The following is a 48,710-nucleotide window of genomic DNA, read 5'->3' as shown; positions in this document are numbered from 1 at the left end:
CGCCGTGCTGCTGCTCGATCAGGCCGGGTGGCACACCACCAGGAAACTCGTCGCGCCCGCCAACATCACCCTGCCGCCCCTGCCGGCCCGCCCCCCGAACTCAACCCGGTCGAGAACCTATGGCAGTTCATGCGCGACAACTGGCTCGGCAATCGGATCTTCGCATCCTACGCCGACATCCTCGACCACTGCTGCTACGCCTGGAACACCCTCATCGACCGACCCTGGCACATCATGTCCATCGGACTGCGCAAATGGGCCCAAGGGTTCTGATCAATGAGGGTTGGTATAACTCGCTTGTCAACGCCACCATTGATGAGAATAAATCAGAGGTTGATCTTGTTGCGTCTGGATCGAGCGAAGGCGTTTTTATTAAAAATCAGTTCAGTTATAAGACAGGTAGAGAGGCATACAGCAATAATGATGGCGTTGTGTATGTGCGAGATACCTACGGTGTTGGCGTTTATTTGAGACACGACCCGAGTTCGTCGCGCGGATTTCGCGTCCGGACAGCGTATCCGCGAACTGAAGGAGACTGATATGCAACAACCGCCTGAATTCAAAAAATTTTCACTCCAGTTTTACTCTGGCATATTGGAAGATGTTGAAAATGAAGAAGAATTAATTGATAGTGTTTTATCCCCATTTTCGGATCCACAACAACGAGCGCGACTACGTTCATATCTTGATGCCATAACTCGGGATGATATAGACGACCAAGAATTGCAGGCTATCTGGTGGTCATCTTCCGCAGACACGGTGTTTCGCGACAGCTATGGGCTACGTCAGCTTTTAAAAATGGCACGAGACCGAATTTAATCTTATTTCAGTAGTTAGCCCGCGCCAAAATGATGACCTGGCCCGATGACGCTTCAGAATTAGGGGCATACTAAGATGTCGATCGAGCCAAATGTCATCGCCCCATCCTTCCGCTGTGATGCTTACCTCGACCACCTCGTCGTCGTAGCGCCAGATCTTGCGGAAGGTGTCGCGCATATTCGCGACTGCCTCGGCCTTACCATGCCCGAGGGCGGCCGCCACCGCGAGATGGGCACCCGCAATCACCTGCTGCGCCTCGGCGAAGCGATGTTCCTGGAGGTGATCGCCGTCGATCCCGAAGCGCCTGCCCCACCCCACGCCCGCTGGTTCGGACTGAGCGACCCGGCACGCGTGCGGGCGGACTGGGAATCAGGCCGACGGCTGCGCGGCTTTGTCGCCCGCACGGACGATCTCGACGGCGTGCTCGCCGCTGATCCGAACCTTCTCGGGCAGGCTGCCACGATGACCCGTGGCGGCCTTTCGTGGCGCTTCGGCGTCCGCCCGGACGGGGCCTGGCCGGCGGACGGCGCTGCGCCGTACGTGCTGGATTGGGGACCGCGCGGCAGCCCAGCCCGGACGATGCCGGATCTCGGAGCCCGGCTCGATGCGCTTGTCCTTACGCATCCGGATCCAGACGCCGCGCGACAGCTTCATACTGCGCTCGGGCTGGCGGAGCCTCCGGAAATCGTACAGGGCGACGGCCCACGCTGGACCGCCCGGATCACGACGCCGTCCGGCTCCAGCGCGCTGACCTGACGGGCCAGCAGCCCGACTCCGTAGCCTCAGCTATGCGCAAAGATGTCCACCTCGGGCCAGCCGTCGAGGTCCAGGCGCGCGCGGGTCGGCAGGAAGGCGAAACAGGCGGCGGCGAGGTCGGTCCGGCCTTCCCGAGCTAGCATCGCGTCGAGCCGGTCGCGGGCCGTGTGAAGGTGGAGCACGTCCGAAGCCGCGTAATCGAGTTGCGCCTGTGACAGAGTCTCGGCGCCCCAATCCGAGGATTGCTGCTGCTTCGACAGGTCGACGCCCACGAGTTCGCGCACCACGTCCTTGAGCCCGTGGCGGTCGGTATAGGTGCGTGCGAGCTTCGAGGCGATCTTGGTGCAGTAGACCGGCTGCGGCATCACCCCGAGGGCCTTATAGAGCGCGGCGACGTCGAACCGCGCGAAGTGGAAGATCTTCAGCACACCCGGATCCGCCAGGACGCGCTTGAGCACCACGGGCTCCGGGCCGCTCTGCGGGATTTGCACCACGTCGGCGGTGCCGTCTCCGGTGGAGATCTGCACCACGCAGAGCCGGTCGCGATGGGGATTGAGCCCCAGCGTCTCTGTGTCGATGGCGACCGCCCGGCCCGCATCGTAATCGGCGGGCAGGTCACCGCGGTGGAGGCGTACGGTCGGGCTCGGCATCAATCTCGGACCTTGCGGGTTTCCGGCCGGTAGCATCGGTGCCAAGTGTCAGCAAGTAAGCGACGAGGAGACGGGCATGACGGCGGCGGAGGTGATCGCGACCCTGGGGCTGAAGCCGCACCCGGAGGGCGGCCACTACCGCGAGACCTTTCGCGATCCGCACACCGTCAATGGACGCTCGGTCGGCACGGCGATCTATTTCCTGCTCGATGTCGGCGAGGTCTCGGCCTGGCACCGGGTCGACGCCGCCGAGATCTGGCACTGGCACGCCGGGGCGCCGCTGGTGATCACCACGAGCCCGAACGGGCACGATGCCGAGGCTCGGCATCTCGGGCCGGACCTCGCCGCCGGCCAGCGCCCGCAATGCGTGGTCCCGGCGGGCCATTGGCAGACCGCCACCAGCCTCGGCGCCTGGACGCTGGTGGGCTGCACGGTCTCGCCGGGCTTCGAGTTTTCGGGATTCGAGATGGCGCCGCCGGATTGGCGGCCGACGCCGCGGGGTTAGGTCTGTTTCGGCGTAGCCCGGGAAGCCCCCACCGCCGTCAGCGCGCCGGCCACGATCAGCAGGCAGGCGAGCGCCAGGGCTGGCCCCGGGCTGGCATAGCCCGTGACCACAAGGATCAGCGTCGAGAGAACCGGCGCCGCGTAGGCCGTGACGCCGAGCAGCCGGACGTCGCCGCGCTTGCAGCCGATATCCCAGAGATAGAAGGCAGCCCCGACCGGTCCCAGCCCGAGCAGCAGCACCGTGCCCCACTGGATCGCGTCGGCCGGCCAGATCGTCGTCTCGAAGACGAGGTGGCAAACGAGGCTGAGCGCGGCCGTCGCCAGGCAGAAGCCCGCAACCGCATCGGTCGGCACCTGTCCAACCCTTGCCGAGAGAACCGAATAGCCGGCCCATACGAAGGCTGCCGCGAAGGAGGCCGCGTAGCCGGGCAGCGCCCCGGCGGGGAAGTCGAGATCGCCCCGTCCGGCGAACAGGGCCGCGACGCCGGCGAGACCCAGGAGCGCACCGGCGAGGTGGCCCGGACGCAGCCCCTCGGATCCCGGCAGGCGGGCGGAGAACAGCACGATCAGCAGCGGCCAGAGATAGTTGATCAGTCCGGCCTCGGCCGGCGGCGCGAGGCGCAGGGCGCTGAAGTAGAGGGCGTGATAACCGAACAATCCCCCGACCCCGAGCAGCCAGACCGGCCAGGGTTGGAGCAGCGCGCGGGCGCGGGCCGGACGCGCGATCCAGACGGCACAGCCGCACAGGCCGCCGAGCAGAAACGTGATGGCGGCGAGCTGGAACGGGGGCACGGCGCCCGACGCCGCCGTAAACAGGGCGAGGAGCGACCAGAGCGCGATCGCGCCGAAGCCCGCCAGGGTCGCGGCGGAGCGGCTCATTGGGCGGGACGTTATCGGCACGGATCCACTCATGACCGGCCGCTACCATGCGGGGCTCTGAGTCGGCGAGCGGGCCACGTCGCTATCACCGCCCAGGACCTGTACCCGCGCGGGCCGTGCGCGCTCGGCTCGGCCTGATCGCATGGCGCCTGCAGCGCTCCCGCCCGCTGAAGGATGGCGGCTACGATCATCGATCGCTCGAGCCGGTCGTGACCGGGGACGGCGTCATCCTCCGACTGCCATGCGGGCAGGTCGGCGTCACGGACGTCTTCTCCGGCCTGCCCACGACGATTGTCTCGGCCGACTGCGTCGGCACGCCGTCAGTGCGGCTCAGTCGGCCCACAGGGCCACCAGGGAGAAAAAGCCGGCCATCAGGACGTTGACGACGAGGATGCCGGCGATGATCAGGGCGAGCGTCATGGTGGCCTCCGAAGCGGGGCAATCGGGCGGGACATGTGGATTCGAGCGCGGCCCGGTCTTCTGGGACCCCCGCCGCGGGGGTCGGTGGCCGCTTCAGTGTGGGTTGATCACCCGCATGAGATCGGCGAGGTAATCGACGTTCAGCGGCGTCCAGCCGAGCCGGCGCCGGATCAGGCTGTAGACCGTGCAGAGCACGGCAACCGAGCCGATGACGGCCAGCGTGAACCAGTGTATGTCGCCGGTGCCGAAGCCGACCGCGACGCCGATCAGGGTCGTCGTCACGAAGATGATCCGGCTCGGGTTGGCCGGGCCGCGCGGCGTCACGTCAGACATGGGAACCTCCCTCGATCCGGATCAGCGGGCGCGGCAGTTGGGGCCGTACCAAGTCATGGTCCGGTGATCCATGCCGCCGTCATACGATGCGCCGCAGACGGGAAAGCGCGTGTCGCCGGTCCGCTGGAGGCTCATCGCCTTGTAGAGGTCACGCTGGGCCTCGCGGCGTCGGCTTTGCTCGGCGCGCTGGGCCTGCCAGTACCGGTTGGTGGCGGCCTCCGCGGCCGCGCGGTCCTGATGGAGGCCCATCATGCACTCCGCGAACGCGTCGGTGCCGGGCTCGAAGCCGAAGCCGAAGCATTGGTTCTGATCCATCGCGTGCCGCTCCTGCGGCGTGACGCAGGCGGCGAGCCCCAGGGTGCAGGCGGCGGCCAGCGCGATCTTTGCGGCGGTCGGGAGCCGCCAAGCGTGCCGGCCGCCCGTTTCACCGCCGCACTGCACAGACGTAACTTCGTTCTCGAAAACAGACTGAACGGAAAATTTACCGTAAAATCTTTGCGTCATCACCCACGCGGCCCCGTTTTACTATCGGCGCGGACATCCGCGGCGCGATGGAACGAGACCTATACCGGCACGTCCGGTTTGTTCGTGCCCCAGAGCACGTGAACAATCTGTTCCCGGACAACCCGCCCTGCGCATCCGCCTGATATGCAGATGACTGTGAGACCGAGACGCAACGGTAATCACGGAAGCTGGCGCGTTACCAATTTATATAAATTTTTACCGAACAGAAAAGCTGCTCTTAGGGTTGTTGCGCCGATAGATACTATACTTGTAGCATAAATACACGAGATATACCGACGAGCCCAAGTTCAGACATGACGACATGCGCATCGCAACCGCAGGCGAACGCACACGGTCAGCCCATTCGAGGGGGCTTTGGCCGGAAGGCGGGGGACGGATACGAAGCGAACGGGCTTCGGCGCCTTTTGGGGCCGGCCGTCGCGCATAGCCTGGCAAAGCTTCGCCGGAAGCGGGCGCGCCGGCGTGAAGCGGCGCGCCCGGGTACGATCAGACGAAGTGCTGACCGCCGTTGATGGTCAGCGTCGAGCCGTTCACGAAGCCGGCCTCGTCGCTCGCCAGATACTCGACCGCATGCGCGATCTCGTCGGCCTCGCCGAGACGGCCGGTGGGGATCGTGGAGATGATCTTGTTGCGGATCTCCTCCGCCACAGCCATCACCATCTCGGTGGCGATATAGCCCGGCGCCACCACGTTGACGGTGATGCCCTTGGACGCGCTTTCCTGCGCGAGCGCCTTGGCGAAGCCGATCACGCCGGCCTTGGCAGCCGAGTAGTTGGCCTGGCCAGCCTGGCCCTTCTGACCGTTGATCGACGAGATGATGATGATGCGGCCGAAGTTGCGGCTGCGCATGCCCTCGATCAGCGGGCGCGTGCAGGTGAACATCGAGTCGAGGTTGGTCTTGATGACCTGCTGCCACTTCTCGAAGGTCATCTTGTGGAAGGCGCCGTCTCGGGTGATGCCGGCGTTGTTGACGAGGATGTCGATCGGGCCGACCTCGGCCTCGATCGCCTTGATCCCGGCCTCGCAGCTTGCGAGATCACCCACGTCGAACTTGAAGACCGGGATACCGGTCTCGGCTTTGAAGGCGTTGGCGGCTTCGTCGTTGCCGGCGTAATTGGCGGCGACCTTGTAGCCCTTGTCCTTCAGCCGCTTCGAGATCGCCGCGCCGATACCGCGGGTGCCGCCTGTGACCAGGGCGACGCGTCCTTGAGTCATTCTTGTTTCCTCCTGTTCGCATCTCGTGATGCCGCGTGCGGATGGCGTCCGCACGCGAATTTTTGTGATCTTGGCTTTAAGTCTTAGTTGTCGAGAAACCGCCGTTACAGAGCGATCAGGTCCGCTCGACGCACATCGCCACGCCCATGCCGCCGCCGATGCACAGGGTGGCGAGGCCCTTCTTGGCGTCGCGCCGCTTCATCTCGTGCAGCAGCGTGACGAGGACGCGGGCGCCCGAGGCACCGATCGGGTGGCCGATGGCGATGGCGCCGCCATTGACGTTCACCTTCGCGTCGTCCCAGCCCATGTCCTTGTTCACCGCGAGCGCCTGGGCCGCGAAAGCCTCGTTGGCCTCGATCAGGTCGAGGTCGGACGGCTTCCAGCCGGCCTTCTCCAGGGCCTTGCGGGAGGCCGGGATCGGGCCGGTGCCCATCACCTTCGGATCGACGCCCGCCGTCGCCCAGGACTTGATCCGGGCGAGCGGGGTGAGGCCGCGGCGCTCGGCCTCCGAGGCCGACATCAGCACGAGGGCCGCCGCGCCGTCGTTGAGGCCGGACGCGTTGGCGGCCGTCACCGTACCCTCCTTGGAGAAGGCGGGCTTCAGCTTGGCCATCGCCTCCACGGTGGCCCCCTCGCGGATGTACTCGTCGGCATCGACGATCGTGTCGCCCTTCCGGCCCGGCACGGTCACGGGGACGATCTCGTCCTTGAAGCGGCCTTCCTTGCGGGCCGCCTCGGCCTTGTTCTGCGAGCGGGTCGCGAACTGGTCCTGCTGCTCGCGGGTGAGCTGGAAGGCCTGGGCGACGTTCTCGGCGGTCTGGCCCATGTGGTAGCCGTTGAAGGCGTCCCAGAGGCCGTCCTTGATCATGGTGTCGATGAGCTTCACGTCGCCCATCTTCTGGCCGGCCCGCAGGTACTGCGCGTGGGGCGAGAGCGACATCGATTCCTGGCCACCGGCCACGATGATCTTGGCATCGCCGTTGGCGATCTGCTGCATGCCGATCGCGACCGTGCGCAGGCCCGATCCGCAAACCTGATTGAGGCCCCAGGCGGTTGCCGCTTCGGGGATGCCGGCCTTGATGGCGGCTTGGCGCGCCGGGTTCTGGCCGGCGCCGGCGGTGAGCACCTGACCGAAGATCACCTCGTCGACCTCGTCGGGCGAAACCTTGGCGCGCTCGAGGGCGGCCTTGATTGCGGTCGCACCGAGCTCGTGAGCCGGCACTGCCCCGAAGGCGCCGCCGAACGAGCCGACGGGCGTGCGCGCCGCCCCGACGATGACGATCTCTTCGCTGGCTGCCATGTTGCGTTCTCCTCTCGCGAGCCGGCGCGCCTTCCGGGGCGCGCTCTGTGCTGGCACTGGGATGAAGGGCGTGACATCGGCGAAGTCAAGATTGCGCATCGGACCTTGAAATGATGCCGATGTCGCGTCCGCGAGACTGAAATGTCGCTTGGCCGCGGCGAGGCCTGCATTATTCTGCGTTGAACAGATGCAGTTTGCTGTTTTCTGCGCCGGGGGAAGGCTTTAAGGATCGTGCTGCGGGCGCGAAGATGATCCCGCAGGGCCGCATCGCGCGGACCCTCAAGTCCCGAGGTCGCAAGTCGAGAAAGGCCGTTCCCGATGGCGGATACCGTCAAGGCCACACAGACCGTCATCAAAAAGTATGCGAACCGGCGCCTCTACCACACCGGCACCTCGACCTACGTGACGCTGGAGGACCTCTCCACGATGGTCCAGAACGGCGAAGACTTCATCGTGTATGACGCCCGCACCGGCGACGACATCACCCGCTCCGTGCTCACGCAGATCATCTTCGAGCAGGAGAACAAGGCCGGCGCCGAGAACCTGCTGCCGGTGGCGTTCCTGCGCCAGCTGATCCGCTTCTATGGCGACAGCATGCGCACCATGGTGCCGAGCTTCCTGGAATTCTCCATGGCGAATTTCGCCAAGGACCAGGACGGGCTGCGCGAAAAATTCGCGCACAGCTTCGGCCCGGCCGCGTTCCAGAACGCGATCGAGCAGTCGGTTCGCACCAATATGAACTTCTTCGGCGACGCGATGAAGATGTTCACGGGCTTCGCACCACCCGGCGGGGCACAGCCGGCTCCGTCGACCGCTCCTGCGCCCTACGGTGGCGGCGAGCTCGACGACCTGAAGCGGCAGATGCTGGAGATGCAGCAGCGCCTGGAGGCGTTGGCGAAGAAATAATCGCTCGCCCGGCGCGGCCGAATAGAAGTTGACGAACTCTTAATATCGGTATCACCCTTGCGACACCGGCATGGAAACGTGCGGAGCGTGTCGCGATGGTGCGAGTCGAAACAGGCAATCGTCTCGGCCCGGCACAGGTCAGGGCTGTGCGGGCAGCGCCCGGCGCCACGGAGGGTGTCAGGGCTGAGACCGCGCGCCCGGTCGGACGCTCGCTCGTCGTCATCGATGGGGGACGCCCGGAGGGGCGTGAGCGGGCCGTGCCGGCGGAGCGCGCGGCCCTGGGTCAGTCCCGTGCCGGCTTCATCACGCAGCTGCTGACGGCCGATGACCCGACGCTACATCCGTCACGCCTGGAACGGACCCGGGTAGCTGCGGCGTGTTACGCGGAGGCCGCGCGGCGCCTCGCCTGAGGCGCCGCGAGAGATCTCAAGCCTCGGCGGACTTCACCTTGAGAACCTGACGGCCGCGGTACATGCCGGTCTTCAGGTCGATGTGGTGCGGACGGCGCAGCTCGCCCGAATCCTTGTCCTCGACATAGGTCGGCGCCTTGAGGGCGTCGGCCGAGCGGCGCATGCCGCGGCGGGAGGGAGAGGTCTTTCGCTTCGGGACGGCCATGGTGTGATCCTTCGTGACGCCGCGGACAAAGCGGCGCCCGGGCGGCTCCCCAATCGAGGATCGCCACGCGCACCGCGGGATACGGATGAGGGCGCGCTTATAGCTGGGGCGTCAGCCCGTGGCTAGAGCATCGTCCCGAAAGGTGGTGTCCGGTTCCCGGAAAACGACGATGCGGATCAAAAGGCCGTTATCCCGACCGGACTTCCGAACCGGGATGCGGGACACAACCGTTAAGCGCGGGTTCAAATGCGACGGCGCAGATCTGCGCTGCCGGTGCCGCGCAGCGGGCCGTGACTTTTCGGGAGAACGCCATGGCTTCCTCCACCAAGACCCTCGCACTGCTCGCCCTCCTCTCGAGCCTCGTGGCCGGACCCGTCCTGGCCCAGACCCCCGCTCCGCAGGCGCCCGCCACGGCGGCTCCGACCGTCCCTGCCCGGCCCACGGCGCCGAGCGCTCCGGTCGCCGGCTCGCCGAACGCCGCGAAGACGGCCTTGATCGACCTCAACAGTGCCAGCACCGAGGAACTCGATGCCCTGCCCGGCATTGGCGCGGCCCGCGCGGCCGCGATCATCAAGGGCCGTCCCTATCGGGGCAAGGACGATCTCGTCACGAAGAAGATCGTCCCGAAGAACGTCTATGACGGCATCAAGGACAAGGTCATCGCCAAGCAGAAGTAGCCAGCTCCGGCCGTGCCCGATCGCGTAGCAATCGCGCACGGCGCCGAGCCTTTGATGTGACGCGCGCTCTGGCGCCGAACCGGTAACGACTTCGGCGAAGAACGCTTTACTCGGCGATTGCCCCCTGGGGCATGGAAAAGCCCGGGGGCGTCTTCTCGGCCGCCGCTTTGGGCGGCGCGCGCTTCGCGGGGGCCTTCTTCCGGGCCTCTGCCTTCGGCGGAGCCTTCACGGCGGGCGGCGTCTCACAGGCGCGGAACGTGAGCTGCGCCAAAGGGGCACCCTCCTCGCTGACGATCGTCATCGAATCGGGCAGGTTCGGCAGGGTCGGCTGCCACTTGATCGGACCACCCAGCATCGCCTCGATCGCCGCCGGGGCGCTCCCCCGCCGCAACGCCGTAAAATCCGGGCCATACGCGGTGGCGACCTTCCCGGCGATCACGACCAGCAGCACCTCGTTCACCTCGGGCGTCAGCGGCCTCAACGGGTTGGTGGTCTGGACCTGCCCGGCCCGGGCGACCACCATCTTGAAGGCCTTGCCGTTCTCGAAACGCGCCGCGCTGGCCCCGCAGGGCTGCCCGGGCGGGAGGCCGGGCGACGGCGTCGGTTCGTTCGAGGCCGGGGCCGCAGGCGCTTGAACGGGCGGCACCTGGATCGTCGGCGCCTGAGCAGGCGCAGCCGGGACTTGCTGCGCCGGCGCGGCCCAAGCCGCAGGTCCGATCGACAGGGGAAGCGACACGGCAAGCAACAGGGCGGTGCCCCTACGGGTCGGCGACGTCATCGGCTGGATTCCGGAGAATCGCGCCGGGCCGGTTGGGCGCGCCCTGGTCTGGTCAGGGCTCTGATCGGTTCCAATTCGAACGCCTCCAAATCGAGCACGTGCGGATCGGGCAGCCTCTGATCGAGGACCTGCGCCGTCCGATCGATCGGAGTGCTGCGCGGGCCGACCGTGCCGAGGAACAGGTCTTCATCCTCCGAATCAAGCTCGGAGTGCATGCGCAGGGGTTCGCGCCGGCCCCGGGCCGCCATCGCGGCGACGGCTACGATGGCGGCGACGAAGATCAGTATCGCCAGGATGATGATCAGGCGCTCCATGAGGCCGGCAGCTCTAACCCGGTCACTCGGCCGCCGCCAGCCCGGGCTACGCGGAACGCTCCTTGCGTGGCCGATCGCACCGGGTCAATGCGGACTGACCGGAGCCGGAACCGATCGATGCAGCACGAGCCGAGCCGCAAGCCCGAGGATCTTGAGGATCACCTCCTCGGACTGATCGAGGCCGCCCGGGACCAAGCGCGGGAGGATCCGTTCCGCAATCCCGTTCTGGCCGTGACCCTGGCGATCACCCGTCGGTTCGACCGGGGCGAGATCTCGGCGGACGATCTCGGCCCCCTGTTCGCCCGGCTGCGCGCGGAATCCCTGACGGCGCGAGCGGCGCGGCTGCGCAGCTATGTCGGGCTCGCGACCGGGCCCGTCGACCCGGCGGCCGCGGTCCCGGCCCGCCTGGTGACGGCGGCGGATGACGGTCACGACGGCTTCGACCGCTTCGCGGCCTTCATCCATCGCACCGCTTTCGCGGTTGTGTTCACGGCGCACCCGACCTTCGGCATGCCGCGGGTCGTGGCGAACCTTCTCGCCGAGGCCGCCAGCCTGCCCGACGCGGCCGCCGGTGCCGCGCTGATCGAGCGTGCCGCCGCCCTCTCCACCCGGCCCGACGCGCCCATCACTTTGGATGTGGAGTTCGAGCAGGCCTGCGCGGCGGCCAATAACGGGCGTCTGGCGCTCGACGCCTTCAACGGCGCCCTCCTCGACGCCGCCCGCGCCCGCTGGCCGGAGCGCTGGACCGAGCTGACGCCCCGCCCGTTCGCGATCGCGAGTTGGGTCGGCTGCGACACCGACGGGCGCACCGATATCGGCTGGTGGGACACCCTGCGCTACCGGCTGATCTCGAAGCGCATGCAGTTCGACCGGGTCATGCGCGAGCTCCCCGGGACCGCCGGCTGCCGCACGGTTCGGGCGCTCGCCGAGGACGCGCTGGCGGCGGTGAACCGCCAGCTCGCGGTGGCGCCGCGGCTCGGCGAAAAGCCCTCCCTCGAATCCGTGCACCGCTTCGCGCTGGCGTTGATCATCGAGCGCGAGCGCGCCCAGACCGATGCGGGCGCCCTGGTGGCGGGCCTCACGGCGGCGCTGGAGACCGCCGACGACGCGGCCGACAAGCGCCGGATCGCCATCCTGCGCGCCGGCGTCGCGACGCACGGGCTCTCGAACGCCCTGCCGCACTTCCGGCTCAACGCCAGCCAGATCCACAACGCGGTGCGCCGGGTGATCGACCTCGAAGGCGAGCCCGCCGACGCGGCCCGCCGCCGCTCGCACCTCGCGACCATCCACGCGCTCCTGAACGATGTGCGGCCGGTGGCGGTGGATTTCGGCGCGCTCGCCGCCGAGCGGGCCTCGGCCGCCCGGCTGATGATGACGATCGCGCAGATCCTGAAGCACGTCGACGGCACCCATCCGGTGCGCTTCCTCATCGCCGAGACCGAGACCGGCTACACGCTGCTCGCCGCCCTGTGGCTCGCGCGCCACTACGGCATCGCCGACAAGCTCGAGATCACGCCGCTGTTCGAGACGGCGAGCGCCCTGGAGCAGGGCATCCGGGTGCTCGACGATGCGCTGCGCAATCCGCACTGGCGCCAGTATCTCAAGCGCATCGGCCGGCTGACCGTGCAGTTCGGGTACTCGGATTCGGGGCGCTACGTCGGCCAGCTCGCCGCCACCTTCTGGATCGAGCGGCTGCGCCTGCGCATCACCGAGATGCTGGTTCAGAACGGCCTCGCCGATATCGAGCTCGCGATCTTCGACACGCACGGCGAATCGATCGGGCGCGGCGCCCATCCGACCTCCCTGCGCGACCGCCTCGCCTATCTCGCACCCGAGGATGCCCGGGATCGCGCCCGCAAAGCCGGCATCAAGGTCCGGCTCGAATCGAGCTTCCAGGGTACCGACGGCTACCTGCTCTTCGGGACTGAGGCTCTGGCCGAGGCCAGCGTCGCGCGCATCGCCGAGCACGTCTACGCCCTCGACATCGCGGAGGACGATTCCTTCGCGGATTACGCCCTCGGCGACGAGGATGCGGGGGCGGACGCGAAGGACGACCCGATCTATTCCGAGCCCGACTTCGCCCTCGAATTCTTCACCGCGGCCCGCCAGGACATGGAGGCGCTGGTGGACGATCCGGGCTACGCGGCGCTGCTCGGCACCTTCGGCCCGAGCCTGATCGACCGCACCGGCTCGCGTCCGGTGGCGCGCCAGAGCGACAATGGCGGCCCGGCCCGCATCACCCACCCACGCCAGATGCGGGCGATTCCCAACAACGCGATCCTGCACCAGCTCGGCTTCCTGGCGAACGCCCTCCACGGGATCGGCCGGGCCGCCCAGCGTGGACCCGACCTGTTCCGCGACCTGCGCCGCGACTCGGTGCGCTTCTCCCGGGCCTTCCGGCTCGTGCAGCACGCCGCCTCGGTGGGCGATCTCGACGTGATGCGCGCTTATATCGACACCCTCGACCCGGCCGTGTGGCTGGAGCGGGCGCGGCGCACACAGAAGGATTTCCGCCGGGACGAGCTGGTGGTGATCGCGGGCGCCCTGGAACGGCTCGATCTCGCCTCCGCGCTGCGCAGCCTGTTCGGGCGCCTGACCCGCGACTGGCTGGACCTGACGGCGGCGGCGCCGGACCTGCCCGTCATGTCGGCGCGGCTGACACTGCTCCACGCCCTGCGGCTGGCGCTGATCCACCGGATCTGGTTCCTGGCGGTCCACATCCCGGGCTTCCGGCCGCAGGCGGGCATCTCCCGCGAGCAGCTGCTGGAGCGCTTCCTGCGCCTCGACATCGACGGCTGCCTGAAGCTCCTCGACGAGATCTTCCCGGTCACGCCGGATCCGACGCTGGGTCTGAACTTCGGCGAACCGGCGGGCCCGCGGGATGTCGGCACCTATGAGGCCGAGCACGCCAACCTGTTCCAGCCGATCCGCCGGATGTTCGATCAGGTGCGGGAGATCTCAGGCATGATCCAGCACGAGGTGGGGGCGTTCGGGTAGGTCCGAGCGGGTGACAGGCCGATCGCCGGGGCCGGGCCGGCGATCGTAAACCTGGGCGCTTCAGCAATGCCGCACGCAGGCCCCGGCGTCTGGTCGAGGTCCCGCGCCATCAGTTCTGGTCTGGAGGCGGCTTTGGGCGGTTTGCTGCCGGTCCGCTGATGGACCGCAAAGCATGATCGCAGACGTCGTCTTCACGTCCGCCTACGACGGGTCTCAGACGGCGCGTTGCTTACGGTGCGGGGTCGGCGGCCTCGGAGGAGGCGGCGCTCGGCGGATGCCGGCATCACCAGCGGCGAGGCTGGGCGGGTCGGTTACGGGTTGCTGGCGATTTTGCGTCGGGCTGACTGCCGATCCGGCGCAGCACGCGACAGAGCTGCTCGGCCGAGTAGGGCTTGTGCAGCAACTCAAAGCCATGGCTGCCCTCCTCGGCCAGAACGTGGCTGTACCCGGAGGTGAGCACGACCGGCAGGTGCGGCAGGCGGCTTCGCAGCACCTCCGCCAACGCGATCCCGCCCATGCCGGGCATCACCACATCCGAGAACACGGCATCGAACCCGTCGCCGTCTGCCCCAAGACGGTCCAGCGCCGCCTCGGCGTTGGCCGCCCATTCGGTCGCGTAGCCGAGATCGTGCAGGATCTGGGTGGCAAAGCGGCCAACCTCGACGTTGTCCTCGACCACCAGGATGCGTCGGCCCGCCCCATCGATCGAGGCGTCGAGGATCTGCGGCTCGCGGGTCGGCTGGGCCGGCGCGGCGACCTGGGGCAGGTACAGCGTGAAGGTGGTGCCTGTCCCCAACGCACTCACCACGTCGATGTCGCCGCCGGATTGCTTGGCGAACCCGAACACCTGGGACAGGCCCAGCCCGGTTCCCTTTCCGACCTCCTTGGTCGTGAAGAACGGCTCGAAGATCCGGTCGATCTGCTCCGCCGGGATGCCCATACCGGTGTCGGTAAGCGACACCGCGGTGAAGTGACTGCGCGAGCCGGCATGGCCGCGGATCCCCGGCATCGGCGCGTCGCAAGCCAACCGCAGCGTCAGGGACCCCTCGCCATCCATCGCGTCGCGGGCATTGACGGCCATGTTCACCAGCGCCGTCTCGAACTGGCTACGGTCGCAGTGGATGAAGCACGTGCCTTCGGGCAGATCGACGGCGACGTGGATGCGGGACCCGGTGATGGTGTCGAGCATATCGGCGACGCCGCGTAGGCAGTCACCGACCTCGAAGGTCTCGGGCTTGAGCGCCTGCCGCCGGGCGAAGGCGAGGAGCTGACCGGTGAGCTTGGCCGCGCGATCCACGGTGTCGGAAACCGCGTCCATGTAGCGTCGGCGCCGATCCTCGGCGAGATCCGGACGACGCAGGAAGTCCACCGACGAGCGGATGATGGTGAGCAGGTTGTTGAAATCGTGCGCCACGCCGCCGGTGAGCTGGCCGACGGCTTCCATCTTCTGGGACTGCCGCAGGGCCTCTTCGGCGATCGCGCGCTCGTCAACCGCCTCGGCGATCCGGCTCTCCAGCGTCGCGTTCAGCTCGCGCAGCTGCGTTTCGCGCGTGTGCAGCTCGTCGAGCCGCCCCCGTGCCTCGTACTGACGCCTCCGGCCGCGCAGGGCGGTCGCTGCGACGCTGATCAGTGTCGTCGGATGGAACGGCCGCTCCAGGAAGCTGACGTTGCCGAGGATGCGCGACAACCGGGTCGCGGTCGGGTTCCGGTCCACACCACCCTGACGGGTGAGCATGATGAACGGCATGTCCGACCATGCCGGCTGCCCGGAGATCCAATGGTCGAGCCCGGTGAGGTCGGCGGTCCGGACCGCCTCCTCGGTGATCAGCACCGCACCGGCGGTCTCGCCGAGCGCGTGCACCAGTTCGGGTAGGCCGGGGACGATCACCGCGGTGAGGCCAGCCCCTTCGAGCAGCGCCTGGGCCAGTTTAGCGTCACGTCCGTGCGGTGCCAGGATGAGAATGTGCTCGGATGGTGCCTCGTGCGGCGGCGTCACGACAGGTCGCTGCCGTGCAGCTCCGTGTCACCATCGCGCTGGATCAACTCCGGCGTGCCGCGCAGGACACCTTGAAAACCCTGCAGCGGCTCGCCGACCTGCAGGCCGGTGCTGGTGATGCGGTACTCGCGGATCGTGTCCTCGTGCGCGCCGGTGCGCTTCTTCACCACCGAGATCGCGCGGCGAACCGTCCCGACGGCCTCGAAGTAGCGCAACAGCACGACGGTGTCGGCGAGGTAGGTGATGTCGACCGGGCTCTTCATATCGCCGACCAGCCCATGCTGGGCGACCGTCAAAAAGGTCGTGGCACCCTGGCGGTTGAGGTACTGCAGCAACTCGTGGACGTGCAGGATCGGCACGCCCTCGCCGAGCATCGCAGCCCGGTAGCCGTTGAGGCTATCGATCACCACGGTCTTGGCCTGCGCTTCGTCGACCTGCCGACGCACGAGGTGGGCAAACTCGCCCGGCGACAGCTCGGCGGCGTCGACCTGCTCGATCGTCAGCAGACCCTGGTCACGCAGACCGGCGAGATCGAAGCCCATCGCCTTGGTGCGCTCCAGCAAAAGCCCGAGTTCCTCGTCGAACACGAACATCGCCGCCTTCTCGCCCCGTGCGGCCGCGGCGGCGACGTACTGGACCGTGAGCAGGGATTTACCCGCGCCGGCCGGCCCGAGCAGCAGGGTGCTCGACCCGGTCTCGACGCCGCCGCCAAGGAGGGCGTCGAGTTCGGGGATGCCGCTGCGCACCGTATCGCGGGCGAACGTGGTCTTGTGCTCCAGGGCGATGAGGCGCGGAAAAACCTCCACGCCGCCGGTGGCGATGTTGAAATCGTGGTAGCCGCCGCGGAAGCGTTGCCCGCGGTACTTCATCACCCGAAGCCGCCGACGCTCGGCGCCGTAATCGGGCGCCAGCTCCTCCAGGCGGATCACCGCGTGGGCGACGCTGTGCACGGTTTTGTCCAGTGCATCCGCGGTGAGGTCGTCGAGCAGCAGCATGGTCGTGTTTTGTTTGGCGAAGTAGTGCTTCAGCGCCAGGATCTGCCGTCGGTAACGCAACGAGCTACCGGCGAGCAGGCGGATCTCGGACAGGCTGTCGAGCACGACGCGGGCGGGCTTCACCGCATCGACCTGCTCGAAGACCGCCCGTGTCGCCTCGCCGAGTTCGAGGTCCGAGGCGTACAGCAGGGTCTGCTGCTGCTCGGCATCGAGCAGGCTCTCGGGCGGGATCAGCTCATAGATCGTGACCGCCTCGGGCAAGCTCCAGCCGTGCGAGTGGGCGGTCTCGTGCAGCTCGTCGGTCGTCTCGGACAGGCTGATGTACAGGCCGCGCTCGCCCCGACGGGCACCCTCCAGCAGAAACCCCAGAGCGATCGTGGTCTTGCCGGTGCCGGGGTTGCCCTCCAGCAGGTACAGGCGGTTCCGCGCGAGGCCACCCCCGATCACGTCGTCGAGGCCGGTGATACCGAACCTCGCCTTGTCCACGGACACGGCCTTCTGATCGGCATCAGCGGACATGGACGGTCAGCTCTTTCATCAGGGCGGGCGGCAGCTCGGAACGACCTTCGCCATGAAGGCACCAAGCCGGATTTTCCGGCCTGGATCACCAACGCAGATCAGTATGCTGCCTCAGCGTCAGCGGACCATGTGATCGTCCACCGTAGCGGTTACACCCCCCGACCTGATGTTGACGAGAGGTGGACGAGCGGCCGCTTTGGGCAGGCGCTGACACCGGTCCGAGCGGGCGGGCTGGGTCGGAAGCAGTCCCCGCCAGCAGCGCCCAGCGCTCCTCAACCCGCCTCCACCCGCAACACCGTGCCCGACAGCCCCACCACCCGCACGCGCCGGCCCACCGGCAGATCCGGCCCTTCGATCCGCCACAGCGTGTCGTCGAAGCGGATGCGCCCCGCCCCCTGCACGATCGGTTCGGCCAGCACGCCCTCGCGCCCGATCAGGCCGCGGTCGGCGCGGTTCAGGACCGCATCGTGCGGTCCGGCCCGGCGGTGCAGGCGGGTGGCCAGCGCGACCAGGGCGACGGCCAGGGCTGAGAACAGCAGGGTCTGGCCCTGCCAGGGGATCGGGATCACCATGGTCGCGAGTCCGGTCGCCAAAGCCGCCAGGCCGAGCCAGATCAGGAACACACCCGGCACCAGGATCTCGGCACCCGCCAGCACCAGACCGGCGATCACCCAGCTCCAGGCCGGCCCGAGCGCCGCGACGACCGCCAGGGGATCGACCACGGCTCAGGTCCGCGGCGCGACGTTGGGCGGGGTCCCCGCCCGCCGCTGTGGCGTTCCCTCGCCGAACACCGCTCGGGTGAGCTCGCCGATGCCGCCGAGCGTGCCGGCCAAAGCCGCCGCCTCGATCGGCACCACCACGACCCGCTGATTCGGCGCGGTGGCGAGCGCCCGCACCGCGTCGACATACTTCTCGGCCACCAGAAAATTCGCCGCCGCGATGTCGCCCTCGGCGATGGCCCGGCTGACCAGATTGGTCGCCTGCGCCTCGGCCTCCGCGGAGCGCTCGCGCGCCTCGGCGTCGCGGAACGCGGCCTCCTTGCGGCCCTCCGATTCGAGGATCGCCGATTGCTTGCGCCCCTCCGCCCGCAGGATCTCGGCGGCGCGCTGGCCCTCGGCCTCCAGGATCGAGGCCCGCTTCTCGCGCTCGGCCTTCATCTGACGGGCCATCGCCCCCGCGAGGTCCGGCGGAAGCAGGATGTCCTTGATCTCGATCCGGTTGATCTTCACGCCCCAGGGCGCGGCGGCGGCATCCATCACCCGCAGCAGCCGCTCGTTGATCTCGTCGCGGTGGGCGAGAAGCTGATCGAGATCCATGCCGCCGACCACCGTGCGGATGTTGGTCATGGTCAGGGTGGTGGCCGCGAGGTCGAGATTCGAGACCTCGTAGGAGGCGCGGGCCGCGTCGAGCACCTGGTAGAACACGACCGCGTCGATCGTCACCCCGGCATTGTCGCGCGTGAAGGCCTGCTGGCTCGGCACGTCGATCACCTGCTCCATCACGTTGACCCGGCGGCCGACGCGCTCGACGAACGGGATGATCAGCGCGAGGCCGGCCCCGAGGGTGCGGGCGTAGCGCCCGAATCGCTCCACCGTGAAGACATAGCCCTGCGGCACGATCTTCACCCCGGCCGCGAGGGTGAGGATCACCAGAGCCGCGGCACCGACCGCGAACACGCTCAGCCCGAACGGAAGATTCATCGCTCGCCCCTCCCCAACCCTGCAGATCCGGCCGCCGGCATCGCCGCGATGCCGGCTCACGCCCGCGTCGGACGATTGGTTCGGATGAACCGGTATCACAACGGCTTGATCATCTTTGGTTCAGGCCACCGCGCTTAGGAAGGCTGGCAGCGTCGCCCCCGTCGTCGCCTCGGCGCGTCGATGCAACGCTTGCTGAAGAAACCTGCGACATGATAGCCGCAGCCGCGAAGCGGAAATTAGTCCTTCCAGTTCGTGGTGATCGGTAGATATCCCTACCCTATCAGAGTTGGTGCGCGCGTGAAGATTGCTGTCCTCGCACATCTCAAATACCCGATCGGCCAACCCTATGCCGGCGGTCTGGAGATGCACACGCACCTGCTGACCGTCGCGCTGAAGCGGCTCGGACACGATGTGACCCTGTTCGCCAGCCGCGGTTCGGACCCGGCCCTCGACCCGGTGATGCTCTGCGATCCCACCGGGGACGCGCTTCTGGACCCCGAGCGCGAGGCGGCGATCGACCACGCCGAGCACGACGCCTACCGGCGGATGATGGACATGGTCGCGGCCGGCGGGTTCGACCTCGTGCACAACAATGCCCTGCACGCCCTCCCCCTGCAGGAGAGCGCCCGGCTCGGCCTGCCCTGGGTGACGGTGCTGCACACGCCGCCCTTCGAGGCCCTGGTGCGCGGCATCGTGCAGGCCGATCCCGACATGGCGTTCCTGGCGGTCTCGCCGTCCCTGGCCCAGGAATGGGCCACGCTCGTCCCAGACGCGCAGGTGGTCGATAACGGCGTCGATCTCTCGAACTTCGCCTTCAACGCGGCGGCCGACGCGTCGCCCTACGCCTTCTGGTCGGGCCGGATCGTGCCCGAGAAGGGGCTCCACCTCGCCATCGACGCCGCGCGGGCGGCCAACCTGCCGCTGGTCTTCGCGGGGCCGAAACTCAACCCGGCCTATTGGGACGCCCAGATCGCGCCGCGGCTCGGGCCGGACCTGACGCATCTTGGCCATCTCGCGCACCGGGATCTGGCGCATCATCTCGGCCGCGCCCGGGTGGCGATCGTGTCGCCGCGCTGGGAGGAGCCGTTCGGCCTCGTGGTGGCGGAGGCGCTGGCCTGCGGCACGCCGGTCGCCGCCTTCCGCCGGGGCGCGATGCCCGACATCCTCGATGCGCAATGCGGCCGGCTGGCCGATCCGGACGACGCGCAGGCGCTCTCGGTGGCGATCCGGGAGGCCGCTTGCCTGTCGCGGCGCGCCTGCCGGGACCGGGCCGAGGCGCTCTACGACGCCTCCGCCATGACCGCGCGCTATCTCGATGCCTACGAGGCCGTCATGGCGCGCTGCGCCGAGCGGGCCCAACCGGCCCTGCGCGTCGCGGGCGGGCGAGGCTGAGATGCGCGTCCGGCCCGATCTCTCCCGCTGCGTCGTCTGCATCCCGGCTCGGAACGAGGCGGAGCGCCTGCCGCTCCTGCTCGCGTCGCTCGACGGTCAGGCCGGGCTGGCGACGCGGCTGCGCGTCGTCATTCTGGCCAACAATTGCACGGATGGGACAATCGCGGCTTTCCGGGCCGGGCAGGCCTCGGGCGCCTGGGCGGCGCTGGAGATCCGGCTGATCGAGGCGGTTCTCTCCGGGGCGGACGCCCATGTCGGCACCGCGCGGCGCATGGCGCTCGAGACGGGCGCGGACTGGCTCACCGACGATGGCGTCCGGGAGGGGGTTCTGCTCACCACCGACGCGGATGCCCGCCTGCCGGCCGACTGGGTCGTGGCGAACCTGCGGGCGCTCGAGCACGCGGACGTCGTCGGCGGCCGCCTCGTGATCGACGAAGACGGCGATGCGGATTCCCGGCTCGCCGATCTCCACGCCCGGATCGAGCGCTACTGGTCCGGGGTCCGGCGCCTGGAGGATCTGCTCGATCCGCCGCCCTACGACCCCGCCCCGCGCCACGGCGACCATACCGGTGCGAGCCTCGCCGTCCCGGTGGCGCTCTATCGCGCGGTCGGCGGTCTGCCGCCGCTCCCCTGCGGCGAGGACAACGCGCTTGTCGGGCTGCTGCGTGCCCACGGGGCCCGCCTGCGCCACTGCCCGGACGTGCGCGTGCTGGTCTCGGCCCGGCACCAGGGCCGGGTCTCGGGCGGGATGGCCACCGAGATGGCGCGCCGCGCCCGCGTGCTCGCCGGCGAGGCCTATCGGCTGCCGGAGGCCGCCCACTGGCAGGCGCTGATCCTGCGCCGGGCGGCCCTGCGCCGGGCCTTCCACCTCCAGCCCCCGGCCCGCGCCGCCGCCTGCGCGCGCCTCGGCCTCGGCACCGACGACCTCGCGGCAATCGGCGACTGCCCCAACGACATCGCCTTCGTCGAGCGCACCGACCGGATCCTCGAATCGCGCAGCCCGCCGGCGCGGGACTGCCCCCTCGACCGGGCGCTCGCCGACCTCGACGCCCTGGCCCTGTCGCTGAAGGACGCCGCGTGACCCGCGGCATCGGCTGGTACGTCCACCATCAGGGCGCCGGCCATCTCCAGCGAGCCCGGGCCGTGGCCGCCGCACTGCCCCGACCCTGCACGATCCTCGGCACCCTGACCGGCTTCGACACCGCCGGGCTCGACAGCCTCGACCTGCCCGACGACCGCCCGCTCGGCGACGCGGCCTTCGAAGGCCGGGACGGCGCCGCCGAACGGCCGGAGGCATTCCATTACGCACCCCTGAACCATCCCGGACTCCGGGCCCGCATGGCGCGGATCGCCGAATGGGCGGCGCGAACCGACCCGGCGCTCCTCGTGGTCGACGTCTCGGTGGAGGTCGCGCTGTTCGCGCGCCTGCTCTCGGTCCCGACGCTGGTGGTGCGGCTCGCCGGCACCCGGACCGACCAGCCACATCTTGAAGCGTTTCGGAGTGCGAACCGGCTGCTCGCACCGTTTCCCGAGGCGCTGGACGGCGCGGGCGTGCCCGACTGGGTCCGCGCCAAGACGGACTATGCGGGTTTCCTCGGCGGACCGGCCCAGGCCACCTTCGAGGCGAGCCGCGACATCGTGGTGGTGTTCGGGCGCGGTGGCGCGGGGGGCGATTTGCCCGCCCTCGCTGCGGCGGCGCGGTCCGTGCCCGACCGATCCTGGCACGTCCTCGGACCGGTCTCGGGCACCGGCCCGACCCCCGACAACCTGCACCTGCACGGCTGGGTCTCGGACGTCGAGCACTGGATCGCCCGAGCGGACCTGCTGGTCGGCGGCGGCGGCGACGGCGTCGTGGCCCTCGCGGCGGCCCATGCCCGACGTTTCCTCTGCCTGCCGGAGACGCGGGCCTACGGCGAGCAGACCGAAAAGGCGGCCGCCCTAGCCCGGCTCGGTGCCGCCATCGTGCACGAGGGCTGGCCGCCGGCCCCGGCATGGCCGGATCTGATCCAGGCGGGGCTCGCCCTGGATCCGACGATGATCGGCCGGTTGCATGCCCCGTCCGCTGTGGCCGACTGTGCCGCGGCGATCGACGCGCTGGCTGCGTCGTTCGAGCGCGCATGAAAAAGGCGCCTGCCGGATCGGCAGACGCCTGCTCGGCGCGACGGACCTCGGTGCCGGATCTTACGAGATCAGGTCGAGCTTGGACGCCTCGATCCCATCGGCCCGAATCGTGTCCGGAACCGCCGAGAAATCCCGATATCCGGCCTCACGCGCCATGGCGTCGAGGGCGGTCTGCTCGTCGTTGGCAGCGCCGGTCCAGAGCACCGCGCCGCTCTTCGTCTGCTTGATCTGAAAGATGCTCATCGAACCTTCTCCGGCGACGAGAGAACCCGTGTTGAGACAACGCCGCGGTTCGCGGCAGGTTGCAAGCAATGCGTTGGAAAAGCGGTCGGCCTCGTCGCTCCAGCTCATGCGGCGCGTGGTCCGGCGACGGCCTCGTGGGCTGGCGCTATACTCGACTGCATAGAAGACCCTGCGCCATGAAATCGCCGACCTACTCAGCGAGGGAGCGGCGTAACCAATCGAGCGCCGACCGTGAGGCCCCCGTCGTGACATCTTTCCGTTGGCGTGCGCATCGCCTCGGCCTCCTGTGCGGGCTCGCGGTTCTCGCCGCGGCACCGGTTCTGGCCGTCGAGAGCGCCGCCGTTCCCGATGCCGCCGCCATTGCCCCCGCGGTCACCGTCGTTCCGGCCGAGAGCCGCGAGATCGTCGAGCGGGCGATCGTCACCGGCACGCTCGTGCCCCGGGACGAGATCCTGGTCTCCCCCGAGGTCGAGGGGCTGCGCATCACCGAATTGCTTGTCGAGGAGGGCGACCGCGTCACCAAGGGTCAGGTGCTTGCCCGGCTGTCCCTGGAGATGCTCGCGACCCAGGAAGCCTCGAACGCGGCGGCGATCGCCCGGGCCCAGGCGGCGATCGTCCAGGCTCAGAGCCAGATCGTCCAGGCGGAGGCCGCCAACGTCGAGGCCAAGCAGGCCTTGGAACGGTCCCAGTCGCTCGCCAAGACCGGCAACGCCACCGCGGCCGTGCTGGAGCAGCGCGTCTCGGCGGCACAGGGAGCGGAGGGCCGCCTCGCCGCCGCCAAGGGCGGGCTGCAATCGGCCCAGGCCGACCTCGCCACCGCCCGGGCCGCCGGCTCAGAGATCGCTCTGCGGCGTGCCCGCGCCGATATCCGGGCCCCGGAGGCCGGGATCGTCAACCGTCGCACCGCCCGGATCGGCGCCACCGCCACCGCCGTCGGCGAGCCCCTGTTCCGGCTGATTGCCCGCGGCGAGATCGAACTGGAGGGCGAGGTGCCCGAAACCTCGCTGGCGCGAATCCAGGTCGGCAACCCAGCGAGCCTCGATCTGGATGACGGCCGGCATCTCCAGGGCAAGGTGCGCCGCGTCTACCCGGAGGTCGACCGCGCGACCCGCCTCGGCAAGGTCCGCATCCGCCTCGGCGACGATCCGGCCCTGCGCATCGGTGCGTTTGCCCGCGGCAGCGTGGAGGTGGCGCGCCGCACGGGTATCGCGGTCCCGGTCTCCAGCCTGCTCTACGCGGCTGACGGCCGGGCCAGCGTGCTGGTGGTGAAGGACGGCCGCGTCGAGGCGCGGACGGTTACCCCGGGCCTGTCGGCGGACGGATTCACGGAACTCCGCTCGGGCGTCGCCGCGGGCGAGAGCGTGGTGGCCCGCGCCGGCAGCTTCCTGCGCGACGGCGACCGGGTGCGCGCCGTTCCGTCGCCGAGCAATACCCCCATGGCCGCCCCGATGGCCGACGCGGACCCGCGGTAGGACCGATCCATGCGCCTCAACGTCTCCGCCTGGGCGATCCGCAAGCCGCTGCCCTCGGTGGTGCTGTTCCTCGTCCTGATGATCCTCGGGCTGGTGAGCTTCCGCGCCCTGCCGATCACCCGGTTCCCCAACATCGACATCCCGATCGTTTCGGTGACGATCACCCAATCGGGCGCCGCGCCGGCCGAGCTTCAGACCCAGGTCACCAAGTGGGTCGAGGACTCGATCGCGGGCGTGAAGGGCGTCAAGCACATCCTGTCGACCATCACGGAGGGCATCTCCACCACCACGATCGAGTTCCGCCTGGAGGTGAATCAGGATCGGGCGACCAACGACGTCAAGGACGCCATCGCCAAGATCCGCCAGAACCTGCCGCGGACCATCGACGAGCCGATCGTCTCGCGCGTCGAGATCGCCGGCCTGCCGATCATGGTCTACGGCGCCTCCGCGCCCGCCATGACGCCCGAGGATCTGTCGTGGTTCGTGGACGACGTGGTCGCCCGCGGCCTTCAGAGCGTGAAGGGCGTCGGCGGCGTCGAGCGCCTCGGCGGCGTCGCCCGCGAGATCCGCGTCACCCTGAAGCCCGACCGGCTGCTGGCGCTGGGCATCACTGCCGCGGACGTGAACCGCCAGCTCCGCCTGACCTCGGCCGACATGGCCGGCGGCCGGGCCGAGGTCGGCGGCCAGGAACAGTCGATCCGCGCGCTCGCCGCCTCGGGGAGCCTCGACACGCTGGCCAAGACCTCGATCGTCATGCCGGGCAACCGCAAGGTCCGCCTCGATGAGCTCGCGACCCTGTCGGACACCGCCGAGGAGCCCCGCACCTTCGCACGCTTCAACGGCGAGCCAGTGGTGGCCTTCGCGATCTCCCGGGCGAGCGGCGCCAGCGATGCCGTCGTCGCGGAGGGCGTGGCCAAGAAGATCGCGGCGCTCCACGCGGCGAACCCGAACATCCACTTCGATCTGATCGACACCAGCGTCGACAACACGATCGGCAACTACCACTCGGCCATGATGGGCCTGATCGAGGGCTCCCTCCTCGCGGTCGTGGTGGTGCTGCTGTTCCTGCGCGACTGGCGCGCCACGCTGATCGCCGCGGTGGCGCTGCCGCTCTCGGTGCTGCCGACCTTCTGGGTGATGAGCGCGCTGGGCTTCTCGCTGAATGCCGTCAGCCTGCTGGCGATCACGCTGGTCACCGGCATCCTGGTGGACGACGCGATCGTGGAGATCGAGAACATCGTCCGCCACATGCGGATGGGGAAATCGCCCTATCGGGCCGCCCTGGAGGCCGCCGACGAGATCGGGCTCGCGGTCATCGCCATCACGGCGACCATCATGGCGATCTTCTCGCCGGTCTCCTTCATGGGCGGCATCGCCGGCCAGTATTTCAAGCAGTTCGGCCTGACCATCGCGGCCGCCGTGTTCATGTCGCTGCTCGTGGCGCGGCTGATCACGCCGCTGCTGGCCGCCTATTTCCTGCGCGACCACGGGCCGGACCACGCGCGGGACGGCGTCGTGATGCGCGGCTACACCCGCCTCGTGGCGTGGTCGGTGCGGCACAAGTTCATCACGCTGGTGCTCGGCATCGCGTGCTTTGCCGCCTCCATCGCGTCGACGGGCCTGCTGCCCGCGGGCTTCCTGCCGGCGGAGGATCAGGCGCGCACGCTGTTCGTCATCGAATTGCCGCCCGGCGCGCGGCTGCCCGATACCGTCCGGGTCAGCGATCGGATCGAGGCGAAAATCCGGGCGCTGCCCGAGGTCAAGAGCGTATTCGTCGACGGCGGCCGGCAATTGCCCGGCAAGAAGGAGGTGCGGCTCGCGAGCCTCACCATCAACCTCACCCCGAAGAACACGCGGCACCGCACGCAGAAGCAGGTCGATGCCGAGGTCGCCGCGATCCTGCGTGAGGAGCCGGATCTCCGCTTCTGGGCCCTGCGCGAGAATGGGCAGCGCGACCTGGCGCTGATCATCGCGGGCCCCGACAAGGCGGTCGTCGCCGATGTCGCCGCGCGGCTCCAGCGCGAGGCGGCGCAGATCCCGCACCTCGTCAACGTCATGTCGACGGCGCCGCTCGACCGCACCGAGGTCCGGATCCGGCCGAAGCCCGCGGTCGCCGCCGATCTCGGCGTCTCCACCGACACGATCGCCGAGACGGTGCGGGTCGGCACGATCGGCGACATCGGCATGAACCTCGCCAAGTTCAACGCCACCGACCGGCAGATCCCGATCCGCGTGCAGCTCCCCGAGAGCCTGCGCGGCCGGCTCTCCGAGTTCGAGACGCTGAAGGTGCCGGTGAAGGGCGGGGCCGCCGTGCCGCTCGCCACCGTCGCCGATATCAGCCTCGGCCAGGGGCCGACCGGCATCGACCGCTACGACCGCGCGGTGCGCGTCGCCCTCGAAGGCGACATGCAGGGCACGGACGCGCTGGCCGAGCTGATCAGCCAGGTGATGAATCTCCCGGCCGCGAAGAACCTGCCGCCCGGGGTGACGATCAGCCAGACCGGCGACGCCGAGGTGATGGGCGAGGTCTTCGAAGGCTTCGCGCTGGCCATGGGCGCCGGCCTGATGATGGTGTTCGGCGTGCTGATCCTGCTGTTCGGCAACTTCCTGCAGCCGCTGACCATCCTGTTCTCGCTGCCGCTCTCCATCGGCGGCGCGATCCTGGCGCTGCTGATCTGCCACATGCCGATCTCGATGCCGGTGGTGATCGGCATCCTGATGCTGATGGGCGTGGTCACCAAGAACGCCATCATGCTGGTGGATTTCGCCGTGGAGCAGATCCGCGCCGGGGTCGATCGCAACGAGGCGATCGTCGATGCCGGCCGCAAGCGCGCCCGGCCGATCGTGATGACCACGATCGCCATGGCGGCCGGGATGGTGCCCTCCGCGCTGGCCTACGGGATCGGCGGCGAGTTCCGCGCGCCGATGGCGGTGGCGGTGATCGGCGGGCTGATCGTCTCGACGGTGCTGTCGCTGGTCTTCGTGCCGGCGATCTTCGTGCTGATGGACGATCTCTCGCGCCTGCTGAAGCGGCTGTTCGGCCGCTTCGTGGGCGAGCGGGACGATCCGGAGGATGCAATGGCGTTCGATCCGGCGCATCCGGCCAATGACGGGCGTCCCGCTCCGACGCCGCGGATCGCCGCGGAATAAGGCGATCCGCATTGCGCACCGCGCCGCGATGCGCTGTGACTCCCGCCGACGAATCGAGCACGGAACGGGGTAGCGATGTCGGGTGGTCACGGGGCGGTCGAGGGATCGAACAAGCGCGTGGCGCTGCTGATCTCGGTCCTGGCGCTGTTCCTCGCCTTCAGCGAGACGCTGGGCAAGGCGTCGCAGACGGAGTCGATCGGCGCCAACGTCGAGGCTGCCAATCAATGGGCCTATTTCCAGGCCCGCACGATCCGTTCGACCGTGCTCAAGACCGCCGACGAGGCCCTGGCGCTCGTGCCACCCGGTCCGAATCAGGATGCGATCGCGGCCAAGCGCGCCGAATGGGCCAAGACCCTGGCGCGCTGGGATTCCGAGCCGACGACCGGCGAGGGTCGCAAGGAACTCTCCGAGAAGGCCAAGGCCTCCGAGGGCCGGCGTGATCTCGCCTTGCTGCGCTACCACCACTACGAACTTGCCTCCGCGGCGTTCCAGATCGGCATCGTGCTGGCCTCCGCGGAGGTGATTACCGGGATCGCGATCCTGGTCTTCGCCGGCGGCTTCCTGGGGCTGGCCGGCGCGGCGCTCCTGGGCTTCGGCTATCTCGCGCCGCACGCGCTGCCGTTCTTCCACTGAACACCGACCACCCGGAACGGCGGCCCGACGCCGTGAACGATCACGATTGATCCGTCCGACACCGACGCACTGGACGCCCGCGCCAGAAGCTTATGTTGTCGGCATCTTCCAGGGGGGAACGATGTCAGACCATTCCGAAGGCCAAGGTCGCCTGACGCGCGCCGCCAGCGCGATCTTCCTGCACACCGAACACGCGATCTACGCGGCGCTCGGGCTCCTGCTGGCGCTCACGGCCCTGGTCGCGCTGATCGACGCCGCGGGCCTGACCTGGGAAGCCCTGCGCGCGCTCGGCGGCGCACAGCAGATCCTGGAGGTGGTCGACCGGCTGCTGTTCCTGCTGATGCTGATCGAGATCCTGCATACGGTGCGGGTCTCGATGCAGTCGGGCACGCTGACCTGCGAGCCGTTCCTGATCGTCGGGCTGATCGCCTCGATCCGGCGGGTTCTGGTGATCACCCTGCAATCCTCGGAGATCATGCACGCCAAGGATTGGTCCCCCGAAAAGCAGGCGCTGTTCCAGGCCTCGATGATCGAGTTGGGCGTACTGGCCGGGCTGATCCTCACGATGGTGTTCGCGATCTTCCTGCTCCACCGCGCCCGCGACGACGGCCGGCCGGCCGGCGAGGAGAAGCCGAGCGGCGAATCCTGACCGCATCGCGGCTCGGCGGCAAAGCAGAGCCGCACGTGCTAGGCTCGAGTCCAAGAGCCTCGTCTGGCTCGATACTCTGGCGATCGCACGGAAGCTGCAGGCGGACGGGTTTTCCGACGTCCAGGCCGACGCGGTTGGTCGACGCAATCGTAGCGGTGACCAAGGGGCTGCACCGATCAGGCGCGCAGGAATCGCTCAGTTCATACGCAGGATCGCGGCGTTGAGCAGCGTCGCGAAGGCGACCCAGACGGCGTAGGGCACGAGGAGCCAGGCCGCCAGCCGATCGAACCGCCACGTCAGCCGGATGGTCCAGAGCACCATCACCAGCAGCATCGCCACCACGATCAGCCCGGCGCCGATCGCGTGGGCGGAGAAGAAGACCGGCGTCCACGCGGCGTTGAGCGCGATCTGGACCAGGAAGGCCGCGAGCGCCAGCCACCAGCCCATGCGGCTCGGCCCGGTGCGCGGCATCGCGCCGAGCAGCCGCCAGAGCGCGATCGCGATCATCGTGTAGAGGATCGTCCAGGCCACCGGGAAAACCCAGTCCGGCGGGTTGAACACCGGCTTGTTCAGGCTCGCGTACCAGCCGGGAATCTCGGCCTGGGTCGAGACCGAGCCGATCGCCGCGGTCGCCGCGATCGGCAGGATCGCCGCCGCGAGCCGGAGCCAGCGCGGCAGGGCGGAGCCTTCGGGGACCTGTGTGGCGGCGGCTGTCATCGTGATGGTCTCCGGGGCGTGCGGCTTGTCGGGGGCGGCGGCCCATGGCACGCGCCCCTCTCCATCCGCCGAGAATCGCCAGATGACACAGCCTTACGCGCCGCAGACACCGACGGATACACGGCGCGACGGAACGCCGGCTTTCGCGCGAAGGAGCCTTGCCGCCCAGGCGATGGGCCGGATCGAACCCGAGACCCGGGCCGTGGTGATGCCGCTCCACGTCGCAACGACCTTCATCCGCGACCCCGACAACGGCTACAGTTCGGGCTACTGCTACGCCCGGCCCGACAACGCCACGGTGCGCGAGGCCGAATCCGTCCTGGCGATGCTGGAGGGGGCCGAAGCCGGCGCCCTGCTGTTCGGTTCCGGAATGGCGGCGGCGACCGCGGTGTTCGGCGCCCTCGAACCGGGCGACCATGTCGTCGCCGGCACCGTCATGTACTGGGCGCTGAAGCGCTGGCTGCGCGAGGAGGCGCCCCGGCGCGGGCTGAGCCTGACCTTCGTGGACACGGACGATACCGAGGCGCTGCGCGGCGCGGTCCAGCCGGGAAAGACCAAGCTCGTCTGGATCGAGACCCCCGGCAACCCGCTCTGGACGGTCACCGACATCGCCGCAGCTGCAGAAATCGCCCGTGCGGCCGGCGCCCGACTGGCGGTCGATTCCACCGCCGCCTCGCCGGTGCACACGCGCCCGCTCGAACTCGGCGCCGATATCGTGATGCACTCGGCCACCAAGATCCTCAATGGTCATTCCGACGTGGTGGCGGGCGTGCTGGCGGGTGCGCGGGACGACGCGTTCTGGGCGCGGATCCGCGGGATCCGCGCGGGCAGCGGCGGCATCCTCGGCCCGTTCGAGGCCTACCTGCTGATCCGCTCGCTGCGCACCCTGCACCTGCGGGCGGCGGCGCAGTCCGCCGGCGCCCTCCGGCTGGCCGAGCGCCTGCGCGGGCACCCGCGCGTGACCCACGTCCTCTATCCGGGCTTGGCCGACGATCCCGGGCATGCGGTCGCCCGACGCCAGATGCGGGACGGGTTCGGCTTCATGCTGTCGATCCGGGTCGCGGGTGGCGAGGCCGGTGCCATCGCGACGGCGGCGCACGTGCGGCTGTGGAAGCGCGCCACCTCGCTCGGAGGCGTCGAGAGCCTGATCGAGCATCGCGCCTCGGTGGAGGGTCCGGGCAGCCCCTGCCCGCCGGACCTGCTGCGCCTGTCCACCGGCATCGAGGATACGGACGACCTGTACGCGGATCTGGATCAGGCGCTGCGCGCGGGTCACACGGCGCTCTGACCAGTCCGTGTCGCGGAACTACGCGCGGCGGCTCGCTCGCTCAGGCAGCCTTCACGCTGCCGAGGAACGTGCCGACTTCCTGCGTCAGACTTTCGGAATGCCGCGACAGGCCCTGCGCCGCACTCAGAACCTGGGCGGCGGCCTCGCCGGTCCGGCTCGCTCCCGCGCGGACACCCGCGATGTTCCGGGTCACGTCCTCGGTGCCGCGGGACGCCTCCTGCACGTTGCGGGTGATCTCCCGGGTCGCCGCGCCCTGCTCATCCATCGCTGCGGCGACAGCCGTCGCGTAGCGCGACATCTCGCCGATGATCCGGCTGATCGCCGCGATCTCAACGACCGCCTCGTCGGTGGCGCTCTGGATCTCGCCGATCCGCTCACCGATCTCACCGGTGGCCTTCGCGGTCTGCTCGGCCAGTTCCTTGACCTCGCCGGCGACCACCGCGAAGCCCCGCCCGGCGTCCCCCGCCCGCGCCGCCTCGATCGTCGCGTTCAGCGCCAGCAGGTTGGTCTGGCTGGCGATGTTGGCGATCACGTCCACGAAGGTGGCGATGCGGCCAGCCGTGGAGGCCAGGCGGCGGACCGTGGCGCCGCTGCGCGTCGCGCCCTCGACCGCCTGTTCGGCGATCTGCGCCGAGTGGGTCACCTGCTCGACGATCTCCTGCACGGAGGCTGCCATCTCCTCGGTCGCGGATGCCACGGTCTGCATGTTGCCGGAGGTTTGCTCGGCAGCGCCGGCGACCGTCACGGCCTGCTGGGTGGCTTGGTCCGCCACGCCCGTCATGGTCCGGGCGGTGACCTCCATGTCGCCAGCCGCTTCCGCCAAGCTCAGGGTCAAGGCCGAAATCGTATCCTCGAAGCGTGAGGTGATCTGATCGAGCAAAGCGGCGCGGCGTGTCTTGGCTTCGGTCTCGACGGCGGCGGCTTCGTCGGTCGCCTGTTTGGCCACCATCGCATCCTTGAAGATCTGCACGGACCGGATCATCGCGCCGACCTCATCCCGCCGTTCGCCTCCGGTGACGGTCGCGGTCAGATCACCGGCGGCCAGCCGGCCCATCAGGGCAGTGGTGTGATCGAGGGGACGGATCACGCGGATCAACACGGTGTGCAGGCCGAACAGAAGGGCCCAGCCCGCCGCCGCCAGGAAAGCGATCAGGATCAGTCTGGCCTGAGACGCCGCCTCCCGCGCATCCTCGTACTCGGCGCGCGTCGCCCGGAGTTGCAGGTCCGTCAGCTTCGACAGGGCCGCGACGGTCGGCGCCATCATCTGGTTGAGGCCGAGATGCGCCGTGCTGTAGCCGTCGAGGTTTCCTGCCCGGAGCCGCTCCAGGATTCCGGCAACGATCGCCGCGTTCCGATCGATCTGCGCCTGCATGTCGGCCGCCAGCCGCTTCTCCTCCGGCGTGAGCTTGGTTGCGAGATAAGCCGCCCATTGCTGGTTGAGGTTGGCCAAGCCGGCCTCGATGCGGCCCGCGGCCTCGTGGGGCTTGGCAGCCTGTTCCCGCACCTCGCGCGAGGCGTCGACGATCCGGTCGTATGCCTCGCGGATGCCCAGAAACTGGCTGAGCGGCACCACGCGATCCTCGTACGCCGACCGGAGACTGTCGTTGCTGCCGAACAGGGCCAGCTGACCGATCACGACGGAAGCCAGCAGGAGGGTTCCGAGCAGGGTCAGCAGAACAATCAGTCGCCCTTTGATCGTATCGACCCTCATCATGTTCGCTCCCCCGACATAGACGTGATGCCATAGGGCCATACCGACCTGATTTCTAGTTTTTACAACATTCAAGCTGATACTTTATTGCGTGCTGTCTTGGTGATCACGCCATCACGCCACGCGAACCCAATATCAATTTACTAATATCTATATTGTAAGCCCAAACGAGTATTTGTACATCTGGCATCTCCAGTGGGCGGCACCCGGGTCAGAGGGACTGTATCGCCCAATTCAGGCGCCCCCGAAGGGTGACACGGAGATCCGCGCGGCGCCGTTGCCGCTGGCGGGTGCCGAAAGGCAGATTGGCGCGTTCTGACCGGGTAGCCTTCCGCGGGCCTCCCTCTCTCGCGAGTCACGACCACCATGAAGCCGACGTCCTCCGCCCTTGCCGCCCTCCTGCTCGGCGTCATCGCCGGACCTGCCCGAGCCGACGCTGTTCCAAATCTTGATGTCGAGCAAACCTGCCGTTCGGCGCAGGTCGCCAACACGTCGATCAGCGATCAGGCCAATTACGACGGCTGCCTCCGCTCGGAGCGGGAGGCCAAGAAGGAGGCCGCTCGGCACTGGGACAACTACACCCCGGCGGCCAAGCGGCAGTGCCAGAACCAGTTCAAGGCGGGCGGCTACCCCTCCTACGTCGAGATGGTGACCTGCCTCGAACTCGCCTCGGGCACGGTCCCGACCCAGAGCAACGACGGCGGCGCGGCCGTCGGCGGCCCCGGGTCGCCGCGGGACGTGAAGGCGCAGCGGGAAGGCGGCGCCAACCTCACCAAGGAGCCCCCGGCGAGCCAGCGCACGAACCCCATGAAGGTGCTGGACGGCAAGTAGGCCGGCGGCCAGCCGCCGGCGTATGTCCTAGGCGCCGGCGCGCGAGCCGGCGAACGCGTGCTATGGGCCGAAGTCCAGCCCCTCAACACGCCGCCCGGATCCGTGAACGCCCTCGCCATCATCGCTCCGATCTTCGGGATCGTCCTGATCGGCTGGATCGCGGCGCTGGCGGGTCTGCTCTCCGACAAGGTCAGCGAGGGCCTGTCGGAATACGTCTTCGCGGTCGCCGTGCCGGCACTGATCATCGCGACGCTGACGAAGCCGGGCATGAGCGGCACCGTGGCGTGGTCCTACTGGGTCTCGTATTTCGGCGGTGCCGGCCTGTCGTGGTTCGCCGGCACGCTGATCGCCCGGCGGCGCGCCGGGATCGAGCGGCGGGGCGCGATCCTGCACGGCTTCGCGGCGAGCCAATCGAACACCGTGTTCGTCGGCGTGCCGATGATCCTCCAGGCCTACGGCGAGGACGGCGCGTTCCCGCTGTTCATGCTGCTCGCCGTCCATCTGCCGCTGATGATGGGCAGCGCAACCTTCCTGATCGAGTCCGATTCCGGCCTGCCGATCCTGGCGCGGATCCGGGGCCTCGCCCTGGTGCTGCTGAAGAACCCGATCTTCGTGGCGCTCCTCGTCGGCATGGCCATGAAGAGCCTGGGTGTCACCCCCGCCGGGATGGTCCGATCCCTGATCGATGCCTTCGCGGGCACCGCCTCGACCTGCGCGCTGGTGGCGCTCGGCGCCGGGCTGAAGCGCTACCGGGTTCTGTTCGATCTCAAGGGCGCGCTGGTGATCGCGCTGCTGAAGACTATTCTACACCCGCTGGCGGTGTGGGTCCTGGCCTTCCACGTCTTCAACATGCCTCCGGCCTATGCCGGGGTCGCCACGCTGTTCGCCGCCATGCCGGTGGGGATCAACGCCTACCTGCTGGCGGCCCGCTACCGGACCGAGACCGGAATGGTGGCGGCCTCCGTGCTGGTGTCCACCCTGCTGGCGCCGCTCACGACCCTGGCGTGGCTGATGCTCCTCGGCCGGGCGTGACGACGGCGCCCCGGCGTCACCGCGCGCGTTGGACGACGGCCGGTGCGGGTCTACTGTGTCGCCAAGCGCGAGCCCGCGAGGCTCCACGCAACCCTGCAGGCGAGGATCCCCATGAACGCTCCGATGCGCCCCCCGGGCAGCGCCTCCCCCTCGGCCCCGGCCTCGGCGGCCTTCGTCTGGGACGATCCCTTCCTGCTGGAGGACCAGCTCACCGAGGATGAGCGGGCGATCCGCGACGTCGCCCAGAGCTTCGCGCAGGAGCAGCTCCTGCCCGGGATCGTCGAGGCCTACGCCACCGAGAAGACCGATCCGGGCCTGTTCCGGAAGATGGGTGAACTCGGCCTGCTGGGCGTTACCCTGCCGGAGGAATACGGCTGCGCGGGCGCCTCCTACGTGGCCTACGGCCTCGTCGCGCGGGCGGTCGAGGCGGTGGATTCCGGCTACCGCTCGATGATGAGCGTGCAATCCTCCCTCGTAATGTACCCGATCCACGCCTACGGCTCGGAGGCGCAGCGCCAGAAATTCCTGCCGAAGCTCGCCTCGGGCGAGTGGATCGGCTGCTTCGGCCTGACCGAGCCCGATGCCGGCTCGGACCCGGCCGGCATGAAGACCAAGGCGGAGACAATCGACGGTGGCTACCGGATCTCGGGGGCCAAGATGTGGATCTCGAACGCGCCCTTCGCGGACGTGTTCGTCGTCTGGGCGAAGTCCGAGGCCCATGAGGGCGCGATCCGCGGCTTCATCCTGGAGAAGGGCATGAAGGGCCTGTCCACCCCGACCCTCAAGGGCAAGCTCAGCTTACGCGCCTCCACCACCGGCGAGATCGTCATGGAGGGGGTCGAGGTCGGCGCGGACGCGCTGCTTCCCAACGTCTCCGGGCTGAAGGGGCCGTTCGGCTGCCTCAACCGGGCGCGCTACGGCATCTCCTGGGGCGCGATGGGCGCCGCCGAGGATTGCTGGCATCGGGCGCGCAGCTACACGCTGGAGCGCAAGCAGTTCGGCCGGCCTCTGGCGCAGACGCAGTTGGTCCAAAAGAAGCTCGCCGACATGCAGACCGAGATCGCGCTGGGCCTCCAGGCGTCGCTCCGGGTCGGCCGGCTGATGGACGCGGGCAAGATGGCCCCGGAGATGATCTCACTGATCAAGCGCAACAATTGCGGCAAGGCGCTCGACATCGCCCGCACGGCCCGCGACATGCACGGTGGCAACGGCATCATGGGCGAGTATCACGTGATGCGCCACGCCCAGAACCTCGAGACGGTCAACACCTACGAGGGCACGCACGACGTCCACGCGCTGATCCTGGGGCGGGCGCAGACGGGGTTGCAGGCGTTTTTCTGAGGGGGTGACGGGTCGTTCTTTCGCTGCGGGTACGATTGTTCACGCATCGCCGGTTCAGACGCGCGCTCCTCCCCTTGCGGCTACGATCTTCAAACGTCTCTCTTTGGAAAGCAGACGCGCCAACTCCGCGCGTCTGCTTTCCGACCAAAATGTGTGAATCCGGTAGCCCCTTGCGGGGAGGGGAAAAATGCCGGCCGGGTTTGCTGGCGCGAACGCCTCAACCGTCTGCCGGAGCGCGAATGCCCAGATTCTCAGCGAGGCGGACGAGATACCCGTCCGGATCCTGCACGAGGCATTCCCGCTGGCCGTGTTCCACGTCTCCGACCCGATACCAAGCCGCGCTCGGCGCCTCGAACAGCGGCCAGCCCGCTGCTTCGAGCGCAGCGAGGACCGGATCCAGCGGCTCGATCATCGTCTGCAGATTCATGCCCCGGCCAAGCGGATAGTCCAGCGCGGCGGCTTCCCAGCTGCCGTTGCGTTGGCACAGCATGATCTGCGCGGCGCCGCGCGTCAGGAAGGCGAAGCGCGCGGCCGGGCGATCGTACGCGACCGCGAAGCCGAGCAATCCGCACCAGAAGCGCAGGCTCGCATCGAGATCGGTCACGGACAGCTCCGGCACAAGCGCTCCGATGCCACCCTGCGGCGCACCGCCCGAGCCGGGGGATCGCGCCCGAGCGGCCGGATCGGTCAGAGGGTTCGCCTCGGTCATCGAACCGCTCCGGCGTGCATCGGGTGGCCAGGAGCGGCGCAAGGCCAGCATTCCCGCAACCGCAACCCGGGCCGACCCTGATCCGACCGCGATTCGCGGGAACGCCGGCTCATTCCCCGCCCTCATCCCCGGCGAGCGACCATTCCAGCACCCGGGCGAGATGGTCGTAGGACCCGTACTGGCTCGCGTATTGCGGATAGGGCCGGGCCGTGTAGGCCGCCTCCCCGGTCATGAACCGCGCGATCAGGCCCCGCAGCCGCTCGGCATGCTCGGCGACGATCGCGGCGACGTCGCGCGTCTCGCCCCGGGGCGGCTTGACCGGCAGCGGCAGGAACGGTTTCCGGCCGCCCGAGGCGTGGATGTAGAGCAGGTCGGGCGGCGCCTTGACCTTCGGCAGATCCGCGAAGGCACCGTGCATCAGCATCGCCGCCTCCAGGGTCAGCTGCGGCGAGAACCCCGAAAAGATCATCTTCGCCGAGGGCGGGGCACCGGTCTTGTAGTCGACGATGCAGGCGCTGCCGTCCGGGCGCAGCTCGATCCGGTCGGCCCGCGCGCGCAGCGTGAAGCTCTCGCGGCCCATCGGGATCACCCAGCGGCCCGACACCTCCGGATGGATCTGGCTCAGGCCGGGCCGGCGCTGCGCCTCCCAGTCCAGATAGGCGCCGGCCATACGCTGGTAGCGCGGCCACCACTCGGCGTAGAGGTTCGGGTACTCCGCCTCGATCTCCGCGAAGGCGTTCAATGCGAGATCGAACAGCCGCTCCGTGGCATCCCGGGGCAGGTTTCGCGGATGGCGGCGGGCGAACTCGGCGAAGACCTCGTGGACCAGGGAGCCGCGGGTGGCGACGCCCGGCGCCGCCGCCAGCGGGTCCAGGGGATCGAGCCCGAGGACGTGGCGGGCGAAGATGCTGTAGGGGTCGCGCACCAGCGTCTCGATCTCGGTGACGCTGAGCGAGCGCGGGAACAGGGCCGGATCCGGCTTCGGCGCGGGCCGCTTCAGCCGCGGCTGCGGCGGGGCGGCGTCGAGCCGGGCGGCGAGGCCGGCGAGACGGCGGCCCGCCACGAGCACCGCGTCCCAGTTCGTATCCCCGGCCAGCGCGCGCAAACGCTGAATCAGCCGCGACGGCACGGTCGGCGCGCCCTCGCGCTTCAGCGCCCGGGTGATCACCGCGTCCCGGCAGCCCAAAGCCTGCACGAAGTCGTGCGCCATCTGGCCGATCCGCCGCTCGGGCGGGTTGAGGCCGACCCGCTCGCGCATCGGCCGGTTGAGGAACGCATCGGTCAGGGTGCGCACCGGCCAGACGCCCTCGTCGAGGCCGCCGAGCACCACCCGGTCGACCGAGAGCAGGCGCGCCTCCAGCAGGCCGAGGATGCGCAGCCGCGGATGCGGCGCCTCGCCCGAACAGGCGACCACCCGCTCCCGGGCGAGCGACGTGAAGAAGGTCGCGTAATCGTCGAACCGACCAGGCATCAGGCCGGGCTCGGCCAGTTCCAGGTCGTCGAACAGGGCGTCGAGGCAGGACAGGGAGCCGTCCGACTCGGCCTCGGGGGCGTCCTCCGGCCCGGAAACCAGACGGTCGCAGGCCTCCCGGTGGCGGGCGGCCGTGGTCACCAGATCGCAATCCTCCGCGCCGTCCGGCCCCGGGAAATCCTGGAACACGTGGTCGAGCCGATCGAGCAGGTCGGCGGCGAGGTCCCAGTCGATGTCCTTGAGGCGTCGCTTGGCCCGGGGCCGGTGCTCCGGCGGCCCGGCGCGCTCCGCGGCGAGCGCATTGCGCAACCCCGAAAAGCCCGGCGCCGGGACCGGGCCGCGCAACAGGCCGATCTCCAGGGCCGCCGTGCCCCGGACCACGTCGGCGCGCGGCAGGCCGAGCTGGGCCATCGGATGCGAGAGCAGCGCGATCAGGCGGGCCGGGATCGCGTCCGCCTGCTCGCGGGCAAGGTCGGCGGCGAGTTCGGCGGCCAGCCGCGCCAGACGTCCGGCCGGGCTTCCGGCCAGCGCCAGGCCCGCCGAATCCTCCGCCACGATGCCCCAGCGCAGCAATTCCACAGCCACCCGACCGGCGAGCCCCCGGTCCGGTGTGACCAGGGCCGCGGTGGCGCCGGGCGTCTGGAGGGCCTCGCGCAGCGCCACGGCCGCGATCAGCGCCTCTTCCCGCTCGTCGGCGGCCTCGACCAGCGCCAGCCCGTCGAGGCCGAGGCGGGCGGTGGTGTCGCGCTCGGACGGGTCGAGCGCCGCCCAGGCGTCCGTGGTGTCGGCCGGCCGCAGCGCCTGCGACAGCAGGGCGGCCCGGGCCACCTGCCCGGGATCGGGTTCGCCGAGGGCGACGATCTCGCTGCGGGCGAGGTTCAGATTGTCCGGCCCAAGCAGCCGGTGCGGCACCGCCTGCGGGTGGCCATGGGCGATGATCCGCGAGAACCCCTCGCCGGTGTCGATACCGTCCCAGCCGGCCGCGTCGAGATCGAGGTCGAGACCGGGCAGCACTACGGCACCGCGGGGCAGCTTCGCCACGGCGGCGATCAACCGGGCGGTGGCAGGGACAGAACCCAGCGACCCGGCCACGATCACCGGATCCTGCGTGACGCCGCGCGACAGGCGCCGCTCTTCCGCCAGGATAAGGCCGCGGGCACGCGCGACGGGATCGGCGAGTCCCCGCTCGGCGAGCAGCCTCGGCCAGTTCTCGGCGGCGATCTTCACGAAATCGAGGGTCAGGCCGAAATAGCGGGAATACTCGGCCTCCACGGCGGCGCCGATCTCCGACCAGGGCAGACCCTCGACGGTGAGTGCGTCCATCAGCCGTTCGAGGTCGCCCGCGAGACCGATGGCGTCGGCCGGGGAGGACGGGACGAGGAACGGCACCTCGGCGTCCAACGGCAGGAGGGTGCGATCCACCGTCCTGGCCCAGGCCTGGACGAGGCGGGCGAGGATCAGCCGGCGCTCCAGCGGGGCCATCGGGGCGCTGAGCGGGTCGGCATTCGCCTCCAGCAGCGGCTCGGCGGCGAGGTCGAGTTCCGCTTCGTCGGCCTCGCCGAGCGGGATCATCCTGGGCAGCAGGGTGGCCTGGCCGGGGGCATCGCGGCCGAGCCTTTCGACCAGGATGGCGGACAGCGCCCGGGTGGCGCGGCGGGTCGGCAGGTAGAGGGTGACGGCAGCCAGCGCCAGCGGATCGTCCGCCACCGGCCCGACGAGCCGGCCGGACAGCAGCGCCTCGGCCAGCGTCGGCAGGAACGGGACGCCGCGGGTGATGGTGAAGACGGCCTGTCGAGCGGGCATGCCCGGGGTTCTACGCCCACGGCGGGGCTACGGACAGGGGGCGATGGGGGATGAGGTGAGGAACCAAGGCGCTTAGCCTGAGCATGTCCGGACGGAACGTCGCCGCCGCGCCCCCTCCCCCGGAAAGGGCAGAGGGAGAGCGTCGCGATCTTATTGGGACGCTTTCAGCTCTTGGCTGCCGCCGCGCCATACCCCGCACGCCGGCCGAACACCACGCCCGAGGTCAGCCCCGAGCCGCCCGGATAGCCGTTGAAGAAGACACCGCCCACCATCTCGCCGCAGGCGTAGAGGCCGTGAATGGCGCTGCCGTCCTCCCGCTTCACGCCACCGTCGTCGCCGACCTCGACGCCGCCGTAGGTGAAGGTGATGCCGCCGGTCACCGGATAGGCCTTGAACGGCCCGGTCTCGATCGTCTGAGCCCAGTTCGACTTCGGCAGCGCGAGTCCCTTCGTGCCCCGCCCGTCCTTCACGGTCGGGTCGAACGGCATCGCCTGGTCCACGGCGGCGTTGAACGCCGCGACCGTCCGCTTCGCCCCATCCCTGTCGATGCCGTCGAGCATGTCGAGGAGCCCGTCCAGCGTCTCGGATTCGACGAAATGCGCGTCGTGGAACCGGTACTCGCTGTAGAGCAAGTGATCGACCTTGGCGTCGAAGATCTGCCACGCCACGTGGCCGGGCTGTTCCATGATGGCGCGGCCGAACTGGGCGTAGGTGTAATTGCGAAAGTCCTTGCCCTCGTCGACGAACCGCGCGCCGTTCGCGTTGAGCATCAGCCCCAGGAAGTAGCAGATCTTCCGGTAGTGCTTGCGCTCACCGTGGGGCAGGTCGAGGTTGCCGTAATCCGGAGTGTGCAAATCCATCGGCGTGGCGTGGCAGCCGCCATAGAATCCGTGCGCCTTCGCGCCCAGCGCCAGCGCCATCTCCAGCCCATCGCCCTGATTGTGCGGTGTGCCGCGGACCCGGGCCTTGTCCCAGCCCTCGCCGATGTAGCGTGTCCGCAGCGCGGCGTTCGACTCGAAGCCGCCGCAGGCCAGCACAACCGCTCTGGCGCGGACGTCACCCTGCGGTGTCTGCACGCCGACGACCCGCCCATCCTCGGCGATCAACCCCGTGGCCGGGCAGCCATAGCGGATCTCGCCGCCGGCTTTGGCGAAGGCCTCAAGCTCCGCCCGGGCAAGGCCAAAACCCTCATCGTGCGTGGCCAGCGTCAGGCCGCCCCAGAACACGAAGCGGCCGTCCTTTTCGAAGGACTGGCGGGAATAGATCGGCTCGAACTTCACACCCTGCGTGCCGAGCCAGCGCAACGCTGCGCCACTCTCGTCGATCAGGATGCGCTGCTCGCGCGAGAGCGGCCGCCCATCGTTGAAGCCGAGGAGATCCCGCTCGAACGTTTCAGCCGTGTAGGCGCCGAAATCGGTGCGCGGCAGGCGGGGATCCTCCGGATCGGCCAGCAGCGGGATCAGATCGTCGTTGCCCTCGTACACGAAGCGCATGGCACCGGCCGTGTAGGCCGTATTGCCGCCAGCCAGATCCTGCTCGGCCTTCTCGATCATCAGCACCGAGGCGCCGCGCTCAAGGGCCGCGAGGCCGGCGCTCATGGCGGCATTGCCCGAGCCGACCACCACCACATCCCATTGCGCATCGCCCGCGTGCTGCATCGCCGTCTCCCCGCCGCTCATCCTCGATGACGCGATTGTATACTCTTGTATGCAATTTCTCGCAAGCGTTCCGGCGGCCGGTCTTTCAGGGTAAGGCCGAGCCGGAGGAGAGCCGCAGATGAAGGCGAGCGAGACGGAGCGGCTCAGCGGTGCCGGCGCCTATGAGCGCCTGCTGCGGGCGATCGAGGAGGGCGAGCTCGCGCCGGGCAGCCGCCTGCGCGAAGCCGAACTGGCGGAGCGCTTCCAGATCAGCCGGACGCCGGTGCGCGAGGCGTTGGGGCGGCTGGAGGCGCAGGGGCTCGTGGCCCACGAGCCGCACCGGGGTGCCAGCGTGGCGCAGCTCGATTATGGGCAGGTCAGCGAACTCTACGACATGCGCGAGGTGCTGGAAGGGACGGCAGCCCGCCTCGCGGCGATCCACGCCAGCGCGGTCGAGACCGAGATTTTGGAGGAGATGGTCGCCCGGGACCAGGCTTTGCTCGGTGACGCGCCGGCGCTCGCCCGGACCAACCGCCTGTTCCATCGGCAGATCCACGGGGCGGCGCGCAACCGCTTCCTGCAGGGCACCCTGGAGACGATGCGCCTGTCGCTGGTGCTGCTGCCGGGCGCCACCACCCTGGCGGCCCCCGACCGCGCCGCGGATTCACTCGCCGAGCACGCCGCGATCGTGGCGGCGATCCGCGCTCATGACGGCGACGCCGCGGAGGCTGCGGCGCGCGCCCATATCCGGGCTGCCTTCAAGGCCCGGATCCGGATCTGGCAGGAGAGCTGAGCAGCGTCGTGGTTTCGAAAGGTCGAGACCTTTCGCGGGTCCAGGGCAGAGCCCTGATGAACGTCTCAGGGCGAGATATCTCAGGATTTTGCCTAAGACCCCGCCAAAGGGAACGCCCTTTGGAAATCCAGATGTCGGGTCGAACGGGCGCTCAGGCGCGGGCGGGGATACGCTCCACCTGTGGTTGCCCACGGAACAGGCTGAGCGTCGCGACGATCCCGCAGGCAGCGGCCGCCATCAGCCAGTAGCTCGGCGAGGCCCGGTCGCCGGTCTTCTCGATCAGGAAGGTCGAGACCATCGGGGTGGCGGTGCCGAACAGAGCGGTGGCGAGGCTGTAGGCCAGCGAGAAGCCGCTCGCCCGGACATGGGCCGGCACCACCTCGGAGAGCGAGACCACCATCGCGCCGTTGTAGACGCCGAAGAAGAACGAGAACCACAATTCGACCGCGAGCATCTTGCCGAAGGTCGGGTCCGCCACCAGCCAGTGCAGGGCCGGGTAGGTGGTCAGCAGCGACAGGGTCGAGATCGTCAGCAGTACCGGCTTGCGGCCGATCGCGTCGGAGAGCGCACCGCCCACCGGCAGCCAGATGAAGTTGGTGATCGCCACGCACAGCGTCACGATCAGGCTGTCGGTCTCGGTGAGCTTGAGGACAGTCTTGCCGAAGGTCGGGGTGTAGACGGTGATCATGTAGAAGGTCACCGTCGTCATCGTGCTCAGCATCATGCCGAGGAGCACGATCCGCCAGTTGGCCGCGACCGTGGCCAGGATCTCGCGGGTGCCGGGGTGATGGGTGCGCTTGGCGAAGGCCTGCGTCTCCTGCAGCGAGCGCCGGATGAAGAAGATGAACGGCACGATCAGGCAGCCGATGAAGAACGGGATCCGCCAGCCGAAATCGCCGATCTGCTGCTTGGTCAGGACGGCGTTCAGCCCGTAGCCGATCAGCGCGGCGAACATGATCGCCACCTGCTGGCTCGCCGACTGGAACGCGGTGTAGAAGCCCCGTCGCTGCGGCGTGGCGATCTCGAACAGGTAGATCGAGACGCCGCCGATCTCGACGCCCGCCGAGAACCCCTGGAGCAGCCGGCCGACCAGCACGATCAGGGGCGCCGCGACGCCGATCGTGTCGTAGCTGGGGCAGAAGGCGATGAGCACCGTGCCGCTGGCCATGATGGCCAGGGTGATGATCAATCCCTTCCGGCGGCCGATGCGGTCGATATAGGCGCCCAGCACGATCGCCCCCAGCGGGCGCATCAATGCGCCGAGCCAGAACGTGCCGAAGGTCAGCATCAGCTCGGTGGTCTCGTTGCCCGAGGGGAAGAACGCTCGCGAGATGTAGCTGGCGTAGAACCCGAACAGGAAGAAGTCGAACATTTCCAGGAAGTTGCCGCTCGTCGAGCGGAGGATCGCGCCGATCCTGGACTTGAGGGTCGCCTCGACGGCGCCTGGATCACCGGCCATGGTCTACGCTCCCTATGAGGCCGGTCAGACCCCGATCCACTTCATCGCGATGATCGTGCCCGTCACGGTGAGCGCGCCGCCGATGCGGGTCGCGATCTGCGCGAAGGGCATCAGCGCCATCCGGTTCGCCGCCGTGAGGATCGCGACATCGCCGGTACCGCCCTGGCCGCTGTGGCAGGCGTTCACGATGGCGGTCTCGATCGGGTACATCCCGAGCCAGCGCCCGACGAAGAAGCCCGTCACCATCAGCGTCGCCACGGTCGACACGATGGTGATCAGGTTCACCAGCGTGAACGCGGCCATCAGCTCGTGCCAGGGGGTGAGCGCCACGCCGATGGCGAAGAGCAGCGGGTAGGTCATCGAGACCTGCACGAACTTGTAGACTACGAAGCCGCCGGCCTGGAGATGGGGCGACACCGCGCTGGTAAGCTTGGCGAACACCGCCAGGAACAGCATCGCCACGGGCGCCGGCAGGCCGACCAGGTGGTGGGCCATGACGCCGAGCAGGTAGAGCGTGATGGCGGTCAGCCCCGCCGCGCCGATCGTGGCGGGATCGATCTGGCCCCGCGCCGCCTCGGACTTGGCCTGCGCGTCGCTGGACTTGAGGCCGTCCGAATCCGGCTGGAGCCGTCCCTCGCCGGTGAGGTGGGGGTAGCGCTTGCCCACCGAGTTCAGGGTGCCCGCGAAGATGATCGCGGTGAGCGAGCCCAGCATCACCGGCGGCAGGACCTGGGCGAAGATCACGCCCTGCTGCTGGCCGAGGATCGCCGCGTAGCCGATCGAGAGCGGGATCGCGCCCTCGCCGACGCCCCCGGCCATGATCGGCACCACGATGAAGAAGAAGGTCTTGTAGGGGCCGAGGCCGAGCAGCGTGCCGACCAGCGTCCCCACGATGGCCGCCGCCACCGAACCCGTCGCCAGCGGCGCGAAGATCTTGAGGAAGCCCTTGATCAGGACCTCGCGGTCCATGCCGAGGATCGAGCCGACGATGATCGTGGCGATGTAGATATAGAGGAAGTTGGTGAACTTGGTGAAGTCTGTGATCGCCTTCACCATCTGCGGTGGGACGAGTGCGTAGTAGACGAGCGCCGAGGGGATGAAGGTCGCGAAGATTGCGCCCGCGCCGATGTTCCGGAGGATCGGGATGCGCTTGCCGATTTCCGCGCAGGTGAAGCCGCCCATCACCAGCACGGCGATCATGGTCGGCCCATCGGGCTTGATCTCGCCCTCCTGGACCAGGATGACGATCAGCGCCGCCAGGATGACGTAGACCGGCAGCGGTATGATGCCGATCTTGGTGTCGACGAGGCGCCACCAGCGATCCGGCCAGAACCGGGCCGCGCGCCTGTCCTCGACGCGTGTCTCGACCGCTGACGGGATCGGCCTTGGCGAGGCGGTGCTGGTCATGGACGTCCCCCCGGATGCCTCTCGGCGCGTCGGCAAGTCACAGCCTCCGCGCATGATTTCGCGCCGGCCGATGACCGTCGCGTCACGTCACGACCCGCACAGCCGGCGGAAATAAAGTGACATTCGGCGTATCAGCGCGGATGGAGGGCGGCAACGCGCTGCCGGGAACAAAGCGCCCGACCTGTTCCGCGGGTGGGGATTAAGGGCGCACGCACCACGCGGGCGACACAAGCCGCCGGGTTCTTCACGGCACGCGGACGCTCACCCGAGCGAGACCCGTGTCCACGAAGAAAGGCCCGGCGCAGAGCCGGGCCCGATTGTCGTTGGCGTCGGCGGGAGTTCCCCCGCCATTGCAGGGGATCAGAAGTCGCGCTGGACGCGCAGGCGAACCGAGGAGACGGAGTCCTGGGTCACCGTCCGCGGCACGAACGTTCCGGCGTTGATCCCGGCGACGTTGCTGTAGGCCGTCGGGCTCTTGTCCTTGTCGATCACCCGACCGTTCTTGACGCCGATCTGCGTGTAGTAGCCCTCGACGCCGATATCGAGATCCTTGACGGGCGACCAGATCAGGCTCGCGCCGGCGACGATCTGATAGGTGTTCCGCAGCGCCTCGCTCAGGTTGTAGAACCGCGTACCAGGGGCGCCGACCGCAAGCGAGCCGCCGATATTGGCCAGGGACGAGGCCACACCCTGGGCGGCGCGGGCGCTCTGCGAGAAGCTCTGCTCGCCGCAGCTGGAGAACACGGCCGAACGCCATTCCGGCGTCCAGTAGTGCAGGTAGGACCCGACCACCGTGAAGCTCTGCGAGGTCTGCAATTGCCCGGTGAATGGGTTGATCGTCGCGTCGGAGAAGAACTGGTTGAACTTCTGGCCCTGAAGGGTGGCCGTGGTCTGCGTGTATGAGCCGGTGAACGCGGAGTAACCGGTATAGAGCTGCGCGCCCTCGCCATAGGCACCCTGCAGATACAGAGCGTCGCCCGGCGCGATGAACGGTGCGTTGACCTTCAGGCCACCCTGAACAGCCCACCCCTGGGTGTTCCGGGCATGCGCAATCGGAGCGATCGGCTGACCCGACGCCTGACTCTCGTTGCCGACGTTGAGTTCGTGGGTCGCGGCGGAGAGCTGGGCCGAACCCCAGGCCTGATCAAGGCGTAGCGCACCGACGAAGTCGGGGAGGCGCGTCCGCTGGATGGTGTCGACGTAGCCGTAGCCGGTCGGAAGGCCGCGGGTGTTGTAGGTGATGAAGACCGGCGTCGGCTGGTTGGTGACCGCCAGGACCGCCACACCGCCGATCCCGCCATTCGTGGTGACGCCGACACTGTAGGGCGAGAAGATCGGGGTGCGGCGGTAGATCGGGTCTTCGACCGACAGCGTCGCCGACAGGCCGTTACCAAAGGCGGCCGTGTAGGCCAGCAGGTTCGTGGAGGCGACATCCGATCCCGCGGAAGCGCCGGCGAACTCGAAATCATGCGCGTAGAAATCGAAGAACGAGGAGGCGCGACCGGCGGTCAGACCCGCGAACTGGATGAACGCCTTGTCGACATTCACGAACTGCGAGTCGCGGCCGAAGCTGTCGTTGCCGAGGCCGGGATAAGCTTGGCCGATGCGCTGCTGGGTGCCGGACTGACCGACGCCGGAATAGCCGGTGCGTGCGCCGGCATCGAGGCGGGTGAAGGCGCGCAGCGTACCGTAGGCGGTCTGGGTGCGGGCATCGAGGTTGATGCGCATCCGGCCCTGGTAGCCCGACGTGTCGCCGTTGCCGGTCCCGCGCGAGTTGCTGGTCATGTACCCACCCTCGAACCGGGCGCGGCCCGAGATGCGCAGGCAGGTGTCAGTACCGGGAATGTAGAAGAAGCCGGCACCGTAGGCGGTGCAGACGCGGACGTACTCGATCGGCACCGCCTTCTTGACGGGAAGATCGGCGGCGTGCGCGGCACCCACCGCCGCGAACGCGGCGGCAGAACCGAGCAACGAGCTCTTCAAGAGCTTCATAGATATTTCCAAGGCTTCGAGACCCGATATCGCTATCCACGCAGTCTATCACTGCGCTAACAGCTTATTTTTTGCACAACCCGCCTCTTGAGGGCGAAGCCGTTCGGGATCTCGAGGTCGAGATGCACCGATGCGTGAGCACATTGTGCAAACGAGGCCGCATCCGCAACTTTGATCGAAGATAAACAATAGTTTCGGTGGGGAGCGTTGCATGCTTGCCACAAAATTAAGACTTATATTAAAACGCGGCAAATTTCTGCTTTAGCAATTTCTGATAATATCCAATGACGTACTATTTTATCTGTCTTTGTTAGAGCGGCGGAGGAGTAATTGAGGTGGCAATTGTTGTGTCGCAGTCCGCGGTGCGCCCGAACCGTGACGCTGCGGTCGTGGCGCCGCCGATCCGCACTCTATGCGGGCATCGCCCACCGCTACGCACAACCGAATTGGAAAAGGTGTCGCCACCGCGGATCCACTGCGGACTGCGTAGCGACTCTGATTCTCGGCCGGATCGCGGCGCGACCGCGCTTTGCGTCAGAAATGCTCGGATCGGGCGCCTGGGCGGCCACCCCTTGGAACCACGGCTCGGCTCACCTTGCGCCGAGGGGCAAACGCCACCGGGCCGCCAAAGCGGCCGGCCTGGGCGAGGAATCCGACAGGCATCATCGAGGATGGCTGCCCCGCGCCGCGCCAGTCCGCGCACACACGGAAAGTCCGGGTCGCAACGCCAGCGCCCAGCAGCGGCGGGGATTTGCGCCGCGCAGGCCGGGTCCCGCGCACGGCGCCACGGGCCGCAAGGCGGCGCGGATGCGCTCTGCCTGACCTTCGGTAGGCACGGGATCGTCGAACCGCCCGGCGCAACAAAAAAGGCCCGGCCGAAGCCGAGCCTTGAGCTGTGATGGATGAGGCAAGCGGCCGGGGCGGAAGCCCCGGCGCCTGGGATCAGAAGTCGCGCTGGACGCGGAAGCGGACCTGCGAGACCGAGTCCTGCGTGGCGGTACGGACCGCGAAGGTGCCGTTGTTGATGCCGGCGATGTTGGCGTAGGCGGTCGGGCTCTTGTCGAGGTCGATCGCCCGGCCGTTCTTCAGGCCGATCTGAGTGTAGAACGCCTCGACGCCGATATCGAGATCCTTGACCGGCGACCAGATGATGCTGCCACCCGCCACGAACTGGTAGGTGTCGCGCAGCGCCTGGCTCAGCTGGTAGAACCGGGTGCCGGGCGTGCCGACGGCGTTGGCGCCGAACGGGTTGCTGCCGGCCAAGCCGCTCACGAGGTTGTAGATCGCGCCCTGGGCGAGGCGCGCGCCCTGCGAGAAGCTCTGCTCGCCGTAGGAGCCGAAGAAGGCCGAGCGCCATTCCGGCGTCCAGTAGTGCAGGTACGACGCGACCGCCGTGAAGCTCTGCGAGGTCTGCAGCTGGCCGGTGAACGGGTTGATGGTCGCGTCCGAGAAGTACTGGGCGAACTTCTGACCCTGGATGGTCGTGGTGCTCTGGGTGTACGAGCCGGTGTACTGAGAGTAGCCGGTGTAGAGCTGCGCGCCGTCGCCGTAGGCACCCTGCAGGTACAGGGCGTCGCCCGGGGCGATGAACGGCGTGTTGATCTTCAGGCCGCCCTGCACCGCCCAAGCCTGAACGTTGCTCGTATGGGCCGGGACGACGATCGGACCGGTGCCGGTGCTGGCGGCGGTGGAGAGGTTGCCGACGTTCAGCTCGTGGGTGGCGGCCGAGAGCTGAGCCGAGCCCCAGGCCTGATCGAGGGGCACGACGCCGACGAAGTCGGGCAGGCACGAGCGCTCGATTCTGTCGACGTTGCCATACGTGCCCGGGCCGACGAAGACCGGGGTAGGCCGGTTGGTCCCACCGAAGTTCGAAACGGCGCCGGGGTTGACCGGCGCGGGGATGTGTCTGGGTGAGTAGACCGGGTGTCGGCGGAAGCGCGGGTCTATGCGCGCTAGAGTGC

General features: G+C 68.7%; 41 protein-coding genes and 2 pseudogenes. 20 read left to right on the top strand and 23 right to left on the bottom strand.

Going from position 1 to position 48,710, the window contains the following annotated elements; translation table 11 throughout:
* From MKK63_RS27760 to MKK63_RS27750, 3 genes and pseudogenes are all read left to right on the top strand, one after another.
* A pseudogene (locus MKK63_RS27760) lies at nt 1-273 on the top strand (transposase); the annotation flags it as partial.
* Nucleotides 274-540: 267 nt separating this feature from the next.
* Complete coding sequence (locus tag MKK63_RS27755) at nt 541-819, top strand: hypothetical protein (RefSeq protein ID WP_244007218.1); 279 nt, start codon at nt 541-543, stop codon at nt 817-819.
* Between the two features lie 75 nt (nt 820-894).
* The gene (locus MKK63_RS27750; protein WP_244007217.1) at nt 895-1,575 is read left to right on the top strand and encodes a VOC family protein; all 681 of its coding nucleotides are present in this window, start codon (nt 895-897) and stop codon (nt 1,573-1,575) included.
* A 26-nt stretch (nt 1,576-1,601) separates the two neighbouring features.
* On the opposite strand, the gene MKK63_RS27745 is transcribed toward MKK63_RS27750, so the two are convergent.
* A complete protein-coding gene (locus tag MKK63_RS27745; protein ID WP_244007214.1) occupies nt 1,602-2,225 on the bottom strand; it encodes a ribonuclease D in 624 nt (207 codons plus the stop codon).
* Nucleotides 2,226-2,301: 76 nt separating this feature from the next.
* Between MKK63_RS27745 and MKK63_RS27740 the strand changes: the two genes are divergently transcribed.
* Nucleotides 2,302-2,730 carry a cupin domain-containing protein gene (locus MKK63_RS27740; RefSeq protein WP_244007212.1) on the top strand — a complete coding sequence of 143 codons (429 nt, stop codon included), beginning with the start codon at nt 2,302-2,304 and terminating at the stop codon, nt 2,728-2,730.
* Here the strand turns inward: MKK63_RS27740 and MKK63_RS27735 are convergent.
* The 5 genes from MKK63_RS27735 to MKK63_RS27715 all read right to left on the bottom strand — a co-directional run bounded on the left by MKK63_RS27735 (nt 2,727) and on the right by MKK63_RS27715 (nt 7,401).
* A complete protein-coding gene (locus MKK63_RS27735; RefSeq protein WP_244007210.1) occupies nt 2,727-3,608 on the bottom strand; it encodes a DMT family transporter in 882 nt (293 codons plus the stop codon). The two genes, MKK63_RS27740 and MKK63_RS27735, sit on opposite strands and share 4 nt — an antisense overlap.
* 513 nt (nt 3,609-4,121) lie before the next feature.
* On the bottom strand, nt 4,122-4,361 hold the full coding sequence (locus MKK63_RS27730; RefSeq protein WP_244007208.1) for a hypothetical protein: 240 nt from the start codon (nt 4,359-4,361) through the stop codon (nt 4,122-4,124).
* A gap of 21 nt (nt 4,362-4,382) precedes the next feature.
* Complete coding sequence (locus MKK63_RS27725) at nt 4,383-4,802, bottom strand: hypothetical protein (protein WP_244007206.1); 420 nt, start codon at nt 4,800-4,802, stop codon at nt 4,383-4,385.
* A gap of 570 nt (nt 4,803-5,372) precedes the next feature.
* Nucleotides 5,373-6,101 carry an acetoacetyl-CoA reductase gene (phbB, locus tag MKK63_RS27720; protein ID WP_244007204.1) on the bottom strand — a complete coding sequence of 243 codons (729 nt, stop codon included), beginning with the start codon at nt 6,099-6,101 and terminating at the stop codon, nt 5,373-5,375.
* Nucleotides 6,102-6,216: 115 nt separating this feature from the next.
* Nucleotides 6,217-7,401, bottom strand: coding sequence for an acetyl-CoA C-acetyltransferase (locus MKK63_RS27715; RefSeq protein ID WP_244007202.1), 1,185 nt, complete (start codon nt 7,399-7,401; stop codon nt 6,217-6,219).
* Nucleotides 7,402-7,719: 318 nt separating this feature from the next.
* On the opposite strand from MKK63_RS27715, the gene phaR reads away from it, so the two are divergent.
* Both phaR and MKK63_RS27705 read left to right on the top strand, forming a co-directional pair.
* Entirely contained in the window at nt 7,720-8,307 is a 588-nt protein-coding gene (gene phaR, locus MKK63_RS27710; protein WP_244007200.1) for a polyhydroxyalkanoate synthesis repressor PhaR, read from the top strand.
* A gap of 95 nt (nt 8,308-8,402) precedes the next feature.
* Complete coding sequence (locus MKK63_RS27705; protein WP_244007197.1) at nt 8,403-8,717, top strand: hypothetical protein; 315 nt, start codon at nt 8,403-8,405, stop codon at nt 8,715-8,717.
* 16 nt (nt 8,718-8,733) lie between these two features.
* Here the strand turns inward: MKK63_RS27705 and rpmF are convergent, their stop codons facing one another.
* Nucleotides 8,734-8,922, bottom strand: coding sequence for a 50S ribosomal protein L32 (gene rpmF, locus MKK63_RS27700; protein ID WP_003601373.1), 189 nt, complete (start codon nt 8,920-8,922; stop codon nt 8,734-8,736).
* A gap of 311 nt (nt 8,923-9,233) precedes the next feature.
* Between rpmF and MKK63_RS27695 the strand changes: the two genes are divergently transcribed.
* Nucleotides 9,234-9,599: a helix-hairpin-helix domain-containing protein gene (locus MKK63_RS27695; protein ID WP_244007195.1), complete on the top strand. Its 366-nt coding sequence runs from the start codon at nt 9,234-9,236 to the stop codon at nt 9,597-9,599.
* 106 nt (nt 9,600-9,705) lie between these two features.
* Here the strand turns inward: MKK63_RS27695 and MKK63_RS27690 are convergent, their stop codons facing one another.
* On the bottom strand, nt 9,706-10,377 hold the full coding sequence (locus MKK63_RS27690) for a hypothetical protein (RefSeq protein WP_244007192.1): 672 nt from the start codon (nt 10,375-10,377) through the stop codon (nt 9,706-9,708).
* On the bottom strand, nt 10,374-10,691 hold the full coding sequence (locus tag MKK63_RS27685) for a hypothetical protein (protein ID WP_244007190.1): 318 nt from the start codon (nt 10,689-10,691) through the stop codon (nt 10,374-10,376). Before MKK63_RS27685 ends, MKK63_RS27690 begins: the two co-directional genes overlap by 4 nt.
* Nucleotides 10,692-10,808: 117 nt before the next feature.
* Here MKK63_RS27685 and MKK63_RS27680 point away from each other — a divergent pair, with 117 nt between their 5' ends.
* Nucleotides 10,809-13,688 (top strand): phosphoenolpyruvate carboxylase, encoded by a 2,880-nt coding sequence (locus MKK63_RS27680; RefSeq protein WP_244007188.1) that lies wholly within the window; start codon nt 10,809-10,811, stop codon nt 13,686-13,688.
* Nucleotides 13,689-13,971: 283 nt separating this feature from the next.
* Here MKK63_RS27680 and MKK63_RS27675 read toward each other — a convergent pair.
* From MKK63_RS27675 to MKK63_RS27660, 4 genes and pseudogenes are all read right to left on the bottom strand, one after another.
* Nucleotides 13,972-15,228 (bottom strand): annotated as a pseudogene (locus MKK63_RS27675) (ATP-binding protein); the annotation flags it as partial.
* A gap of 452 nt (nt 15,229-15,680) precedes the next feature.
* Nucleotides 15,681-17,198 carry an ATPase domain-containing protein gene (locus tag MKK63_RS27670; RefSeq protein ID WP_244007184.1) on the bottom strand — a complete coding sequence of 506 codons (1,518 nt, stop codon included), beginning with the start codon at nt 17,196-17,198 and terminating at the stop codon, nt 15,681-15,683.
* Nucleotides 17,199-17,470: 272 nt separating this feature from the next.
* Nucleotides 17,471-17,920 carry an NfeD family protein gene (locus tag MKK63_RS27665; protein ID WP_244007182.1) on the bottom strand — a complete coding sequence of 150 codons (450 nt, stop codon included), beginning with the start codon at nt 17,918-17,920 and terminating at the stop codon, nt 17,471-17,473.
* 3 nt (nt 17,921-17,923) lie between these two features.
* The gene (locus MKK63_RS27660; protein WP_244007180.1) at nt 17,924-18,898 is read right to left on the bottom strand and encodes an SPFH domain-containing protein; all 975 of its coding nucleotides are present in this window, start codon (nt 18,896-18,898) and stop codon (nt 17,924-17,926) included.
* 297 nt (nt 18,899-19,195) lie between these two features.
* On the opposite strand from MKK63_RS27660, the gene MKK63_RS27655 reads away from it, so the two are divergent.
* The 3 genes from MKK63_RS27655 to MKK63_RS27645 are packed head-to-tail and all read left to right on the top strand — an operon-like array spanning nt 19,196 to nt 22,411.
* Entirely contained in the window at nt 19,196-20,290 is a 1,095-nt protein-coding gene (locus MKK63_RS27655) for a glycosyltransferase (protein WP_244007178.1), read from the top strand.
* 1 nt (nt 20,291) lies between these two features.
* Entirely contained in the window at nt 20,292-21,371 is a 1,080-nt protein-coding gene (locus MKK63_RS27650; protein WP_244007176.1) for a glycosyltransferase, read from the top strand.
* Nucleotides 21,368-22,411 (top strand): glycosyltransferase, encoded by a 1,044-nt coding sequence (locus MKK63_RS27645; RefSeq protein ID WP_244007174.1) that lies wholly within the window; start codon nt 21,368-21,370, stop codon nt 22,409-22,411. The genes MKK63_RS27650 and MKK63_RS27645 overlap by 4 nt, the downstream gene beginning before the upstream one ends.
* Before the next feature lie 60 nt (nt 22,412-22,471).
* On the opposite strand, the gene MKK63_RS27640 is transcribed toward MKK63_RS27645, so the two are convergent.
* Complete coding sequence (locus MKK63_RS27640) at nt 22,472-22,654, bottom strand: hypothetical protein (RefSeq protein ID WP_244007172.1); 183 nt, start codon at nt 22,652-22,654, stop codon at nt 22,472-22,474.
* Between the two features lie 176 nt (nt 22,655-22,830).
* On the opposite strand from MKK63_RS27640, the gene MKK63_RS27635 reads away from it, so the two are divergent.
* The 4 genes from MKK63_RS27635 to MKK63_RS27620 all read left to right on the top strand — a co-directional run bounded on the left by MKK63_RS27635 (nt 22,831) and on the right by MKK63_RS27620 (nt 28,558).
* Nucleotides 22,831-24,126 carry an efflux RND transporter periplasmic adaptor subunit gene (locus MKK63_RS27635; RefSeq protein WP_244007170.1) on the top strand — a complete coding sequence of 432 codons (1,296 nt, stop codon included), beginning with the start codon at nt 22,831-22,833 and terminating at the stop codon, nt 24,124-24,126.
* Between the two features lie 9 nt (nt 24,127-24,135).
* Nucleotides 24,136-27,276 carry an efflux RND transporter permease subunit gene (locus MKK63_RS27630; protein ID WP_244007168.1) on the top strand — a complete coding sequence of 1,047 codons (3,141 nt, stop codon included), beginning with the start codon at nt 24,136-24,138 and terminating at the stop codon, nt 27,274-27,276.
* A 75-nt stretch (nt 27,277-27,351) separates the two neighbouring features.
* Nucleotides 27,352-27,909 (top strand): DUF4337 domain-containing protein, encoded by a 558-nt coding sequence (locus tag MKK63_RS27625; protein WP_244007167.1) that lies wholly within the window; start codon nt 27,352-27,354, stop codon nt 27,907-27,909.
* A gap of 121 nt (nt 27,910-28,030) precedes the next feature.
* Complete coding sequence (locus MKK63_RS27620; RefSeq protein ID WP_244007166.1) at nt 28,031-28,558, top strand: phosphate-starvation-inducible PsiE family protein; 528 nt, start codon at nt 28,031-28,033, stop codon at nt 28,556-28,558.
* Between the two features lie 195 nt (nt 28,559-28,753).
* On the opposite strand, the gene MKK63_RS27615 is transcribed toward MKK63_RS27620, so the two are convergent.
* Nucleotides 28,754-29,275 (bottom strand): TspO/MBR family protein, encoded by a 522-nt coding sequence (locus MKK63_RS27615; RefSeq protein WP_244007222.1) that lies wholly within the window; start codon nt 29,273-29,275, stop codon nt 28,754-28,756.
* 82 nt (nt 29,276-29,357) lie between these two features.
* Between MKK63_RS27615 and MKK63_RS27610 the strand changes: the two genes are divergently transcribed.
* Nucleotides 29,358-30,563, top strand: a complete 1,206-nt coding sequence (locus tag MKK63_RS27610) for a trans-sulfuration enzyme family protein (RefSeq protein ID WP_244007165.1) — start codon at nt 29,358-29,360, stop codon at nt 30,561-30,563.
* Nucleotides 30,564-30,603: 40 nt separating this feature from the next.
* On the opposite strand, the gene MKK63_RS27605 is transcribed toward MKK63_RS27610, so the two are convergent.
* Entirely contained in the window at nt 30,604-32,277 is a 1,674-nt protein-coding gene (locus MKK63_RS27605) for a methyl-accepting chemotaxis protein (protein ID WP_244007164.1), read from the bottom strand.
* Nucleotides 32,278-32,640: 363 nt separating this feature from the next.
* Here MKK63_RS27605 and MKK63_RS27600 point away from each other — a divergent pair, with 363 nt between their 5' ends.
* From MKK63_RS27600 to MKK63_RS27590, 3 genes are all read left to right on the top strand, one after another.
* A complete protein-coding gene (locus tag MKK63_RS27600; RefSeq protein ID WP_244007163.1) occupies nt 32,641-33,105 on the top strand; it encodes a hypothetical protein in 465 nt (154 codons plus the stop codon).
* Between the two features lie 102 nt (nt 33,106-33,207).
* Entirely contained in the window at nt 33,208-34,137 is a 930-nt protein-coding gene (locus MKK63_RS27595; protein ID WP_244007220.1) for an AEC family transporter, read from the top strand.
* A gap of 111 nt (nt 34,138-34,248) precedes the next feature.
* Nucleotides 34,249-35,478 (top strand): acyl-CoA dehydrogenase, encoded by a 1,230-nt coding sequence (locus MKK63_RS27590; RefSeq protein ID WP_244007162.1) that lies wholly within the window; start codon nt 34,249-34,251, stop codon nt 35,476-35,478.
* Nucleotides 35,479-35,695: 217 nt separating this feature from the next.
* Here MKK63_RS27590 and MKK63_RS27585 read toward each other — a convergent pair whose 3' ends face one another.
* From MKK63_RS27585 to tcuA, 3 genes are all read right to left on the bottom strand, one after another.
* Nucleotides 35,696-36,187 carry a bleomycin resistance protein gene (locus MKK63_RS27585; RefSeq protein ID WP_244007161.1) on the bottom strand — a complete coding sequence of 164 codons (492 nt, stop codon included), beginning with the start codon at nt 36,185-36,187 and terminating at the stop codon, nt 35,696-35,698.
* 109 nt (nt 36,188-36,296) lie between these two features.
* Complete coding sequence (gene addB / locus MKK63_RS27580) at nt 36,297-39,461, bottom strand: double-strand break repair protein AddB (protein ID WP_244007160.1); 3,165 nt, start codon at nt 39,459-39,461, stop codon at nt 36,297-36,299.
* 164 nt (nt 39,462-39,625) lie between these two features.
* Nucleotides 39,626-41,119, bottom strand: coding sequence for an FAD-dependent tricarballylate dehydrogenase TcuA (gene tcuA, locus MKK63_RS27575; protein ID WP_244007159.1), 1,494 nt, complete (start codon nt 41,117-41,119; stop codon nt 39,626-39,628).
* A gap of 118 nt (nt 41,120-41,237) precedes the next feature.
* On the opposite strand from tcuA, the gene MKK63_RS27570 reads away from it, so the two are divergent.
* Entirely contained in the window at nt 41,238-41,891 is a 654-nt protein-coding gene (locus MKK63_RS27570) for a GntR family transcriptional regulator (RefSeq protein ID WP_244007158.1), read from the top strand.
* A 151-nt stretch (nt 41,892-42,042) separates the two neighbouring features.
* On the opposite strand, the gene MKK63_RS27565 is transcribed toward MKK63_RS27570, so the two are convergent.
* The 4 genes from MKK63_RS27565 to MKK63_RS27550 all read right to left on the bottom strand — a co-directional run.
* On the bottom strand, nt 42,043-43,350 hold the full coding sequence (locus tag MKK63_RS27565) for an MFS transporter (RefSeq protein WP_244007156.1): 1,308 nt from the start codon (nt 43,348-43,350) through the stop codon (nt 42,043-42,045).
* Nucleotides 43,351-43,374: 24 nt separating this feature from the next.
* Nucleotides 43,375-44,757, bottom strand: coding sequence for a 2-hydroxycarboxylate transporter family protein (locus MKK63_RS27560; protein ID WP_244007154.1), 1,383 nt, complete (start codon nt 44,755-44,757; stop codon nt 43,375-43,377).
* Between the two features lie 360 nt (nt 44,758-45,117).
* Nucleotides 45,118-46,749, bottom strand: a complete 1,632-nt coding sequence (locus MKK63_RS27555) for a porin (RefSeq protein ID WP_244007152.1) — start codon at nt 46,747-46,749, stop codon at nt 45,118-45,120.
* 942 nt (nt 46,750-47,691) lie between these two features.
* Nucleotides 47,692-48,710, bottom strand: a 1,019-nt coding sequence (locus MKK63_RS27550) for a porin (RefSeq protein WP_244007150.1), incomplete at its 5' end; no start/stop codon positions are given.

The sequence above is a fragment of the Methylobacterium sp. J-088 genome, assembly GCF_022829295.1.
GTDB lineage: Bacteria > Pseudomonadota > Alphaproteobacteria > Rhizobiales > Beijerinckiaceae > Methylobacterium.
This window is presented reverse-complemented; position numbering and strand designations above follow the sequence as displayed.

What these genes read in the sequence shown, in the direction of transcription:
- MKK63_RS27755 (WP_244007218.1), top strand. Translation starts at nt 541, where the DNA reads ATGCAACAACCGCCTGAATTCAAAAAATTTTCACTCCAGTTTTACTCT.
- MKK63_RS27750 (WP_244007217.1), top strand. Translation starts at nt 895, where the DNA reads ATGTCGATCGAGCCAAATGTCATCGCCCCATCCTTCCGCTGTGATGCT.
- MKK63_RS27745 (WP_244007214.1), bottom strand. Translation starts at nt 2,225, where the DNA reads ATGCCGAGCCCGACCGTACGCCTCCACCGCGGTGACCTGCCCGCCGAT.
- MKK63_RS27740 (WP_244007212.1), top strand. Translation starts at nt 2,302, where the DNA reads ATGACGGCGGCGGAGGTGATCGCGACCCTGGGGCTGAAGCCGCACCCG.
- MKK63_RS27735 (WP_244007210.1), bottom strand. Translation starts at nt 3,608, where the DNA reads ATGAGCCGCTCCGCCGCGACCCTGGCGGGCTTCGGCGCGATCGCGCTC.
- MKK63_RS27730 (WP_244007208.1), bottom strand. Translation starts at nt 4,361, where the DNA reads ATGTCTGACGTGACGCCGCGCGGCCCGGCCAACCCGAGCCGGATCATC.
- phbB (WP_244007204.1), bottom strand. Translation starts at nt 6,101, where the DNA reads ATGACTCAAGGACGCGTCGCCCTGGTCACAGGCGGCACCCGCGGTATC.
- MKK63_RS27715 (WP_244007202.1), bottom strand. Translation starts at nt 7,401, where the DNA reads ATGGCAGCCAGCGAAGAGATCGTCATCGTCGGGGCGGCGCGCACGCCC.
- phaR (WP_244007200.1), top strand. Translation starts at nt 7,720, where the DNA reads ATGGCGGATACCGTCAAGGCCACACAGACCGTCATCAAAAAGTATGCG.
- MKK63_RS27705 (WP_244007197.1), top strand. Translation starts at nt 8,403, where the DNA reads ATGGTGCGAGTCGAAACAGGCAATCGTCTCGGCCCGGCACAGGTCAGG.
- rpmF (WP_003601373.1), bottom strand. Translation starts at nt 8,922, where the DNA reads ATGGCCGTCCCGAAGCGAAAGACCTCTCCCTCCCGCCGCGGCATGCGC.
- MKK63_RS27695 (WP_244007195.1), top strand. Translation starts at nt 9,234, where the DNA reads ATGGCTTCCTCCACCAAGACCCTCGCACTGCTCGCCCTCCTCTCGAGC.
- MKK63_RS27690 (WP_244007192.1), bottom strand. Translation starts at nt 10,377, where the DNA reads ATGACGTCGCCGACCCGTAGGGGCACCGCCCTGTTGCTTGCCGTGTCG.
- MKK63_RS27685 (WP_244007190.1), bottom strand. Translation starts at nt 10,691, where the DNA reads ATGGAGCGCCTGATCATCATCCTGGCGATACTGATCTTCGTCGCCGCC.
- MKK63_RS27680 (WP_244007188.1), top strand. Translation starts at nt 10,809, where the DNA reads ATGCAGCACGAGCCGAGCCGCAAGCCCGAGGATCTTGAGGATCACCTC.
- MKK63_RS27670 (WP_244007184.1), bottom strand. Translation starts at nt 17,198, where the DNA reads ATGTCCGCTGATGCCGATCAGAAGGCCGTGTCCGTGGACAAGGCGAGG.
- MKK63_RS27660 (WP_244007180.1), bottom strand. Translation starts at nt 18,898, where the DNA reads ATGAATCTTCCGTTCGGGCTGAGCGTGTTCGCGGTCGGTGCCGCGGCT.
- MKK63_RS27650 (WP_244007176.1), top strand. Translation starts at nt 20,292, where the DNA reads ATGCGCGTCCGGCCCGATCTCTCCCGCTGCGTCGTCTGCATCCCGGCT.
- MKK63_RS27640 (WP_244007172.1), bottom strand. Translation starts at nt 22,654, where the DNA reads ATGAGCATCTTTCAGATCAAGCAGACGAAGAGCGGCGCGGTGCTCTGG.
- MKK63_RS27635 (WP_244007170.1), top strand. Translation starts at nt 22,831, where the DNA reads ATGAAATCGCCGACCTACTCAGCGAGGGAGCGGCGTAACCAATCGAGC.
- MKK63_RS27630 (WP_244007168.1), top strand. Translation starts at nt 24,136, where the DNA reads ATGCGCCTCAACGTCTCCGCCTGGGCGATCCGCAAGCCGCTGCCCTCG.
- MKK63_RS27625 (WP_244007167.1), top strand. Translation starts at nt 27,352, where the DNA reads ATGTCGGGTGGTCACGGGGCGGTCGAGGGATCGAACAAGCGCGTGGCG.
- MKK63_RS27620 (WP_244007166.1), top strand. Translation starts at nt 28,031, where the DNA reads ATGTCAGACCATTCCGAAGGCCAAGGTCGCCTGACGCGCGCCGCCAGC.
- MKK63_RS27615 (WP_244007222.1), bottom strand. Translation starts at nt 29,275, where the DNA reads ATGACAGCCGCCGCCACACAGGTCCCCGAAGGCTCCGCCCTGCCGCGC.
- MKK63_RS27610 (WP_244007165.1), top strand. Translation starts at nt 29,358, where the DNA reads ATGACACAGCCTTACGCGCCGCAGACACCGACGGATACACGGCGCGAC.
- MKK63_RS27605 (WP_244007164.1), bottom strand. Translation starts at nt 32,277, where the DNA reads ATGATGAGGGTCGATACGATCAAAGGGCGACTGATTGTTCTGCTGACC.
- MKK63_RS27600 (WP_244007163.1), top strand. Translation starts at nt 32,641, where the DNA reads ATGAAGCCGACGTCCTCCGCCCTTGCCGCCCTCCTGCTCGGCGTCATC.
- MKK63_RS27590 (WP_244007162.1), top strand. Translation starts at nt 34,249, where the DNA reads ATGAACGCTCCGATGCGCCCCCCGGGCAGCGCCTCCCCCTCGGCCCCG.
- MKK63_RS27585 (WP_244007161.1), bottom strand. Translation starts at nt 36,187, where the DNA reads ATGACCGAGGCGAACCCTCTGACCGATCCGGCCGCTCGGGCGCGATCC.
- addB (WP_244007160.1), bottom strand. Translation starts at nt 39,461, where the DNA reads ATGCCCGCTCGACAGGCCGTCTTCACCATCACCCGCGGCGTCCCGTTC.
- tcuA (WP_244007159.1), bottom strand. Translation starts at nt 41,119, where the DNA reads ATGCAGCACGCGGGCGATGCGCAATGGGATGTGGTGGTGGTCGGCTCG.
- MKK63_RS27570 (WP_244007158.1), top strand. Translation starts at nt 41,238, where the DNA reads ATGAAGGCGAGCGAGACGGAGCGGCTCAGCGGTGCCGGCGCCTATGAG.
- MKK63_RS27565 (WP_244007156.1), bottom strand. Translation starts at nt 43,350, where the DNA reads ATGGCCGGTGATCCAGGCGCCGTCGAGGCGACCCTCAAGTCCAGGATC.
- MKK63_RS27560 (WP_244007154.1), bottom strand. Translation starts at nt 44,757, where the DNA reads ATGACCAGCACCGCCTCGCCAAGGCCGATCCCGTCAGCGGTCGAGACA.
- MKK63_RS27555 (WP_244007152.1), bottom strand. Translation starts at nt 46,749, where the DNA reads ATGAAGCTCTTGAAGAGCTCGTTGCTCGGTTCTGCCGCCGCGTTCGCG.